This is a genomic window from Pseudoflavonifractor sp. An184 (genome assembly GCF_002160305.1).
In the GTDB taxonomy this organism is placed as follows: Bacteria; Bacillota; Clostridia; order Oscillospirales; family Oscillospiraceae; genus Lawsonibacter; species Lawsonibacter pullicola.
Map to the genome: position 1 here is coordinate 1 of NZ_NFKI01000026.1, position 48,403 is coordinate 48,403.

The following is a 48,403-nucleotide window of genomic DNA, read 5'->3' on the forward strand; positions in this document are numbered from 1 at the left end:
CCGCCCGCAGGCGGCGAAATCCCCCGCGAAAAACCGCCGAAACGGCGCGCCGAGGTCGTCGCGCCCTACAAGGTATCCGAAATCTGCCCCCTCATCCGGCCCCTTCGGGACCACCTTCCCCCCAGGGGGAAGGCTTTAAGGGGGCGGTGAAATCCCCCTGCCTAATGAAAAAAACGGCTCACTCCAACAGATCCACCCGCCTCACCTCCACGCACTGATGCGTCTCGGTGTCGATGACAAATTTGCAGGCGTTGATCTTACAGGGGCCCTCCGCCTCCTCGTACCGCTTGGGCAGGCCGCCCAGAAACAGGTTCAGGGAGAGCTCCGGCTTCACCCCCAGAATGGACAGGCGTGGGCCGGTCATCCCCAGGTCGGAGAGAAACCCGGTCCCCTTGGGGAGGATCTGCCCGTCCGCCGTGGGCACGTGGGTGTGGGTGCCCCAGACGGCCTCCACCCGCCCGTCCAGGTACCAGGCCATGGCCCCCTTCTCGCTGGTGGCCTCGGCGTGGAAATCCACCAGCACCACGTCGCACTGCTGGATGTCCTCCCGGCGGAGGATCTGGTTGACCTGCTTGAAGGGGCTGTCCAGATTGGCGTTGAGCTCCAGGCGGCCCATCAGGTTGATCACCCCGATTTTCAGCCCCCGGGGCCCGTCGTAGATCCCGAAGCCCCGGCCGGGCACCCGGCCGGCGTAGTTGGCCGGGCGGAGAATGTACCGGTCCTTCTCCAGAAAATCCGCGATCTGAATGCGGTTCCAGGTGTGGTTGCCCAGGGTGATCACGTCGGCCCCGGCGTCATAGAGCCCCCGGGCCTGCCGGGGGGTGATGCCCACCACCGAGGCGTTCTCCCCGTTGACCACGGTGAAGTGGATGTCCTCCGCCTCTCTCAGCTCCTTCAGGCGGCGGGCCAGGATATCCTGGCCCCCCTCTCCGCACACGTCCCCCACCGCAAGCACATTCAGCAGCATGGTGCCTCTCCTCCTTGGAAATCGAAATCACATCTCCCACCATTATAGTGTATCCAACGGGAAATCGCAAAGGCTTTTTGCTTCCGGCGGACATACCCCGCCAACCGGCAGCATATTCTGTCTGTGAGCGCGGCCCGGCGGCCGGCAATTTGAGAGAGGGGGCAGAGGGATGGCATACCGGGATCGAAGAAGGGACTCTGGAAGCCGCGGGACAGGCTCCCCCGCCCGGCGGGCGGCTGGGACGGGACTCATCCTGTCTGTGGTCCTGTTCCTCCTGCCCCTGCTCACCGTACCGCCCCCCGGCTCCGGGGAGACGGCGGAGGAGCTGCCCACCGGCACCCTCCCCATCCACCGGGCGGTGCAGACCGCCTCGGGGGAGCGGGACAAGAGCCGGATGGTGAAGCTCCAGCAGGCGGACAGCACGGTGGCGGAGCTGTCCATGTCCGACTACCTGTTCGGGGTGGTGGCGGCGGAGATGCCCGCCGCCTTTGAGGAGGAGGCCCTGAAGGCCCAGGCCTGCGCCGCCCGCACCTACACCGTCCGGAAACAGGAGCACACCACCGGCGCCCACCCGGAGGCCGACGTGTGCACCGACGTCAACTGCTGCCAGGCCTACGTCCCCCGGGAGACGGCGGAGAGCCGCTGGGGAGTGAGCGCCCAGACCTACGCCCAGAAAATCGAGGAGGCCATCGCCGGGACCGACGGCCTGGGGGTCCTCTATCAGGGGGAGCCCATCCAGGCGGTGTTCTTCTCCTCCGCCCCGGGCCGCACCGTGGATGCGGTGGAGGTGTGGGGGAACCAGGTGGACTACCTCCAGAGCGTGGAGAGCCCCGAGGGGGAGGAGGTCCCTAACTACCACAGTCAGGCGGTCCTCTCCGCCGCCCAGGTGCGGGAGACGGTGCTGGCCTCCTACCCCGGGGCAGACCTGTCCGGCGACCCCTCCGTCTGGTTCGGAACTCCCGCCGTCAACGAAGGGGGCACGGTGTCCAGCGTCCTGGTGGGGGGCGTCACCCTCACCGGAGGTCAGGTGCGCACCCTGTTCGGCCTGCGCTCCGCCTGCTTCACCGTGGGCTGGGACGGGACCAACTTCACCTTCTCGGTCACCGGCTACGGCCACGGGGTGGGCATGAGCCAGTACGGGGCCAACGCCATGGCCAAGGCGGGCAGCTCCTTTGAGGAGATCCTCACCTGGTACTACACCGGCACCCAGGTGGAGCAGCTGTGGTGAAACCGGTTCCCAGGATAGAAAACCGCCGGAGCAAATCGCTCCGGCGGTTTTTGTGGTATTCAGCTTTTTTCCTCAAAAACGGCGCCGCAGCTGCGGCAGGTGACGGTGATCTTCCCCTTGCCCCGGGGCACCCGGAGCTGCTGGCCGCAGTTGGGGCACTTGAAGTAGCAGTGCTCCTTGTCCCGGTGGATGGTGCGGCGCAGCCGGAACCACTGGATGGCCGGTCCGGCCACCTTTAGGAATTTGGCGTTCTCCGCCCGGCGGCGGGCCGGGTTCCGGGAGAGCATCCGAAACAGCGCAAACAGGATCGCCACAAAGGAGATCCAGTAGAACAGTTCAATCCTGGTGAGGAAATAGAGCACATACAGCGCCACATATAAAATCAGCAGGGCGGTATTCAGCTGATCATTTCCATAGCGGCCGTACATAAACCGCTGAAGTGCATTGCGGATCATAGAGAGCCTCCTCGCGCGGGGTAAGCGGAACAGACACCCGGCTCAACCATTTCTTTTTCTGAAAAATATGATACTGCGCAAATAAAAACTCGTCAAGAAATCAATCGTAAACAAAGTGTAAATTGTGCCCCGGAGGGGGACAATTCCCCTCAAAATGTTCCACCCGGGCGGATAGCCCCTCGGCTCCCCCCTTGCCTTTCGGAGGGAAATCCGGTATACTTAGGGCAAAAAACAAGGCTGGGAGGGCCCTTCCATGAAGCGCATCGACAAAGAGAATTACTATCTGGACATCGCCGAGACGGTGCTGGAGCGGTCCACCTGCCTGCGCCGGTGCTACGGAGCCATCATCGTGAAAAACGATGAGATCGTCTCCACCGGCTACAACGGCGCCCCCCGGGGGCGGAAGAACTGCATGGACCTGGGCTGCTGCACCCGGGAGGCCATGCAGGTGCCCAGCGGCGAGCGGTACGAGCTGTGCCGCTCCGTCCACGCGGAGATGAACGCCATCATCTCCGCCGCCCGTCGGGACACCCTGGGGGCCACCCTGTACCTGGCGGGCCGGGAGGCCAAGAGCGGCGAGCTCCTCCACGACGCCACCTCCTGCTCCATGTGCCGGAGGGTCATCATCAACGCGGGCATCGACCGGGTGGTCATCCGCAGCGGCGAGCGGGACTACCGGGTGGTCCATGTGGAGGACTGGGTGCGGGAGGACGACTCCCTGCCTGCAAAAGTATAAGCATAAAGCAGCGGGGGCTCAGACCGAACGTCTGAGCCCCCCGATTTTTTTACACCCATTTGACCCCCAGCAGGGCGGCCACGTCCGGGGCCTGCTCCAGGGCCAGGACGGCCCCCCGCAGCTCCTGGTGGTCCTGGGAGAGGGTCAGCCCCCGGATCTCGCAGGTGGACAGGTCCACCCCCCGCAGGGAGGTCTGGAAGAAGTCCGCCCCGGTGAGGTCCGCCCGGCGGAAGGCCAGGTTCCGGTGCCGCACCTGGGAGAATACCCCCTGGGTCAGGCGGCAGTCCTGAAAGAGTCCCGTCTTCCAGCTGGTCTTGGCAAAGTTGGCGTACCGCCAGGAGCCCTCCTCCACCCGGGTGTGGGAGAAGGCGCTCTGGGCGAAGGCGCACCCCTCCCCCCGGCAGTCCAGAAAGACCGCCTCCCGGAAGGAGCACTCGGAAAAGCGGCAGCCGGACAGGTCGCACCGCTCCCAGCGCACCCGGTCAAAAAAGCTGCGGCTGAAGTCCACTCCCATCAACCGGCAGCCACGGAACACCACCTGCACGCAGTCCAGGTGGGAGAAATCGCCCCCGGCCAGCACCTGAGCGGCGTACTCCCGCTCCCGCAGCTCCCCCTCCCCCTGGAGGCACCGGGTCAGATCCCGCTCCAGCGAATCGCTCACGGCTCCCCCTCCCCGTACGCCTCCCGGGCCTGGCGGAGGAACTCCGTGTCCTTGTCGTCCAGTGCGTGGAGGCCGGCGGTGTCCTCCATGTGGTGGGTGAACTCGTGGGCCACGGTGGCGAAGATCTCGTCCTTCCAGGTCTCCTCGTCCTCGCCGGCCAGGAGGGCGGCAAAGGAGCCGTAGTACAATACGATGTACCGCCCCAGCATGTCGTGGCAGTACTCCCCCATAATGTACATCTCTCCCGGGGGAAACTCCGGGTCGGGGAGGGCCTGCTCCTCCAGCTGGATGCCCCCGTCCAACTCCTCAAAAAACGCGTCCGGGAATTTTTGGGAGATCTCCTCCAGCCAGTCCCCCATGGTCTCATAGCTGGGCACCATATCGTCCGCCTCCTGTCTCAAGCTGTTCTGGCGCCGCCATTATACCACGCCGGGCGGGCTACTGCCAGCCCAAAACGCCGAAACACAGCAGCCCCAGCAGGGCGCTGATCCCGATGACCACCGGGACGCTCTGCTTTCCCTTCAGGAGCAATACCAGATCCAGCACCCCGATGCCCACCGCCGGCAGGCTCACCTGGCCGGAGGCCCCCAGGTAGTTGGTGAGCATGGAGCAGGTCACCCCCACCACCATGCCCAGGCAGGCGGGGCGGACCCCCACCAGGATGTGCTCCATGTACTTGTTGCCCTTCACCCGCTCAAAAAATACGGCGGCCCCGGCGCACAGGGTGAGGGTGGGGGACATGACCCCCAGATTGGCGGCGATGGCCCCGGGGATGCCCGCCGCCTGAATGCCCGCGAAGGTGGCGCAGTTGAAGCCCAGGGGGCCCGGGGTCATCTCGGCGATGGCCACAATGTCGGCCACCTCGCTGGCGGTCATCCAGCCGTGGGAGAGCACCTCGTCGTTGATAAGGGGGATCATGGACAGCCCGCCGAAGCTGGTGAACCCGATTTTCAGAAAGCTCCAGAACAGCTCAAGCAGCACCATCGCCGTTCCCTCCTCTCCGCTCATATACTTCGCAGATGGCCAGTCCGGCGGCAATGCCCATCAGCACCAGGAACACACAGTTCACGTCCCAGATCAGGTACAGGGCGAAGGAGGCCGCCGCCACCGCCACACAGGGTGGATACCGGAAGGCACCCTTCACCAGATTCAGGGCGGCGGAGGCCATGATGGGCACGATGGCGGCCCGCACCCCGGTCATGGCCGCCATCACCCAGTAGTTGTCCCGCACGGCGGTGTAGCAGAGGGTGAGCACGCTCAGAATCATAAACGGGGGCAGGATCATAGCCACCAGACACACCACGCCCCCGGCCAGCCCCGCCGCGTGGTTGCCGTACAGCATGGCCACGTTGCCGATCATGGTGCCGGGCAGGCTGCGGCCCACGCTGGTGATGTCCAGCAGCTCCTCCCCGGTGATGGTCTTTCGCTTCTCCACATACAGCCGCTGCATTTGGGCCACAATGCCCCAGCCGCCCCCAAAGGTAAAACTGCCGAACTGAAAAAATTCCCAAAACAGGGCCAGCAGCGTCTTTCCTCGCTTCATGCCGCCGCCTCCTTTTCTGTTTTCACCGGATTATCATACACCCATCCCCGGGCACGGGCAAGTCCCCTCCCCATTCGGGCCCGCCCCCCACAAAAACCGCCCCGGACGCACAGACGTCCAGGGCGGCTTCTCTTTTGCAATATCAGGCGTTTTACTTCTCAATGCCCCGGCGCTTCATCCAGTCGGGGAGGGGTTTATTGTTGTACTTACAGCCGGGGTAGCGGCAGTTGGAGCAGTTGCCCTTGTTGCCGGGAATGGCGGGCTCGCCCTTGACGTTCCGCTCCAGGTAGTCCACCAGGGCCTTGATGTCGGCCTCCTCGCCGTCCACCGCCCAGTAGTGGGCCCCCTCGTTGCCGCCGATGCCGCCGGCGCACACCACCTTGGCCTCACAGCGGAACATCATCCGGATGGCCTCCGCCTCGGTGACGATGTCCGCGCTGGACAGGCAGTACATGCCCGGGTCGGCCCCCAGGGAGATGTCGATGCGGCTGGCCCCGCCCAGGGCCCGGCTGGCCGCCGGCACGGAGGACACCAGCTTGTCATAGCCCACCGGGCAGATCCACTTCAGGCCCTTGGAGGTCATGTACCCGATGAAGTTGGGCACCGTGCCCCCGTTGAAGCCGCTGGTGATGACGCCCACGTGGCCCTCCAGGTCGAAGGCGTTGGCCCCCTTGAGGATGACGGTGTCGGCGTGGTAGTCCTGCAGGGCCTCGTCGATCTTCTTGTCCACAGGCTGCCCCTTGTAGAACACGTTGGGGAAGCTCTTGCGGCTCTCCGGCTCGGTGACGCACAGCAGCCCCTCACAGCTCAGGCCCACGGTGCAGCGGCCGGGCTCGATGGACGGGTCGTTCAGCAGCTCCTGGGCGATGAAGGCGTTGGTGGTGCCGCCGGCCAGAATCACGTAGGCGTCCTTCCATGCCCTCTGGAACTCGGGCATCTGGATCACGGCCTTGGCAATCAGGCGGCGGGCCTCCGCCGGGGTCAGAACAAACGTCGCTTTCATAGTAAAAACCTCCTCACAAAAGGTAACAGTATCACGCTTTTTCCGGGTGCTTCTTCAAATCCACCACCGGGTTCACCAGGGGCTCCATGGCGAATCCGTCCGGACCCACGATGCGGCACTCGGCCACGTCCCCGTCCTGGATGGGGAAGGCCCGGGGGGTGCCGGTGGCCAGCACGTCGCCGGCGTACCAGCCCTGGATACTGCTGTGGAGGGACACCAGCCGGTCCGGCTTGTGGGTCATGTGGTCCACGGTGTTCTTGGCGTGGATCTCCCCGTTGTGCACCGACTGGACCTCCAGCTTCAGCACGTCGGGCACCTCGTCGGGGGTGACCAGCTGGGGACCGAAGGAGAAGAAGGTGGGGAAGTTCTTCACGATGCACAGGTACCGGGGGTTGCCGCTGAGGTAGTCGTTCCCCTTCAGGATGGACTCCTCGGTCATGTCCAGGATGGTGGTGTAGCCCACGATGGCGCTCTGCCAGTCCTCCTGGGCCACGTCCCGGCAGTCCCGGCCCATGATGACGCCCAGCTCCGCCTCGGCTGTGGTCTTCTGGGCCTCCTTCAGGGTGGGCAGCTTGATCTCGTCCCCCGGGCCGATGAGGGTGTCCGCCATTTTAAAGAAGCTGCCGGGGAAGCCCTGGGGAGGGGCGTTGCCGATGTCCCCCGCGTGCTCGGCGTAGTTCAGGCCGATCCCGAAGATTCGCCGGGGGTTCCGGTACAGGGGGGCGTACTCCACCTGGTCCTGGGGCACCAGGCCGGGGATGGTCTCCAGCTCGTCCTTCCCGCCCTCGTTGTACCACCTGGTGAGGCCGGGCACCTGCTGGGCGCAGATCAGCTCGTACATCTCCTCTCTCCAGGCGGTGCCCTTGGCCGCGTTCAGGGCCGCGATGGGCAGGATGCCGGACTCCGTGACGATACCGGCAATTTCTTTGCCGTTTAACTTGATGGTTGCCAGACGCATAACGATTCTCCTTTTTCAGCCGTCCGGCGGGGCGGGGGTCCCCCGCCGCCGGGCGAAGTCCTCTGTTTTTATCTTACCACCCCGGCCGCGCCGGGGCAATGGAGAAGTTCCTCACTTTTTCAAGTTCTCCACCGCCTGCTTCAGGCGCTGGCACCCCTCCACGATGCTCTCATAGCTGGCGGCGAAGGACATGCGCAGATAGCCCTCCCCGCCGGGGCCGAACACGTCGCCGGGCACCAGGGCGATCTTGGCCTCCTCCAGGAAATACTGGGACAGCTCCGCCGAGGACTTTCCCAGCTCCTTGCAGTTGATGAAGATGTAGAAGGCGCCCTTGGGGCACAGGCAGCGGATGCCGTCGATGTCGTTGATGGCCTTCACTGCGTAGTCCCGGCGGCGCTGGTACTCCTTCACCATCTCCTGCACCTCGTCCCCCTCCTGGGTGAGGGCGGCCACGGCGGCCGCCTGGACAAAGCTGGGAGCGCAGGTGGTGTTGTGCTGGTGGAACTTGTTCATCACAGTGATGTACTCCTCCGGAGCGGCCACATAGCCCAGCCGCCAGCCGTCCATGGCGTAGGCCTTGGACATGCCGTTCATGGTGAAGGTGCGCTCCTTCATGCCGGGGAGGGAGGCGATGCTCACGTGCTTGGCCCCATCGTATACCAGCCGCTCGTAGATCTCGTCGGCAATCACCATCAGGTCGTGCTCCTGGACAATGGAGGCCAGCTCCTTGAGCACATCCTCCTCCAGCACGCCGCCGGTGGGGTTGTTGGGGGTGACGATGACCACGGCCCGGGTCCTGGGGGTGATCTTGGCCCGAATCTCCCCGAAATCCATCTGGTAGCCGTTCTCCTCTTTCAGGCTGTAAGTGACGGCCCTGGCCCCCAGCAGGTTGGGCACATTGATGTAGTTGAGCCACACCGGGTCGGGCACCAGGATCTCGTCCCCCTCGTCCAGCAGAGCGGCCAGCACGGCGAACACCGCCTCGGACAATCCCACGGTAACCAGCACCTCGGAGGCCGTATAGTCGATGTGGTTCTCCCGCTTGAGCTTGCCGGCGATGGCCTGGCGCAGCTCCATGGTGCCGAAGTTGGAGGTGTAATGGACCTTTCCCTGGGCCAGGGCCTCGTTGGCCGCCTTTTTGATGTACTCCGGGGTGTCGAAGTCGGGGCGGCCGATCTCAAAGTGGAGCACCCGCTCCCCCGCCCGCTCCATGGCCAGGGCCTTCTCGTTTACCTTCCGGATGCCCGAGGGGGCCATCCGGTCCATCCGGGCTGCAATGTGATAGTTCATACGCATTCCGCTTCCTTTCCTGACGCCTGCGCGCAGATATAACCGACGGATACCGGACGGTCCCGCGGCCGCTTCAGGGCGGACGCCTTGCCGCTTGTCCGGCTTTCTGCTATAATTTTACCGGAACCCGCCGGATTTGTAAAATTCGTAAGTGTTTAAGAGCTCATATCGTTTTGCTTATAGGGGGCGCGCTCATGCTGAACTACAAGGAGTACATCTACGCCATCTACCAGGAGCACAGCTTCTCCAAGGCCGCCCAAAAACTCTTCGTCTCCCAGCCCTGGCTCAGCTCGGTGGTGAAGAAAGTGGAGCAGGAGATCAAGACCCCCCTCTTTGACCGGAGCACCAACCCCATCTCCCTGACCCCCGCCGGAGAGTACTACATCCATCAGGTGGAGAAGGTCATGGCCATTGAGGAGGACATGCGGGAGCACTTCGCCGCCCTCAGCGGCCCGGACACCCAACTGCACATCGGCAGCTCCATGTTCTTCTGCACCTATGTGCTCCCCCGGCTGTTCCAGGAGTTCCGGGAGCAGAACCCTCAGATCACCCTGACCCTCACCGAGGGGAGCAGCGCCGCCCTGTCGGAGAAGCTGCTGGAGCGAAAGCTGGACTTCTTCCTGGAGGCGGAGCCCCTCCAGGACCCCAAGATCCAGTCGGTGGCCTGGTGTACCGAGGAGATCGTGCTGGCAGTCCCGGCCCGCCTCCCCATCAACCGGGAACTGGCGGAGTACCGCTACTCCTTTGATGAACTGCTCAAGCGCAACGAGCCCGGCCGCAAAAAGCCCCCGGTCCCCCTCCAGGCCTTCCGGGAGGAGCCCTTCCTGCTCCTCCAGAGGGGCAACGACCTCTACGACCGGAGCATGGAGCTGTGCCGGAACGCGGGCTTCACCCCCAAGACCTCGGTCTTTCTCACCCAGATGATGACCGCCTACTACCTGGTCTGTGAAGGACAGGGGGTTTCCTTCCTGCGCTCCACCATCCCCGAGTATGTGACGCCCACCGACAGCGTGGTCTTTTACCAGCTCCGCGACCCCATGGCCACGCGCCCCATCTATCTGTCCTACTTGAAGCGCCGCGCCAATCCCGTACAGCAGAAGCTCATTGACTTCATGTGGAGCCGCAGCCTGCTGGGGGACCGGCCCGGCGAGCGGTAAGTCCCGTCCAGACTCAAACAGATTCTGTTCCGCACAGGTTTTCCACCGGCGAAACGCGGACCCTGGAACATCCAAGGTCCGCGTTTCGTTTTTTATTTGCTCCGCTTCAAAACTTCCAGCAGGAAGGCCCACACCCGCTGGACGGAGGAGATGCTCATCCGCTCCCGAGGGGTGTGGATCTCCAGCAGGTCGGGGCCGATGGACACGCAGTCCAGGCCCGGGATCTTCCCCGCCAGCAGGCCGCACTCCACCCCGGCGTGGATGGCCTCCACCTTGGGCTCGTGCCCGTACTGCTCCCGGAACACCTGGACCATCCGGTCCCGGAGGGGCGATTCCTCCCGGTACTCCCAGGCCGGATAGTCCCCGGAGTATTGGGTCCTGCCCCCCAGGGCCTGGGTGAGGCAGGTGAGCCGGTCCTTCAGGGCCTCCTTCTGGGACCCCAGGGAGCTGCGCACCGAGAAGCAGGCCCGCAGCTCCTCCGCCCCAGTGGTGAGGATGCCCAGGTTCAGGGAGGTCTGCACCAGGCCGGGGATGTCCCCGCTCATGGCCTGCACCCCGTTGGGCAGGCAGGTGAGGAGGCACACCGCCCGCTCTGTACTGGCCCGGTCCATGGGACTCCCCTCCCACTGGGAGGGCTCCGCCCGGAGAAACAGCTCCGGGTCGGTGGTCCGGTACTCCCGCCGCAGGTTGGCCTCCAGCTCCCGGAGGGCGGCCCGGGCAGCCGCCTCATCGGACACCACGATCTGGGCCCGGCTCTCGGTGGGGATGGCGTTGTCCTTGCTGCCCCCTGCCGCCTCTCCCAGGCGCAGCTCGGTCCGGGCGGACACCGCCCGCAGGCAGCGGCCCAGGAGGACGTTGGCGTTGGCCCGGCCCCGGTGGATCTCAGTCCCCGAGTGTCCCCCCGTCAGGCCGCCCATCGAAATGGTCATCCTCGTTCCTGCAAAGGGTTCTCGCTTTACAGGAAGAACACACTCAGTCCGGTTTCCCCCGGCGCAGCTGACGGTGAACACCCCCTCCTCCTCCGAGTCCAGATTGATGAGGGTCCTGCCCCGCAGGGGGGACGCGTCCAGGGCGGCCGCCCCCAGCATGCCCACCTCCTCGTCCACGGTGAGGACCACCTCCAGGCGGGGGTGGTGGATGTCTTGGGCGTCCAGCAGGGCCAGGGCCATGGCCACGGCGATGCCGTCGTCGCCCCCCAGAGTGGTCCCCCGGGCGGTGACAAAGTCCCCGTCCACCTCCAGGTCCAGCCCCTCCCGCTCCAGGTCTTTGGGGCAGCCCGGCTCCTTCTCGCACACCATGTCCAGGTGGCCCTGGAGGATCACCGGCTCCGCCCCCTCATAGCCGGGGGCCGCCTCCTTGATGATGATGATATTGTTGAGGGCGTCCTGGTGGTACTCCAGCCCCCGGGCCTTGGCAAAGGCGGCGCACCAGTCGCTCACCGCCTTGGTGTTCCCCGAGCCGTGGGGGATGGCGCACAGCTCCTCGAAATAATGAAATACAGCCCTGGGCTGCAATGGGGATAGCACTTCCATACTGCGCTCGCTCCTTTTCTCGCTTCTGCCGTTATCTTACCCCGGGCGGCCCCCTTTGACAAGGTCTTTTTCTTTTTCTGACCCCGTGGTACAATACGGACATCTGATTGGAAGCGAGGTGGGTCCCGTGGACCATATTTTGATTGTGGAGGACGACCGGGCCCTGAGCCAGGGCATCCGCCTGGCCCTGGACCAGGCGGGGCGGCAGTTCACCCAGTGCCACACCCTCCGGGAGGCGGAGGAGGCCCTGGCCGCCCATCCGCCCCAGCTGGTCATCCTGGACCTGAACCTGCCCGACGGCAATGGGCTGGACCTGCTCCGGCGGCTGCGGGCGGCCTCCCCCCTGCCGGTGCTCATCCTCACCGCCAACGACCTGGAGGTGGACCAGGTGCTGGGGCTGGAGCTGGGGGCGGACGACTATGTGACCAAGCCCTGTTCCCTGGCGGTGCTCCGGGCCCGGGTGAACAACCTGCTGCGGCGCTCCCGGCCCGCCGCCCCGGTACTGGAGCTGCCCCCCTACGTCTTTGACTTCGGGCGGATGGTCTACACCAAAAACGGGGTCCCCCTGGACCTGTCCAAGACGGAGCAGCGGCTGCTGCGGCTGCTGGCGGAGCACCGGGGCCAGACCCTCACCCGGGAGCAGCTGCTGGACCGGGTGTGGGACGGGGGAGAGTTTGTGGACGAGAACGCCCTGTCGGTGGCGGTGAACCGGCTGCGCCGGAAGCTGGGGGAGGCCCCCATCCGCACGGTGTACGGGGTGGGCTACGTGTGGGCGGAGGGTTGATGATGGACGGATTTTCCGTGTTCTTCCTGCTCCTGGCCGGGGGCGGGGTGCTCTTCGGGCTGATCCAGCGGCTCCGGGCCCGGCGGCAGCTGGTCCAGATGGACCGCATGCTGGACCGGGCCCTGGAGGGACAGTTTCAGGAGACCACCTTCGACGAGTCGGCCCCCTCCGCCCTGGAGGCCAAGCTGGCCCGGTTTCTGAACGGCTCCGCCGCCTCCGCCCGCGGCCTGGCGGAGGAGCGGGGCAAGATCGCCGCCCTCATCGCGGACATCTCCCACCAGACCAAGACCCCCATCGCCGCCCTGCTGCTGTACTCCTCCCTGCTGGCGGAGAGCCCTCTCCCTCCCGAGCAGCGGGAGCAGGCCCGGGCGGTCCAGGCCCAGGCGGAAAAGCTGCGGTTTCTCATCGAAACCCTGGTGAAGTCCTCCCGGCTGGACAGCGGGATTCTCATCCTCACCCCCGCCCTCCACCCGGTGGGCCCCCTGCTGGAGGAGGCGGCCGCCCAGTACGCTGGGGCAGCTGCGGAGAAAAATATCTCCCTCACCGTGCAGCCCGCCCAGGGCAGCGCCCGGTTCGACCAGAAGTGGACCGCCGAGGCCCTGGGCAACGTGGTGGACAACGCGGTGAAGTACACGCCCCCCGGGGGCTCGGTGGCCCTGTCCGCCGTCTTTTACGAGCTGTTCTGCTGCATCCAGGTGTCCGACACCGGCCCCGGCGTCCCCGAGGGGGAGCAGGCCCGGATCTTTAGCCGCTTCTACCGGGGAGAGGGGGTGCGGGACCAGGAGGGGTTAGGACTAGGGCTCTTTCTCACCCGGAGCATCCTCACCCGGGAGGGGGGCTATGTGAAGCTGTCCTCCAAATCCGGGAAGGGCAGCACCTTCTCCCTCTACCTGCCTCTGGAATAAACAGCGGCCCCGCCGGTTGAACCGGCGGGGCCGCTCAGGCTGTCAAAAAAGTCCAAGGACTTTTCCGACAGCCTGCAAAAATGCCGTTACTTTTGCGCCCCGCAGCGGCGCAAAAGTCCTCGCTGCGCTCGCTGAACGCCTTGCTGTGCAAGGCATTCAGGGCATTCAATCCCACTCGAGGCGGGCTGCCGCCCCCTCGAGCTCCCCCGCCAAAACTGAGGCGAGTTCTACTCAACAGCGTTTTTTGACAAGCTGAGCCGGCGGGGCCGCTACTGTTGGGGTGTTCAGGAAATGCCGGGGCGTTACCGCCGCAGGTCGTGGTCGTCCTCCCGGGCCATCTTGGCTACCACGCCGGACAGGGCCAGCAGGGCGATCAGGTTGGGGAACACCATCAGGGCGTTGAACAGATCGGACAGGTTCCACACCAGGGGGGCCTCCAGCATGGAGCCCAGGGCCACGCACACCACCGCGATGCAGGCGTACACCTTCACCGCCTTGACGCCGAACAGGTACTTCACGTTCTGGGCGCCGAAGAAGTACCAGCCGATGACGGTGGAGAAGGCGAAGAACAGCAGGCAGATGGCCACGTACAGGTTGCCGAAGCCCTGGAACACGGTGGTGAAGGCCACCTGGGCCATGTTCTCGGCGGCGGGGTTCTCCGCCATGTTGTTCACGTTCAGGGCGCCGCTGGTGAGCATCACCAGGGCGGTCATGGTGAGGACAATGAAGGTGTCGATGAACACGCAGATCATAGCTACAATGCCCTGATCCTGGGGTTTCTCTACCTTGGCCATGGCGTGGGCGTGGGGGGTGGAGCCCATGCCCGCCTCGTTGGAGAACAGGCCCCGGGCCACGCCGAAGCGCATGGCCTCCCGCACGCCGATGCCGGCGGCGCCGCCCACAATGGCCTGGGGATCAAAGGCGCCTACCACGATCATCCGCAGGGCGTTGGGCAGGGCGGTGATGTTGGCGATGAGGAGGACCAGGCCGCCCACCAGATAGAAGGCGGCCATGATGGGCACCAGCTTCTCGGTGACCGAGGCGATGCGGGTGACGCCGCCCAGGAAGATGAAGGCGGCCACCAGGGCCAGAATCACGCCCACGATCCAGGTGGGCACGTTCAGGGCCTCCCGGAAGGCGTTGCTGATGGCGTTGGACTGGACCATGTTGCCGGTGAAGCCCAGGGCGAAGATGATGGCCAGGGCGAAGAAGCCCGCCAGGATCTTGCCGAAGGTCCCCTTGAAGGCCTGCCGGATGTAGTACACCGGGCCGCCGATCACATGGCCGGTCTCGTCGGTGGTCTTGTACTTCTGGGCCAGGCAGGCCTCGCCGTAGATGGTGGCCATGCCGAAGAAGGCGGCCACCCACATCCAGAAGATGGCCCCCGGTCCGCCGGAGATCATGGCGGTGGCGCAGCCGGTGATATTGCCGGTGCCCACCTGGGCGGCGATGGAGGTGGCCACGGCCTGGAAGGAGCTCATGCCCTCCTTGCCCGCCTTCTCTCCGTTGAGGTTGATGCTGCCGAACAGGCGCTTAAAGCCGGTCCCGAACTTGCGCACCTGAATGAAACGGGTGCGGATGGTGAAAATAATGCCGGTGCCCACCAGCAGGTAGAGCAGCAGGCCGTTCCACACAAAGTCTGCCAGATTGCTGACCTGATCGGCCAACTGGTTCATGTCCATATCTCTCTTCTCCTTTTCCTTTCCCGGACAAAAAACGGACCGCGGGTGGCTCCGCGGTCCGGTCGTTGGGCGAAAAAACACGCGCCCGCCCGCGTCAAAGACGCGCACAGGGGCGTTTTGCTTCCTCGTCTCTGTCCTTTTGCCTGAGAGATTGGCGGCCTGTACCCAAGACCGCGTTGCACCTTCGGCACCCGAATCGTCGAGCTTCTCCAGAGTCACATCCACGCACAGTCCTCGTTCCAGGGGAACGCCTGAGAGTGTTACTCCTTCGGCAAGCGGGCTGACGCCCTGCTGTTTTCCTGCGCGCTTCCTTTGTTCGGTTCACTTGTCTCTGATACGGTACCACAGCGGGCAAAGTTTGTCAACCCCTGGCGAACATTTATACATCTCCGGTGGAAAATCCGGAGTTCTCCCCTGGAAAATTGGAAATTGTGTGGGGGAAAGTTTACAATTTACTCTTTTTTCTCCCAGTGGGATGTGGTATACTAAGATGATCGTGCGCGGAAGCGCCGTTTTTCCCCGATATATTGGACAAATCAGCATCAGCATTGAGGTGTATCGCGATATGAACGTATTCAAAAAGATCTTCGGCACCAGCTCCCAGCGGGAGGTCAAGGCCATCATGCCTCTGGTGGACAAGGTCCTGGCTCTGGAGGAGGAGTACAAGGCCCTCAGCGACCACGAGCTCCAGGCCAAGACCGGTGAATTCAAGGAGCGCCTCCAGAAGGGCGAGACTCTGGACGACATCCTGCCCGAGGCCTTCGCCGCCTGCCGGGAGGCCGACTGGCGGGTGCTGGGCATGCGCCCCTACCCGGTGCAGATCATCGGCGGCATCATCCTGCACCAGGGCCGCATCGCCGAGATGAAGACCGGCGAAGGCAAGACCCTGGTGGCCACCCTGCCCGCCTACCTGAACGCCCTGTCGGGCAAGGGCGTGCACATCGTCACCGTCAACGACTACCTGGCCAAGCGCGACTCGGAGTGGATGGGCAAGGTGTACCGCTTCATGGGCCTCACTGTGGGCCTGGTCATCCACGGGGTGATGGGACAGGCCAAGAAGGACGCCTACGCCGCCGACATCACCTACGGCACCAACAATGAGTTCGGCTTTGACTACCTGCGGGACAACATGGCCATCTACGCCCAGGAGCTGGTCCAGCGGGGCCACTCCTTCGCCATCGTGGACGAGGTGGACTCCATCCTCATCGACGAGGCCCGCACCCCCCTGATTATCTCCGGCCAGGGGGAGAAGTCCACCCAGCTCTACACCCTGGTGGACCAGTTCGTCTCCCGCCTGAAGTGCCAGCGCATCGCCAAGGTGGACGCCAAGGAGGAGGAGGACCCGGACATCGACGCGGACTACATCGTGGATGAGAAGGCCCGCACCGCCACCCTCACCGCCCGGGGCATCGCCAAGGCCGAGCAGGCCTTCAACATCGAGAACCTGGCCGACCCGGAGAACACCACCCTCTCCCACCACATCAACCAGGCCATCAAGGCCCACGGGGTGATGAAGAAGGACATCGACTATGTGGTGAAGGACGGACAGGTCATCATCGTGGACGAGTTTACCGGCCGCCTCATGTTCGGCCGCCGGTATAACGAGGGCCTCCACCAGGCCATCGAGGCCAAGGAGCACGTGGAGGTGGCCAACGAGTCCAAGACCCTGGCCACCATCACCTTCCAGAACTACTTCCGCCTGTACGACAAGCTCTCCGGCATGACGGGCACCGCCATGACCGAGGAGGAGGAGTTCGGCACCATCTATGAGCTGGACATCGTGGAGATCCCCACCAACAAGCCGGTGCAGCGCGTGGACCACCACGACGTGGTGTACAAGACCGAGGCCGGCAAGCTCCGTGCGGTGGTCAACCAGATCGCCGAGTGCCACGAGAAGGGGCAGCCCGTGCTGGTGGGCACCGTGTCCATCGAGAAGTCGGAGCAGCTCTCCGACATGCTCAAGAAGCGGGGCATACGCCACAACGTCCTGAACGCCAAGAACCACGAGAAGGAAGCGGAGATCGTGGCCCAGGCCGGCAAGCTGGGGGCCGTCACCGTGGCCACCAACATGGCCGGCCGCGGCACCGACATCATGCTGGGCGGCAACGCGGAGTACCTGGCCAAGGCCGACCTGCGGAAGGCGGGGATGAGCGACGAGCTCATCGCCGAGGCCACCGGCTACGCCGACACCGACAACCAGGAGATCCTGGACGCCCGGAAGCAGTACGCCGACGCGGAGGCCAAGTACAAGGAGTCCATCAAGGCGGAGGCGGACAAGGTCCGTGAGGTGGGCGGCCTGTTCATCCTGGGCACCGAGCGCCACGAGTCCCGCCGCATCGACAACCAGCTGCGCGGCCGTGCCGGCCGTCAGGGCGACCCGGGCGAGAGCCGCTTCTACCTGTCCCTGGAGGACGACATCATGCGCCTGTTCGGCTCTGAGCGGGTGATGGGCATGATGGAGAAGCTGGGTGTGGACGAGGACACCCCCATCGAGCAGAAGATGCTCACCAACGCCATTGAGAACGCCCAGAAGCAGGTGGAGTCCCGGAACTTCCAGACCCGGAAGAACGTGCTCCAGTACGACGACGTGATGAACACCCAGCGCGAGGTCATCTACAAGGAGCGCCGGAAGGTGCTGGACGGGGAGGACCTGCAGGATTCCATCCAGAACATGCTCCACAACACGGTGGAAAACGCCATCCGGGGCCACCTGGGCGAGCAGAAGCACATGTCCGCCGAGGACTTCCGGGAGGCCACCGCCCAGTTCCGGAACATGTTCCTGAAGCCCGGCGAGCTGGAGCTCACCGACGAGGAGCTGCAGCAGTACGACGAGGACGGGCTGGTGGACCTGGTGGTGGGCAAGGCCAAGGAGGTCTACGCCGCCCGGGAGCAGGAGTTCGGCTCCCCCCTCATGCGGGAGCTGGAGCGGGTGCTCATGCTCCGGGTGGTGGACGAGTACTGGATGGACCAGATCGACGCCATGAACGACCTGAAGCAGGGCATCGGCCTGCGGGGCTACGCCCAGACCGACCCGGTGGTGGCCTACAAAAAGGAAGGCTACGAGATGTTCGAGCAGATGATCGCCGCCATCCAGGAGGAGACCCTCCGCCGCCTGTTCCTGGTGCGCCTGCGCCAGAACCAAGAGGTCAAGCGGGAGCGGGTGGCCAAGGTCACCGGCGAGTCCGGCGCCGGCGACGGCACCGTCCAGCAGCGGCCCCAGCGGAAGGTCATCAAGATCGGCCGCAACGATCCCTGCCCCTGCGGAAGCGGCCTGAAGTGGAAAAAGTGTACCTGTAAGCAGTTCCACCCGGATGTGAAGTAAAAATCTCCCGTCCCCTGGTCGAGTGGAGGGGGGCCTCCGGGGGGAACTAGTGCCCCCCGGAAGGCGCGGCCTGGCGCGAAGCGCCGCGTTTTCCGCAGAAAACGCCCGCGCCTTGAAGAAGTGTACCTGTAAGCAGTTCCACCCGGATGTCAAATAATTTGATTGTAAAATGAAAATGGAGAGGGCTGCCCCCTGCGGGCGGTCCTCTCCTTATATTTTGCGCTCCGGCGTAGTTAGAAATAGGCGGGCGGGAAACGAGAGATTCGGTTTCTCCGTAGGGTGCGAGAAGATGAATTGCCCAGCAGGGTCAAAGAAGCTGGCCTGGGCCACGACTCGGTGCCCGCTTCGCAGGGGGCTTCGTTTCATAGGGGATTTCGCCGCCTGCGGACGGCGACCTACTTTGCCCATGGCGGCTCGTCGTCGCAAAGTCCACTCCACTCCGTTTCCGCCTGGCGGCGAAAACTGCGTTCGTTCCCTTGCTCCTCCTCTTCCCGGCGAACCCGCTTCGCTGGGCTTCGCCGGGAGTAACGAGGGATTGGGCAAAACGCCCCGGGGCCGACTCCCCTTATCAAGGGGAGATGTCCCGAAGGGACAGAGGGGATAGGGACCGGCTCCAGATGAGCACTTCGTGCTCATAGTCGCCTTTCCCCGGACCCCATTTACGTGGGTTACCCCTTGAAGTAGGCAAAATATTTCCGGCGCGCAAAATCAGGAGTGCTTGGGTGCGTTTGAATCCGGGCCCACTGGGGCCCTGGGTGTACAAAATTTGATTTTACTGCGGTTTTCAGACTGCGCCTGGGTTTCCCAGCCAACGCTCTCGGTGTAAATCCTGGCGGGAGGCCCAAGGGCCTCCCCTACCCAAACCATGAGAGGTATTCTTAAACCCCGTAGGGGAGGGGCTTGCCCCTCCCGTCGTATCTCGGAAGGGGCCGTGGTTCGCCGTAGGGGCGACCCTTGCGGTCGCTCGCATGCGCCTTCCCCGCAAAAAGCCTTCCCCTTTAGGGGAAGGTGGCCCCGAAGGGGCCGGATGAGGGGAATGGTCCCAGCTATGAAGACGGTTTGTTTATGCCGTATGGGCGGGTGCCCTCACCCGCCTGCGGGGCCTCTGCCCTACGGGAGGGGCATCCCTGAAGCCCCCACAGTTCTACTCCTCCTTGCGGGGCGGGCGCTCCCGGAGGACGGCCATGATGTCCTCGGCGGCGGCGGCCAGGTCCAGGCGCACCCCCTCGAAGATGCCCAGCCGGATCAGGTTCAGGGCGATCAGGGCGATGGTGGGCCCCAGGATCATGCCCAGCACCCCGGCCAGCCGCCAGCCGATGTAGATGCTGATGAGGGAGGCGATGGGGGACAGCCCGGTCTGGTCGCCCACAAACTTGGGCTCCCCCACCCGGCGGAACAGGGCGATGGCGCCCCAGATGACCATGAGCTGGACGGCGTGGAAGTAGTTCCCCATAAACAGGTCGACGACCGCCCAGGGGACCATCACCGTCCCGGCCCCGATGATGGGGATGAAGTCCATGACGGCCAGCACCAGGGCCAGAAGCAGGCCGTAGGGCTGCCCGATGACAAAGAAGCCCACCAGCAGGATGAAGAACACCACCACCGACAGCAGGAATTCCGCCCGGAGATAGCCGCCAAAGGCGGCCAGGGCGGTGTCCCGCACCTGCTTCAAAAAATGGAGCAGCCGCTGGTGGGTGTGCTGGACCGCCTGGCTGCGGAGATAGGGGTAGTCCACCGTGAGCATGTAGCAGGCCATAATATAGATGATCAGGGCCAGCACCACATCCGGCACCCCTCTGGCCTTGTCGGTGGTATACTCCACCGCCGCGTTGAGTAGGTTGGGCATCGCGCTGCTCAGCCACTCCATGAACCCCTGGGTCACCGACTCCACCGCGGCGGTGAGCTGGGCCGGCACCAGCCTCCACAGCTGGGCGGACATGATCTCGATCTGATCCAGGGTGCTCTGCAGGTTCTCCAGCAGGCCGTTCCAGTTCTGCACCAGGGCCACCAGCTCCACGCCCCCGGCGTACCCCAGATAGCCGATCCCCGCCCCCAGCAGGCCGAACAGCAGCAGCAGAATCAGCAGGGTGGAAAATTTCCGGGGCACGCCCAGCCGCCGCTGCAGCCACCGGATGGGGGGATGCAGAATGGCCGCCGTGATGAGGGCGGCCACAAAGGGTGCGAACAGAGAGAGCAGGGGCAGCCCCACCGCCTGCAGCAGCCACAGGGCCAGCACCAGCAGGGCCAACCGGATTCCCAGCCTGGCCCACAGCTTGCCCCGCTCCGGCCAGGAGAGCTTCCTTTCCTCCATTGGGATCTGACTTCCTTTCTATCCGGCGGACGCACCGCCGGCCCGGCATGCAGACCGGCCCCGTCCCGAAAACTCCGGGCCGGGGCCGCTGTATCGCTTGGCTTACTCTTCCCGATAGACCAGGCCGATGAGATTGGGCCCGGCGTTGATGGCGATGACGCCGCCGATGGAATAGGTCATCTCGGCGCTTTCGCCCAGCGCCTTCCCGCTCTCCGCCTCCAGGCGGGCGGCCTGCTCCCGGTTGTTCCCCTCGATAACCAGATAGGGGGTCCCGGGCTTCCGGGTCTTCCGGCACAGCTCCAGCAGGGCGGGGACCACATTTTTCTCCCCCCGCACCTTGGAGAGGACCTTGGAGTCCCCGTTCTCAAAGGTCATGATGGGCTTGAGCCCCAGGGCGTCCCCCATAAAGGCGGCCGCCGCGGACACCCGGCCCGACTTCTTGGCGAAGCGCAGGTCCAGGGGGGCGAAGATCACCCGGGCGTGATCGATCCAGTCCTGGATATAGGCCACGACCTCCCCCTCGTCCGCACCGTCCCGGGCCATTCTGGCCCCCTGGACCACCGCCCAGCCGTAGCCCATGGTGTAGGTACGGGAGTCCAGAATATGGATGTGAAAGGTCTCTTTTGCCTCCGGATAGTCCTCATAGAACTCCTCCCGGGCCTGCGCGGCGTTCTGATAAGTAGCAGAGCCCTTGGCGTTGATGGCGGTATAGATCAGGCAGCGGCACCCCTCCTGAAACGCCTCCTGAAAGCACTGGCTGAAGACAAAGGGGTTGAGCTGGGCGTGGGTGGGAATCTGAGCCGCCGAGAGGAGCATGGGATAAAACTCCTCAGGGGTAAAATCATAGCCGTCCTGGAGCTCCTTGTTCCCCATGGCGATGGGGAAGGGGAGCACCTGAATGCCCAGTTCCTCCCGCAGGGCGCGGGGGATGTCGGCGGCGGAGTCTGTGACAAATTTGATCGGTAGCATGGCGGTCCTCCTGAAATGCTTCATTTCAAAGGGTCTAACCCCATTATTGCAGACCCAGAGAGAATTGTCAATGAACGTGAGATTAAGAATCTTCCTCCACGCATCAAAATACTTCCGGGTGACAGGTCTCGGAAGGAAAGATAGTGTGAAAGAAAACCATCAGGGTTTTCTTTCACGCGCAATCAAACAACGTTTGAAACTTTTTCGAAAGTTTCAAACGCTTGGCAGCGTGTTAAAAAGCTCTCACGAGCTTTTTGACATGCTGCGGAAGATTAAGAATCTCAGTCTTTCCGCTTTTTCATGGGCACCCGGGTGCCGTCGGGCCGCTGGAGGTAGGTGTGCTCCAGCTGGCTCTCCAGGTTGGCTTTCACGGCGTCCAGGTACTCCCGGCGGAGCAGGGCCCGCTCGTGCTTCTCCTCCTCCGTCAGCCCCTCCGGGGTCTTGGCCTTCCGGGCCAGGGCGTTGATCCGGTCGATTTTTGCTTGTTCCATAGCTTCCTCCTACTGTCCCGTCCCTCTGGGGATGGGGCGCTCAAAGATCAGTTCGACGGCCTCGATGTGGCCGGTGGCCCGCTGCTCCACAGGCAGAAAGCCCGCATACCGCCAGCCCTCCCGGCCCCGGCGGCAGATCCGCTCCTGGTGGCCCTCCAGCTGGATGCCCACTCCGCCAAACAAGCTGTACCCGCCGGCCGAGAGCTCCAGCCGCTCAAATTCGTATTCATAGCTTGGCATATCCTGCACCACCTGTTCTCGTCATTGATACCGCTCCAGCACCAGCATGATCCGTCCTTTTCTGGAGGCCCCCAGGACCTCCTTCACCACGCACTTGCCCAGGCCGCGGCAGGTGAGCACGTCCCCCTCATTCACCGTCCGGTCCCCCTTCATGCACTCCCGGTGGTTGATGGACACCCGCCCGGCGGAGATGAGGTCCGCCGCCTTGGACCGGGAGGTGGAGAAGCCCGCCGCCAGCACCGCGTCCAGCCGCAGGGCGGACACCGTGTCCCGGAGGGTCTTGACGGTGGGGGGCCTGGGGGTGAGGGCGGAGAGGGGGATCTCCCCCACCGACACCTTCCACCGGCCGGCGGACTCCCACTGGCTCAGGAGGATGGGCAGGGCCTCCCGCAGGGCGACCACCTGGCACTTCCCCTCTAACATCAAAATGTCCCCCAGCTTCTCCCGGGTGATGCCCAGGCCCATGAGGGACCCCAGAATGTCCCGGTGGGTGAGGGAGGCCCCGTTTGGGAATGTCCCCTCCAGGGCGGCCAGGGGGCCCTCCGGGTCGGAGAGGGCGTCCTCCGGCTCCTGCCAGTCGGGGGGAAAATAGAGGATGTTCCGCTCCGAGCCCTCATAGCCCCCGAAGGCGGCGTACCGGGGGTTCCCCCAGGCGGTAAGCAGATCGGCGGCGGAGGCCTGCTCCCCCGGGGTCAGGAAGGGGGTGTGGGCGGGGACGCCCCGGTTCTGGGCCAGCTCCAGCTTGTCCAGCACCCGGGCCAGCAGGGTCCGCTCCTCCCCGCTGCGGGCGCAGCGGTCCAGCAGTTCGGTCTTGTTCACTCTCCCGCCTCCTCTCGTGCAGCGCGTTTTCTCTAGTATACCAGGAAACTCCGGCCGGAACAAGGAGAATCGAGGGACCGCGTCTGGGAATCCGGCCCTTCCAAGAAACAGCAGGCCCGGCACTCTTGCGAATGCCGGGCCGCTGCCGCTCATATAAAATCCTTTGCTGCTCGATTTCCAGAAAAGGAGGAAAACGCTTACTTCAGGTCCAGGGCCTCTTTCACCTTGGCGATGATGTGGGCGCCGATATCCCGGGAGGCGTCCACGGTCTGGGCGCCCAGGTGGGGAGTGACGATGAAGTTGTCGCACTCAAACAGGGGGGAGTCGAAGCCAGCGCCCTCGGTCAGGCCGCCGGCAGCCAGCTCGTTCTCCATAACGTCGGAGCCGTAGCCGCCCAGCTTGCCGGACTTCAGGGCCTCGTACATATCCTTCTCGTTGACGATGCCGCCGCGGGCCATGTTCAGCACCACCGCGCCGTCCTTCATCTCGGCGATGGACTTGGCGTTGAACAGGTTTCTGGTCTCGTCGGTGAGGGGCATGTGGATGGTCACATAGTCGGACACCTTCAGCACCTCGTCGATGGACAGGCTCTTGGCGTGCTGCTCCTCAAACACATGGGCGGGCAGGTAGGGGTCATAGGCCACCACGTCCATCTTGAAGGCGCGGGCCAGCTCGCCCACGCGCTGGCCGATGCGGCCGAAGCCCAGAACGCCCAGGGTCTTGCCCCGCAGCTCGGAGCCCACGAACTTATACTTGTCCCAGGTCTTGTTCACCTTCACGTCGTAGCAGGCGGGAATGGTGTGGCGGGCGATGTCCAGCATCTTGGCGATGGTCAGCTCGGCCACGGCGTTGCCGTTGAGGCCGGGGGCGTTGATGACCTGGATGCCCTTCTCCTTGGCGGTGTCCAGATCGATGTGGTTCAGGCCCACGGAGCACACGCCGATGACCTTCAGGTTCTTGGCGGCGTCCAGAATCTCCTTGTTGATGGCGGGGTCGACCCGCATGATGAGCACGTCATAATCGGGGATCAGCTTGGCCAGCTCCTCCTGGGTGGGCAGCATGTGGGTATCCACCTGCATGTACTTGCTGAACTCCTCGGCGATGCTGCTGTGGACGGCGTCGATGATCAAACACTTCATGGCGATCCATCTTCCTTTCTCTTCATTTCACAATTTCTGGTATGGTCCACGGGGTTGTCCCCGCAATGCCATTCGTCTTTTGCATGCTTCAAAGATTTCCCAGTCAAAAACAGCATACATTTTAAACCGGAACCGCGCTCTTTTTTCCAATTCGTCCTAGTTTTAATACTATTAAAGCATAAAATCGGCAATTCGAACAGCAGATTTTTGCTGATGGTTGCCACAGCCTTTTCATTGTGGTATACTGGGCTTATCCCAATGGAAATGAAGGATATCATTCAAAAGCCGGAAGGAGCATCTATGAATTTTCTGCACCTGAAATATTTCCTGCTTGTAGCCGAGGAGCTGAACATCACCCGGGCGGCGGAGCGCCTGTTCATCTCCCAGCAGTCCCTGAGCAACCACATCAGCAACATGGAGAAGGAGCTGGACGTGAAGCTGTTCACCCGCTCCCCCAAGCTGTCCCTCACCTACGCCGGCGACCTGCTGGTGGAGACGGCCACCCAGATCCTGGACCTGCACAGCCAGTTTCTGGCCAAGGTGGGCGACATCAACCGCCACTACATGGGTGTCCTCCGGGTGGGCATCTCCCACACCTGCGGCCTGGCCCTCCTGCCGGAGATCCTGCCCCAGTTCCAGGCGGAGTTCCCCATGGTGGAGTTCTCCCTGTTTGAGGGCAACTCCACCCACCTGGAGGACGAGCTGGCCCACGGCCGGGTGGACCTGATCGTCTGCTTCCAGCCCATTATGATGGAGGGGGTGGAGGTGGTCCCCCTCACCGAAGAGAAGCTGATGATGGTGGTCCCAAAGTCCTTCACCGACGAGATCTTCGGGGAGCGGGCCGGCGAGATTCGGGAGCAGTTCTCCTCCGGGGCGGACATCGACTCCTTCCAGCACATGCCCTTCATCCTCATCAAGCGGGGCAACCGCACCCGCAGCACGGTGGACCAGTATTTCAGCCGCCACTTCTTCAAGCCCAAGCTGATTCTGGAGACCGAGAACACCATCACCACCCTGGCCATGGCGGAGGCGGGCATCGGCATCACCATCTGCCCGGAGCTGTTTTTGAAGACCATCCACGTGACCTCCTCCCGCTCCGCCTCCGACCCCCTGGACTTCTTCCCCCTCACCGACCCCTCCACCATCTGCAAGCTGGTGGTTGGCTACCGCCGGGACCGGTACCTGTCCCACTTCGGCGAGCGGTTCATCCAGCTGGCGCAAAACGTTCTGGGGACTGCCGAGGACCAGCCCGCCGGTGCATGACCCCCTCCTTCCGCACACCGCATCCACAGCGGCGGCCCCTCTGCGGGGCCGTCTTTATTATTTCCCGAAAAAGTCTGTCACGATCCGGGCCGCTGATTCGTATACCCGGTGAAAGGAGGATGAGGCCATGACGGAATGGAGCCAGCCGGACCAGGCGGAGCGCTTCGTCCGGGAGTACGCCGACCCCATCCTGCGGGTGTGCGCCGCCTACTCCCTGGGCCGCTCGGACGCCCAGGACATCTGCCAGGACATTTTTCTCACCCTGCTGGAGGAAACACGGACCTTTGACACCCCGGGCCACGAGCGGGCCTTTATCCTGCGGTGCGCCATCAATGCCTGCAAGGACATCCTGAAAAGCAGCCGGTTCCGCCGCACCGCCCCATTAGAGGAGGCGGAGCGGGTGGCCGCCCCGGCGCCGGGGGAGGAGCATGCGGTGTGGCAGGCGGTGGCGGAGCTGCCCGCCAAGGAGCGCATCTTAGTGTATCTGTTTTACTGCGAGGGCTACGGCCTGGAGGAGGCCGCCCGGATGTGCGGCTGCTCCTACGCCGCCGCCCGGCAGCGGCTGAGCCGGGCCAGAAAACGCCTGCGGACGGAATTGGAGGTGTACCATGGGTGATTTGAGACATTCCTTCGACCCCGTCTTCTTTACCCAGGAAGAAAAGGAACAGCTGACAGCCCGCCTGCGTCAGGCGGCGGAACAGGAGGACAACATGAAAGATTCCACCAAACGCGCCATCCGGCACACCAGCCACCGCCTCATCATCGGGGTGGCCGTGGCGGCCGCCCTCACCACCGGGGCCCTGGCCGCCGCCGTGGGGGGCGGCCTGATGGGCTACTTCGAGGCCCGCACCCCCGAGGACCAGAGCACTCTGGAGGAGGGCATCTACCAGTTAAACCGCAGCGAGACCTACAACGGCTGGACCGTGGAGCTCACCGACTGTATCGGGGACGATTCCAACGTCTACCTGTGGGTGGACGTGACCGCCCCGGAGGGGACGGCCCTGACCCCGCCGGAAGGAGGATGGATCAGCTCCAGCTTTCAGGCGGAACTGCCCGAGGATGTCTCCGCGGCAATGATGACCAGCCTGACTGCCCTGCCGGACGAGGACGCCGGAGACAACCGCATTTCCTTCTGCATTATGATCAACGCCGTCTCGGGGGACCTGCGGGGAAAGCAGGTGGACATCACCATCGAGCCCATCACGGAGAGCTGGGTGACCACGGGGGAGAATGGGGACCTTGTATTCCATGAAGGAGGCACGCTCACCGAGGCCATCCGGGACCACAAGTGGGTGTTTGAGGATGTGATGCTGGATTACCCCGACCAGACCATCCGCCTGGAGCCCCATGTGGAGGTCCCCTATCTGGACGGCACCGCCACCCTCACAAAAGTGGAGATCTCCCCCCTGAATACCCTGGTGCGCATTGAGGGCGGCTCCTGCTACGATCACCACAACCGCCTGGAGGATTCCCCTGCTGTGGACTCCAGCGGCACAGAGGAGGTCATCGAGGTGGACGGCTTCACTATCACCGTGGACGACGGCTCCGGGGCGGATGCCTACTGGAATGACTTCATCTGCTGGGACGCCCTAGAGACCGCGCTGGTGATGAAGGACGGCGCCATCGTGGAGCCCTCGAAGAACGGAGGAGGCTCCGGCTGTCAGGACGGAGTCAGCAACGACGTCTACCAGGGACCGCCCTATGTGGAGAGAAAGTTTCAGTATGCCGAGAGCAGCAATGCCCCCCGGGTCATTGATCCCAGCCAGGTGGACTATATCCTGGTGTGCGGCGTGCGCATCGACCTGCCCCAGTAAATATGCGGAAAGCGGCCCCAGGCGGGGCCGCTTTTTTGCGCGGAGGCGGGTCTGGGACCCGCCCCTACAAAAAATGGGGACGTATCAGGTATGCCGTAGGGGCCGGACACTGGCCGGCCCGGAAACGGGCGGCCCGGTGTGCCGCCCCTACAAAAATACGGAAACCTGTCCGGTGAACGCCGTAGGGGCCGGTCCCAGACCGGCCCGCAGATGTACGCGGCGCGCCGAGGCCGTCGCGCCCTACGGTCCTGTAACCTCCGAAGCGGGCGGCCAAAGGCCGCCCCTACGGCGGATTTCGGGAAACCGGCGGGAGGGACAAGCCCCTCCCCTACGATAAAAACGTAGCGGTTTGGGGTTTGCGTAGGGGAGGCCCTTGGGCCTCCCGCCGGGATTTGCACCAGTCCACGCCTGCTCGGCAAAGCCAGGCGCGGCGGCGGAACCGCGCCAGTCACAATTTTCCACTCGGCCAGGGCCCAGTGGCCCGGCGGGAATTTAGACACTCACTCAGATTTTGCGCGCCGGAAGGGCTTTAATGCGAGACAGGAGCGCCCCCCGTAAAGGGGGCCCGGGGGAAAGCCGTCATTGGCGAACAAAGTTCGCCTCTGCGGCGTCCCCCGGCGGCGTTTTGGTTACTTTGCCGCCGCGGGCAAAGTAACCCGCCGTCCGCAGACGGCGGAATTCCCTGCAATACGGCGCGCCGAGGTCGTCGCGCCCTACGCCCGGAAAAAGGCTGTTCCCTCATCGCCCCCTCATCCGTCTGGCCTTCGGCCAGCCACCTTCCCCCCAGGGGGAAGGCTTTTGCGGGGGAAGGCTTACAGGCGGCTGATAGCCGCCCCTACACAGAAGAACGGCGGTGAAATACCCCGCCTTCATAAAATCTTAAGAGGTTCTTAATTGATTTTCCTTCCTCCCCGGCATATACTCAGTGTACTAATACAGTTCATACAGATATCAGATATAAGCGGAAAGGAGGAAGCGCATGCTGAATCTGGACTATCGGGACGCCCGGCCCATCTATGAGCAGGTGCGGGACGGCCTGCGCCGCCTGATGGTCACCGGGGCCATTCAGGAGGGGGAGAAGCTGCCCTCGGTGCGGTCCCTGGCCAGCCGCCTGGCCATCAACCCCAACACCATTCAGCGGGCCTACGAGTCCCTGGAGGCGGAGGGCTATCTGTACTCCGTGCCGGGGAAGGGCTCCTTCGCCGCCCCCCACACGGGGGTGGACCAGGGGCGGAAGGAGGAGCTGCTGGGCCGCTTTGACGCGGTGGCGGCGGAGCTGCTGTTCCTGGGCGTGGGAGGAGAGACGCTGGTGGAGCGGGTGCACCGGCTGGAAGGAGGAGAAACGGCGTGATCCAAGTCAACAACGTGGTAAAAACCTTCGACGGGTTCCGGGCCCTGGACGGCCTGACCATGTCGGTGGAGGGGGGCTCCATTTACGGCCTGGTGGGCCCCAACGGAGCGGGCAAGTCCACCATCCTGCGGCATATCATGGGGGTGTACCGGCCCGACTCGGGCTCCATTCTGGTGGACGGCCAGCCGGTGTATGAAAATCCGGCGGTGAAGGGCCGCATGGCCTGGATTCCCGACGACCTCTACTACTTTCTGTCCGCCTCCACCCGGGACATGATGCGGTTCTACCGGGGGCTGTATCCCCAGTTTGACGACAAGCGGTACCAGGCCCTGCGGGACGCCTTCCCTGCCGTGGACGAGGCGCAGCCCATCCGGAGGCTGTCCAAGGGCATGCAGAAGCAGTCCGCCTTCTGGCTGTCCCTGTGCTGCATGCCGGACATCATGGTGCTGGATGAGCCGGTGGACGGCCTGGACCCGGTGATGCGGCGGCAGGTGTGGTCCCTGCTCATGGGGGACGTGGCCCAGCGGGGGACCACCGTGCTGGTGTCCTCCCACAACCTGCGGGAGCTGGAGGACGTGTGCGACCACGTGGGCATTCTCTCCCACGGCAAGGTCCTGCTGGAGCGCTCTCTCACCGATCTCCAGGACAACATCCTGAAATTGCAGGTGGCCTTCCGGGACGGGGAGCTGCCCAGGCTGCCGGAGGAGCTGAACGTGCTCCACGTGACCCAGGTGGGCCGGGTGCACACCCTCATCGTCCGGGGCAGCCCGGAGGAGATCAAGGGCCGGGTGGCCGCCCTGGACCCCCTGTTCCTGGAGGCCCTGCCCCTGTCGTTGGAGGAGATCTTTATTTATGAGCTGGGAGGTGAGGACTATGCGGTCCGGGACATCGTTCTTTAACGGCACCCTGTACCGGAAGGCGTTTTTCCGGTTCTGGCCCATCTGGGCTATCTACGGGATACAGTGGCTGCTGCTGATTCCCATGCCTCTTCTGACCACCGCCCTTCAGGGCCGGAATCCCGGCGCCACCAGCATGGCCGACTATCTGTTCATGATGGCCCAGGAAACGCCGCCTTCCCTTCTGGTCTTTGGCTCCATGTCCGCGGCGGTGGCGGGCGTCATCTGCGCCATGGCTGTGTTTGCCTATCTGTACTCCAGCCGGTCGGCCTGTACCATGCACGCCCTTCCTCTTCGGAGAGAGACTCTGTTTGTCTCCCACTACCTGGCCGGGCTGTCCTTCCTGCTGCTGCCCCACCTGGCGGTGTACGCCCTGACGGTGGCGGTGGAGGCCGCCCTGGGGTGTCTGGGGCTGTGGCCCCTGACTCAGTGGCTGCTGTGCCAAAGCGGGATGTGCCTGTTCTTCTACTCCTTCGCCGTGTTCTGCGCCATGTTTACCGGCAATCTGGTGGCCCTTCCCCTGTTTTACGGCATTCTGAACTTTCTGGCGTATGCTCTCACCAGCCTGGCGGAAAACGTGTGCTATGCGTTTCTGTTCGGCTTCCAGCGCTTCCCCAGCGCCCTGTGGGAGGCGGTAGCCTGGCTGACCCCCTGGCTGAGTCTGGCCGATGCCCTCCACATTGACCACTATGTAGATGCAGGTCCGGTTTTGGCGGCACCCTCCACCACGGCGATTTATGCCGCCGCCGGGCTGGTCTTTGCCGCGGCCGCCCTGCTGGTATACCGGGTGCGGCATGTGGAGTCCGCCGGAGACGTGGTGGCCGTGAAGGTGGTCCGTCCTGTGTTCCGGTACGGCTTCGCCCTGTGTGCCGGTCTCACCGGCGGGGTATGGACCTCCTCTCTTCTCATGCAGGACAGTACCACCGCCCTCACCTTCTGGGTGGTCTTCTGGGGCGTGGTTGGCTGCTTTGCGGCAGAAATGCTGTTGAAAAAATCCTTCCGGGTCCTGAATGCCTGGAAGGGGAGCGTGGCCCTGGGGGCGGTGATGCTGCTCCTGTGCCTGAGCGTGAGCCTGGACTGGTACGGCTATGAGGACCGGGTGCCCGCATCGGACCAGGTGGAGTCGATAGAGATCTACGGCCTGTCCTCCGCCCCCTACGACGGTGCCGACAGCAGCATAACCTTAACCACCCCGGAGAATATCCAGCGGGTCATTCAGTTCCACCAGATGGCCGTCCAGATGGAGGACCAGCAGTACGACGGCCAGAACACAGACGGATACCTGTATGTTCATCTGACCTATACCCTGGCCGACGGCCGGGTGATGGAGCGGGTCTATAACAATCTGCCCCTCCGTGAGGACGATCTGGGGACCGAGGGCACCTTTGCCAATTTGGCCAATCAACTTTTGTCCGACCGGGAGCTTGTGGCGGAGATGTACGATTTTGAAACCGTGGAGCAGGGCCGCCTGGTGGAGGCCTATCTGGATTCGGTGTGGAACACCCGAACCCAGGGCTATGAGACGGTATACATTGACGGCTCCACCCAGGCGCTGTATGACGCGGTGAAGCAGGACTTCGCCGAGGGCACCATTGGAATTCGTTATCTGCTGGACAACAGCCAGGCGCGGCTGGACAACACCTGCGTCACCGACCTGCACTTCACTGTGGAGGTACCCCAGACCGCCTCCACCCCCGGAACCGGGGACCGGGCCGCCTCGGAGATGGTGAGCTATGACTGGTATATCACCCTCACCCCCAACGCCTCCCACACCCTGGCCCTGCTCCGGGAGTTGGGTGCCCTGGATGAGACCCACATCGCCCCCACCTATGGGGAATACCTGTCGGATACGGAGACCACCTATGACGGCTACCGCAATCCGGACGGGAGCATCCCCGAGGACATCCTCTACGACGCCCCCGCCACCCGGACGGTGTCCTGAAAAACGCAGCCGGCCCCGGACCACAAAAATGGTCCGGGGCCGGTTTTCCTTTTATTTCCGTTTGACCCGTCTCCACGCCCCGCCCGCGGCGTTTCCCGCCAGGGCCGGGAGGGCGAACAGCAGGCTGTGGAACAGGGCCGTATGGTTGTAGGCGATCAGGGCCACCGGGACATAGAGGAGCCCCCCCGCCAGGGGGTACAGGGGACAGAAGCCCGCCCTCCGCCCCAGGGAGAAGCCGGAGCAGAACCCCGCCGCCGGCAGCACTGCAAAGGGGAACAGCAGCCCGGAAAAGACGGGCACATCCACCACAAAGGTCCCATCCACCCACCGGGCCAGCAGGGGGGCCGCCACACAGATGAGGGCCAGCAGGGGCAGATAGGGCAGCGTCTCCCGCCATTTCAAGGGGCTGGGCCCCGGGGAGAGGCCCAGGCGGCGGCGCAGGTCGGCCACCTCCCAGTACCAGCCCACATACCGCCCCAGCCACACCAGCAGGTACAGCAGGGCCAGGATGCCCAGCCAGCCCGCCAGATAGTCCGGGCGCTTCACCTGGAAGCACAGCCGCAGCAGGAGTAGCACCTCCAGGGCGGTGAGGGCGAAGTGGGCCAGGGACCGGACCACTAGCGCGGGGCCCTCCCCGGCAAAGGGGAGGGCCGCCGTCCCCACCGTGGCCCCCAGGGCGGCGCACAGGGCCAGGAGCACAACTCCCGCTCCCCCCTGCCCCAGTGCCAGGACCAGGGGCTGTCCCGCCCCGCCCTCTCCCAGCAGGGGCCCCCACAGGACCGCCCCCAGCAGCAGGCCGGCCAGCCCACCCAGGGCGGCCAGCAGCACCCCCGTTCTCCTCTCGTTCACAGGGCCCCCTCCTCTCCCAACAGCGCCTGCTTGATGCGCTTCACATACCGCCGGGACACATAGCACACCGCCGCCCCGTCCCCCAGGGTCATGCGGATGGTCCCCGTGAGGGACAGGTCCAGGGCCGTGATCTTCCGGCTGTTCACCAGCTCCGAGTGGGACACCCGGAGAAACCCCCGGCGGACCAGCCGCTCCTCCAGCTCATACAGCCGCAGGCGGACGGCGTAGACCCCGGCCTCCGTCTGGGCGGACACCCCCTTGCCGTCGGTGTAGAAGCGGTAGACCTCCCCCGGCTCCAGCAGCACCGCCCGCTCCCCCCGGAAGGCGGGCACCGGCCCCAGGAACACCCCGGACAGGCGCTGGGCCAGCTCTTGCAGCTCCGGGGTGTCCGCCCCGGCGTAAATCACCGCCCGGGGCTCCTTCCGCCCGGGCTCCAGTCGGATCTCCACCTCCACGGCGCTCCCTCCCCTCCTGATTTCCTTGGCCCCAGTATACCCGCCTTTTCCGCCCCCGTCCACACTTTCGGGACAGCCGGTCGTTTTCTCCGCCTACTCGGCGGGAGGCCTCGTACAGACAAAAAAATCCCGGGCCGCAGGCGGCTCGGGAATTTCAGCTTGGTTATCAGCCGATGGCGATGGTCGTGCTCTTGGGCAGCTCCTTCTTCTCCTGCTTGGGCAGGGAGATCTTCAGGATGCCGTCCTCGTACTTGGCCGAGATCTGCTCGGGCTGGATATCGCCCACGTAGAAGCTCCGGCTCATGGCGCCGGCGTAGCGCTCCTGACGGATATACTTGCCCTCCTTGTCCTTCTGGTCCTTGTCCAGGCCCTTGGAGGCGCTGATGGTCAGGTAGCCGTCCTTCAGGTCCACGTCGATCTCGTCCTTCTTGAAGCCGGGCAGGTCGATGTCCACCTCATAGGTGTTCTCGGTCTCCCGCACGTCGGTCTTCATCAGGTTCTTGGCGTGCTTGCCATACAGAGGATTGCGGCCGCCCCACACGGGGAAGCGCATAAAGTCATCGTCAAAGAAATCATCAAACAAACTTTCACCAAACATGCTGGGCAACATAAGTCATTCCTCCATTCTTCGCACTTATTTCTTGCCCTGCGGGGGGAGCCGCATCTTCTCATCCGGCCCCTCTCTCTTGGAACAACTATGTTATAGCACGTTGAATTAGCACTGTCAAGCGGAGAGTGCTAAAATTCATAAAAGAAGCAAAGTTTGTTCACAAATTATACGATTTTTCCAACTGTGCCTTATATCTTTCCCCTTTTTTTACATTTCTTCCCGCGCCGCGCCCCCCGCCGCGGCGGCCAGCGCGGCGTCCTGCCGCCCCTCCGCGCGCTCCAGGTCCTCAAAGTCCCCCAGGGCCCGCAGGTCCACATGGGAGGCGTCCACCCCTGCGTCCGGGTGCTCCGCCCGCTGGGCCAGGGTGGAGGGGAAGGTCCCCTCCAGCTGTCCCCGGACGCTTTCGGAGCGCAGGCGGCACACCTCCAGCAGGGTATCCACCGCCAGCAGGTGGTCCTCATAGGAGCAGAAGGCAGTGGGGTCGGCCTCCACATAGGGGGCGATGAGGGCCTGCGTCTCCCGGATGACCGCCTCACACCGTCCGCTCTCCAGGTACTCCGCCAGGAACTGGCCGAAATAGGCGTGGTACCGGGCAAAATATTCGTCGTTCTTCATCAGGTTGTGGTAGAGGGGCCGCTCCAGCATGGTCTCTCCCCGGGCGGGGGTGTTGATGGGCCAGTTGAGGAGCACGTCGGGGTCCCGGATGGGGTCGGTCATCCCCAGGGCGTAGGTGCCGAAGGCCAGATTGTAGTCCCAGGGCAGGATGGAGAGCACCCCGTCCTCCTCATAGAGGAAGTAGTTGTGGCCCGTGTGACCCAGATAGCTGTCCCAGTTCATCACGAACACCTGCACCACAAAGTACCGCAGCACCTCGTCCACATTCACCGCCGTCTCCAGGTCCTCCCCGGAGGCCAGAGTCTTCAGGGCCTGGATGAGCCGGGCCTGGTCCGCCCCGTCCACATCGAACTTGGCGTTGTCGAAAATGTTGGGATAGCGCTCCGGGCCGCCGCCCGCATAGCGCAGGGCCACGTCGGCGTTCTCGGCGTTCAGGGAGGTGTAGTCCGGCTTGTAGAGCTGCCCGTGGTCCGCCCCGAAATTCCGCCGGGCAAAGGCCTCCTCTGGCTCCTCAATGGCCAGGAACAGCCCCCAGGGGGAGCCGTTCACCGTCACCCACACGAAGCTCCGCAGGGGGGCGGGCACCCCCATGTACTCCATCATGTCGTAGACCAGATAGGTTTTCAGATAGCTGTTGTCCTGAAAGGAGGCGTCCAGGGAGAATTTGTCCAGGCCGTGGTAATTTCCCCCGTCCACATAGTGGTCAAACTCCAGCTTCAGGCTGTGCCGGGCAAGGCCGTACTCCTCCGTCAGCCGCAGGGAGTTGTTCCCCTTGGCCCGCAGGCCCACCTGGCGGAACTCCTCCCCGTCCACGGACACCGTACAGGGGATGTACTCCTCCTCCGGCGCCTCCGCGATAAACTGCGCCCAGTCCTCCGCCTGAATGTCCACGGTGTGGACCCGGCTGTCATCGAACAGGCGGTATGCATATTCCGGGGCGGCGGAGGCGGGCTGGAGGCCCAGGGCCTCCCCGAAGAAGAGCAGGCCGGTGAGGACCAGGGCCAGTACCATGGCCAGGGCGCACAGCCGGTCGATCTGTCTGTGGCGGATCATGGTCTCAGCCCATGTAGTCCCCGTTGTAGGAGACCAGGACCACGTGGTCCACCCCCGACATGGCCCCCAGCTCGTTGACGAAGCCGGTGTCCGCCTCCCGCAGGCGCACCTCGAAGTTCAGCTCGATCTCCCCCGGGGAGACCGCCTTGCTCTTCAGGTTCAGGCGGCGCACCCGGGCCTCCACCAGGGCGCGGACCTGCTCCTCCTCCCGGGGGGAGGCGCAGCGCACCACCAGAATATAGGGGGACTCCCCGTTCTTCTGCCGGGAGAACACCAGCAGCACCGCCCCCACAAAGAGGCTCCCCAGCACCGCCAGGGGGATGAGTCCCGCCGCCAGCACGATGCCCGCCGCGATGGACCAGAACAGGAAGGCGATGTCCATGGGCTCCTTGATGGCGGTGCGGAACCGGACGATGGACAGGGCGCCCACCATGCCCAGGGAGAGGACGATGTTGCTGGTCACCGCCAGAATGAGCAGGGTGGTGATGAGGGTGAGGGCGATGAGAGTCACCCCGAAGCTGGGGGAGTACATGACCCCGCTGTAACTTCTCTTGTACACCAGGAAGATGAACAGCCCCAGAAGAAAGGCCAGCACAAGGGCCAGAGCGGTGTCCAGCAGGGAGACGCTGTCCAGCCGCTCCAGAAAGCTGGATTTGAAGATGTCCTGAAAGGTGGTCATGGGAAGGCCACTCCTTACCTTAATTTAGTCGTACCGGCGGCACAGGGCGTACTTGGAACAGGCGGCCGCCCTGCGGTTGGGGATCTGGACGGCCATACGCACCAGATCGGGCAGAAAGGCGTCGTACTTGACCTCCAGCACCGTGAGGCCGGAGAGGGGCTTGAGGAAGAACCGCTCCGGGCGGAAAAAATCCAGCGGGCTCAGCCCGGTGCGGACCTCCCGGTCCAGGGTGATGCGCACATTGCCGGGGGCGTACAGAAATGCCTCCCGGTCGTAGCAGACCGCCGTCCGGGGGGCCAGGAGGCTCCCCCGCAGCTTGTGGTACAGCTCGGCCAGCAGGGGCTCCTCCCGCTCCAGAAGGAAGTCCGGCTCTCCGGCCAGCAGCCGCTCCCCCTCCTCCCGGGAGAGGCGGGCGGAGCGCTTGCCGCACAGGCCGTTCACCTTGAACTTCTTCTCCAGCTTCAGCCAGTTGGGATCATCTCCGTAGTACCGCAGGCGGAACTTCTCCCGGCGGTCCACCCCGTCCAGCTTCTCCCGGAGGGCGGCGTCATAGGGGGTGTCCAAATACAGGCTGGTCACCCGGTAGGAGCCGTCCGCCCCCGCGTGCTTATCGTGGGGAAACAGGCGGCGCAGCCGCCCGGAGAGCACCAGATCCTCCGGGGGAGAGATCTGGTGCTTGAGCTCGTGGCGCATTGGGGCGGGCTCAGTCGTCCCAGTCATCGTCGTCGTCATCGTCGTCCCAATCGTCGTCGTCATCATCGTCCCAGTCGTCGCTGTCACTGGGGTAGTCGGAGCCGGTGGGGTCCCCGTACCAGTCGTCGTCATCGTAATCGGTGACGCCGTCCGCATTCGGGCCGTAGTCCGTGTCGTCATAGTCGGTCACCCCGTCCGCGTTGGGACCGTAGTCGGTGTCGTCGTAGTCAGTGACGCCGTCGTTGTTGGGGCCGTAGTCGGTGTCATCGTAGTCGGTGACCCCGTCGGCGTTGGGGCCGTAGTCCGTGTCGTCGTAGTCGGTCACCCCGTCGGCGTTGGGGCCATAGTCCGTGTCGTCGTAGTCGGTCACCCCGTCGGCGTTGGGGCCGTAGTCCGTGTCGTCATAGTCGGTCACCCCGTCCGCGTTGGGGCCGTAATCGGTGTCGTCATAGTTGGCGGCGGGGACAGCGGTCCCGGCAGAGGCATTGTAGTCGGTGACGCCGTCCCCATAGGGACCGTAGTCGGTGTCGTCGTAGTCCTGGTATTCGGCGTCCATCTCGGTGACCTTGCCGGTGACGGCGTTCACCTCGTACTCGTACTCCACGCCGTCCATGACAAACTCCACCTCGTACTCCCCGTCGTCCAGGTCGTACTCCTTCTCCACAAACTGGATGTCATCCCGGCCCAGCTGAGTGGAGAGGATATTCTGGGCGGCGGCGGCGTTGATGTAGCCCTTGTCCCCGTAGGTATCGTCGTAGTCGTCGCTGTCCAGGGCCACGGTCTGGGAGCCGATCTGGTCGGCCTCCACCACCAGGCGGACGGCCTCGGCCAGCTCGTTCAGGAACTGGTCATTGGGGTAGGCGGAGCCCCGCTCCAGCTTGAGCACGATGTTCTTCTCGTGCCCGTCGATGGTGGCGTCAAAGTAGCCCCCGGCGTTGATCTCATCCACCAGCTCCCCCACCACGGTGGCGCAGGGCTTTCCCTCATAGCCGGTGTAGGAGGCCAGCACCGCTTTTCCGTCCTCATTGAGGCCGGTGAGGGCCACCACATTGCCCACCTTGTCGTAGTCCATCTCGATCTCCGGGTTGACGCTGAGCAGCACGGTGCCCACGCTGCCGCCGTCCCCGCTCTGGAGGGCGGACCCGGAGGCGGTTCCGGAGGAGGCCGCCGCTCCGCCGTTCCCACAGGCGGTCAGAGTGGTCAGGGTCAGGGCGGTCACCAGGGTCAGTCCAAACAGCTTGGCGGTGAAGTTCGTTTTCATAACATTCATCTCCTTAAATTTGTCATGTCTGTATGAGCTGCCGGTTCCGGGCCAGGGATGGCTCCGCACACGGCGCGCCGGGAATTTCCCGTCTCTCTTTGTTTTACATCCGAAGAATACGGGGGCCGGAGGGAAAAACCGGGGTCGCTGGAAAAAACTTTTTATTTTTTCTGTCAGTCGTCATCGTCCCCATCATCGTCGTTTTCGCCGTCATCATCGCGGTCGTCATCGTCATCGTCATCCCCGCCGTCGTCCTCCCGGTCCTCATAGTCGGTCACGCCGTCATAGTAGGGGCCGGAGGACGGTTCCGTGTAGTCGGTGATTCCGTCCGCATTGGGGCCGTAGTCCGTGTCCGCGTAGTCGGTGACCCCGTCCGCGTTGGGGCCGTAGTCCGTGTCGTCGTAGTCGGTCACCCCGTCCGCGTTGGGGCCGTAGTCCGTGTCCGCATAGTCGGTGACCCCGTCGGCGTTGGGGCCGTAGTCGGTGTCCGCGTAGTCGGTGACCCCGTCGGCGTTGGGGCCGTAATCTGTGTCATCGTAGTCGGTGATCCCATCCGCACCGGGGCCGTAGTCCGTGTCCTCCTGCCCGCCGGAACCGGCGCTGGGGTCCGCCGCCGTCCCCGGGGTCTGCTCGGGGACCTGGGGCGTGACCGGCACCACCACCTCCGCCGGCTCCTCCGGAGAGCCGGCGGGCTGCGTCTGATCTGCCGCGCCGCCCAGCTGAATGACGATGGCCGCGCCGTACCGCTCCTCCAGCTGAGCCTGGACCTGGGCCTCCTCCCGGGCCTGCCAGTCCGCGTCCGAGCTGCTGACGGTGATGGAGATGGTGTCCCCATCGGAGAGATAGCCCATGTCGATGGCCCGCTCCACCAGCTCGCCGGCGGCGGTCTCCCGGTCCTTGCCCCGATAGTCGTACCCCTCGATCAGATCCTCGCCGTCGGCGTTGAGCCCCTCCAGGTCCAGCACCCGGTCGGTGCGGCTGACGGTCATCTCCACGTCCGGGTTGATCTGGATGCGCAGGGTGCCGTAGGCGGTGTAGTTGGGCTGGTAGTACCCAAAGAACACCAGGCAGAGGCAGGCGGCCGCGGCGGCCAGCCCGGACAGGGGCTTCCACAGGGCGGGGGCCCTGGGCCTCGCCTGCCGGAGCTCCACGATGTGCTGGACGGTGTCGCCCACCCGGTATTGCAGGTTGGCCGCCTTGAGGAACCGGCCCTCCTCGTCCAGCACCACCGCGTAGGCGGGGTGGGTCTCCATGACCAGATACTTCATTTCCGTTCCCCTCCTCTCCCGGGGCCGATTTGACACAGGTGCCCCCGAATGATTTCATATCCGTTGGTGAAGGCCAGCAAAATGGCCACCAGGTACTTCCGGTGCCGCTCCAGGGTCTTCCGCTCCGTACCCGAGCCAAGGGCCAGTTCGTTCATGGGCAGCTTTCCGGTCTCCGCCACCTTGTTCAGCAGCTCCGGGTTCGCCCGGGCGTAGTCCAGCACCCGGCGGCAGGCGGCCAGCGTCCGGTCCTGGCGTGGGCAGTTGTCCGCCACATCGGAGAAGGAGAGCCCGAACCGGGCCAGCTGGGCGCCGAACTCCTGGATCTCCGCCTGGCTGGCGGTGCGCTGCTCATAGGCGCCGATCTCGTCCCGGTGGTCCGGCAGGGCGTCCAGCAGATGCCCGCTCTCCTCGTCGCCCCCGGCGGGCGCGTGGAGGGAGATCACATTCCCGTGGCGGCGCTCGGTCCGGTAGTGGTCGATGAGCCGGTTTTTGATGGCCCGGGCCGCGTAGGGGAGAAAGGCCCCCCGGTGCTTCTCATAGCTCAGGACCGCCTCGTAAAAAGCCAGCATGGCGATGCTCAGCTCGTCCTCGTGTCCGTCCTCCGGGGCGGCGTGGATGAATTTTACCGTCTCGCTGCGGATGAACCCCATGTACTGCCCGATCAGGGCGTCCGCCGCCTCCGGGTCCGTCTTCGCCGCGTACACCTGTCCCACGATGCTGTGTTCCGTGCCTACCATACCCTATCCCTCCATCCCCCTCCAGCAGAAGAATACGGAGCCTCCGCCGGATATTCGGGGTGGCGCCCTGAAATTTTTCTCAGGGGCGCAACAACCTATTATGACAGTATAGCAGAGCGGGGACCGGCCCGCGCTCCTCTCCCTGTCAAATTTTTGTAAAATGTATGTAAAAATGGATGTCGGCATGGGCCGCTGTCCCCCGAGCCCCCCGCCCTGTCTCAGGCGGATCTGATTCTGCGCAGGTTTTTCCACAAACTGAGCGCCGGACGGAAAGATCAATCTTCCCGTCCGGCGCTCAGTCCGTTCCGGTCCTCCCCAGAGGGAGTCCTCAAATATATCTTTCTCCGCAGGCCCGGGCCGGATTAAATGGCCTCCGCAAAGCCCTTGAAGCCCAGTCCCAGCACCTCCGTCGTCTCATTGACCATGACAAAGGCGTTGGGATCGCACTGGCCGATGATGCGCTTCAGCCGGACAAATTCCGACTTGCGCACCGTGCACAGCACCACATTGGTGGGGCTCCCGCTGTACGCCCCTCTGGCCGGGAGCACGGTGGTCGTGCGCTCCAGCTCCTGGATCACCCGCTGGGAAATCTTCTGTGGATGCTGGGTAATAATGACCGCCTGGCTGCCCGCGTCGCTGCCGTAGAGGATCATGTCGATGACCTTGGTCTGCACGTAAACGCTGATCAGGCCAAACAGACCGGCGTCCACGTCCTGAAAGACAAAAATGGACATCAGGAGGATGATCCCCTCAATGATCATCAGGGCGTGTCCAATGGAGTAGTGGGGAAATTTCTTCTGGAGCAGATACCCGGCGATGTCGGTGCCGCCGGTGGTGAAGCCGGCCTGAAAGATCAGGGCCATGCCGACGCCCACCACAATGCCGCCGTACACGCTGCTCAGCAGCCGGTCCCCGCCGTACATGGGACAGATGGGGGTGACCAAAAAGTCCAGGACCACGCTCACCAGCACCGTGGCGACCGCCGTGCGGACCGTGAACCGGTGGCTGAGGTAAAACCAGGCCAGCACCAGCAGGGGCAGATTGATCAGCAGGGTCAGCGTACCGATGGGCAGGCTGGTCAGGTGATTGATCATCAGGGCGATACCTACGGCTCCGCCGGGGGCAATCTGTGCCGGGACGATAAAGTACTGGGTTCCAACACTGTACACAAATGCGCCCGCCAACAGCAGCAGCACATTTTTGACCGATTCTTGTTTCATGGCAGCTCTCCTAACCGGCGCAACCCTCCGGCGAGCCTCACACGCCAGGCCCTGTTTGAAAATTGGAAATGTGTCCAACGGCAAGGAATCTTTTCGCCAGACCAGGCGATTTGACGCGGCAACACTTTGTGTATTGCAAGGAAAATCAACGCAGTATGGCGGAAAAAGACCCGCCGTTTGGGCATATTGACATGTTTCAAACATGGCCTAGGAGCTCCGGCGGCCTCCGGGCCGCAGGCCGTATTCCTGAATCCTCCGGCAGAGCGTCTGCCTCGGAATGTCCAGAAGCTGGGCGGCCCGGGAGACGTTCCCGCCCGCTGCCCCCAGCGCCCTTTGAATCAGCCCGCGCTCATATTCCTGCACCGCCTGGCGCAGGGGGCGGAGGGTTGGGATGGACTCCGGCCGCGCCCCCTCCTCCGCCAGGGGGAAGGGCGGCTGGGCGCCGGACGCGGGAAGCTCCTCCAGAGCCTCCAGGCCCAGAACCTGGGAGGAGGGCTCCACCCGGCTCATGGCCGATACGATCCGGTGCTCCAGCTCCCGCACATTTCCGGGCCAGTCGTATGCCTCCATCCACTCCGCCAGCTCCCCGGAAATATACTGAATGTGCTTGTGGAAGGTTGCGTTATGCTTGTTGACATATAGATTGATGAAGGGACGAATATCCCCCTTGCGCTCCCGCAGGGGCGGGATGCGGATGGACATCATGCTCAGGCGGTAGTAGATGTCCTGGCGCAGCTGGCCGCTGCGGATGGCCTGGAGGGGGTCCACATTGATGGCGGCGATGACCTTCACGTCCACGCACTTGGTCCGCCGCCCGCCCAGACTGCGGAAGCGTCCGTCCTGAAGGACCCGGAGCAGCTTGGACTGAAGCTGGACCGGCATGGCGTTGATCTCGTCCAAAAAGAGAGTCCCGCCGTCCGCCAGCTCAAAGAGCCCTTTGTTTTCCTCCGCGCCGGTGAACGCCCCCTTGGCCGTGCCGAAGAGGATGCTCTCCAGCAGGGTCTCCGGCAGAGCGGCGCAGTTCTGGGCAATGAACGGCTTGGCGCTGCGTCGGCTGGCATTGTGAATGGCCTGCGCCACCACTTCCTTTCCGGTGCCGGTTTCCCCGTAAATCATAACCGGAAGGTCGCAGGACGCCGCCACCGGAATATAGTCCCGCACCCGCTTCATGGCCGCGTCCTCCGCAATCAGGTCGTCCAGTGTGAATACGGCGGCGTCCCGCATGGCCATTTTTCGGGTGTCCCCGTGAAAATAGCCGGAGACGTCCACCTGGAGCAGCCCCTCCGTGGCCTCCGGACGGACGCCCGGCTCCTGGGTGGACAGGTCGATGGCCCCCACAATCCGCCCCCCGCATTTGATGGGGATGGACAAGGAGGTGATGGTGATTCCGTCCCGCCCCCTGGTCTTTAGAAACTGGTTTTCCACGTAGGCCGGGGCGCCCCGCTCCATCGCCTTGATGGTGGTGCTGGTCTGTGGGGTCAGGTTCTCATAGACGTCCAGGAAATTCTTCCCCACCAGCTCCTCTGAGCCCTGGTCCTGGCCCAGCTTGTTGTTGAACTTGGCGGTGAACAGAATCTCCCCCTCCAGGTTGATGATGGTGATTCCGTCAATATAGCCCTTTCCGTGAAACAGCTCCTGCAAAAACTTCATTGCCGCCCGCCGCCTTTCTGATGGACCTGTTTTCTCCTATCATATCAGACGGAGCGCGGAACCACAAGATTACTTCAGCTCCCCCTCCGCCGGGCGGTTCAGAGGCAGCTTGATCCACCACCACTTGAAGATCAGGTTGACGACGATGCAGGCCGCGAAAATTACCAGGTACAGCCCGATGAACTGCCAGTGCTGCCCGTGGAGCAGCATGCCGGGGGCCATGGACCAGGCGAACATCTCGAAGGGGGTGGTGAGAGGGCCGGTCAGGGCCGTGTCGTTGAGGGTCTTGGACTTGTTCTCCGGGTCCACAATGCGCAGCAGGATAAAGCCGATGGCAAATACGCCGGTGGAGTAGCCCCACACAAAGAGGGAGCGCTCAAACCAGCTGCCCTTGTTCATGGCCGGGCCGAAGTACATGAGGGTTAGCACCACCAGCACCATGCCGAATACCAACAGCATCAGCAGAGGGACGGCGTACTCCACAATTACGGAGATCTTGATGGAGGCGATGCCGAAAAACACCAGGTAGTCGGTGGCTGTGCCGGAAATACGGCTGATCACCGTATTGTCGATATAATGCCCCACTCCCGTCTTTTGAAAACACAGGAACATGACAATGGCGATGATAAAGGCCAGCAGATAACTGGGCAGATCCAGCCCCGTGGCGTTTTTGATCCAGCCGTTGGCCAAAAATCCGGCGCCGGAGGCCACCAGCAGCAGGGCCAGGTGCCAGGCCAGGGGGTCCAGCACCACGGATGCCACCGTCTCCCTGCCCATGGAGCCGCGCTTGTCCTCATCCCGGATCAGGCCGGTCTTCAGGTCGCCGGAGATGTACTGGAAGCTCTCGATATACTTGGTCCAGCCCCGCTTTGTACCGATCTTGATGAAGAACAGCCCGCCGAAGATCCCCGAGAGGATTCCCACCGTGGCGCAGGTCATGCCGATGTCGGTGGCGTCGGTGAAGCCCAGCTCCGCCATTTTAGAGCCCACCGCGGCGGCGGTGCCGTGGCCGCCGGAGAAGCCGGAGGCCAGCAGGAATCCGAAGCCGTAGTTGATCTCCGGGAACAGCCGGGAGATCACCAGCACCCCGAACAGGGGCGCAAAGGCGAACTGGATCGCCTGGGCCAGCACTTTATAGGAGAAGTAGGAGCCCACCCGGTCCAGCTCCGACTTGAACTCCTTCTTGGAGAAGGAGAAGCCGTTCATGCCCACGGCGGCAAAGATCAGGATGATCAGAGCGCCGGGGTAGTCCCCGATGGAACCGGAGAAGGGCAGGATATTCAGACCCTGGTTGCCCAGGGCCAGGGCGATAAAGCCGGCAATCATGCTGGCGGGGACAAAGAACTTCTGAACCAGGCCCACCTTGGCCCGGATCAGCTGTCCCACCATAATAAAGAGAGAGGCAATGGCAAAATCGAGCAGAAAATCGTTGACAGTCACTTGAGTTCCTCCTAAAGTTCCCCCATCCCCTCCGGCGGAGGACCCGCCGGAGGGGCACAGGATCAGAGTTGGATAAAGTTGCTGGACTTGGTGCCGGTGGCGGCGGGAGCCGGGTCCAGCTTCTCCCCGGCGATTCCCAGAATGTCCTCCGGACGAATCCAGGGCCGGTTCTGGATGGCGCTGGTCTCCTCGTGGGTCAGATAGCCCCGGTAGGCGGTGAGGCTGCGGCGGAGGAAGCCGTCCTTGGCGCAGGCGGCGGCCACCCCGTTGTTGAGGATGGAGCGGAAATGGGGCAGCATGGAGGCCGCGTAGGCGATGGAGGTGGACTGGGCGATGGCGCCGGGGATGTTGCTGACACAGTAGTGGACCACGCCCTCCTCAATGTAGCGGGGATCGTCATGGGTGGTCTCATGGAAAGTTTCGATGGCCCCCACGTCGTTGCTGATGTCCACAATGACGGAGCCCTTCTCCATGGAGCGGACCATCTCCCGGTCGATCATAAACTCGGTGGCGTCCTTGGGCCAGCGCACGCAGTTATAGACCACATCGATCTCCGGCAGCAGCTTTTTCAAGTTGTAGCGGTTGGAGATCTGGGTGTTGACCTCCTCGTTGAACTGCTTGCCGATATCCCGCAGCGTGCCGATGTTGATATCCATAACCGTCACCCAGGCCCCCAGGGCGTGGAGCACGGACACACAGGCCCGGCCCACGGTGCCGCCGCCGATGACCAGGGCCTTGACGCCGGGCGCTCCGCCCAGTCCACTGACAAATTTTCCTTTTCCTCCATGGATGGACAGCAGGGAGTCCAGCCCCATCAGCGCCCCCAGCTTGCCGGCCGCCTCGCAGTTGGGGGAGCCGTACCGGTGGGCGTCCTCGGCGGTAAACGCGATGCACTTGCTGTCCAGCAGCGCCTGCACCTCCTGGGGGTGGGCGGCGGGGTGGATGCAGGTGAGCACAATCTGATTCTCCCGCAGCAGGGGGAATTCACAGGGCTCCAGCTCCTTCACCTTGGTGACAAAGTCGCAGGTCCCATAGATCTCCTCCATGGTGTCCACCAGCTTGGCGCCCTCCTGAGCGTACTGCTCGTCCGCGAACCCGGCGCCCGCGCCCGCGCCCCGCTGCACATAGACCTCGTGGCCGTCGCGCGCAATGGCCTCCACTTCCGCGGGAGTCACGATGGTGCGGTACTCGCCCGGCTTAATATCCTTTAACAGTCCAAATTTCATAGGGAATCCCTCCATTTTTCTTTGCCGCGGCCTGCCGCAAGCAGCGTTTACCGTGTGGCCGCCTTGGCGTTCTGCTTTCCATAGCGTGCAAATTTCATACCAACTTCAGACCAGCCGTCTTGCCCGCCCCAGAGGAGTCCCAGGCCCATTGCAGGCCCGGAATTCTCCCAGGCGGCCGGGAACTGCCCATAATTGAGGCAAGCAAAGCGCTCAATTATGAGGATTTTCTCAATTTTGGTCATTCGGGGGGCATTCCCCCGGACACTCCGGGCGGGCGCGTCCCTTGGAAGCCGGAGCACTCCATGTCAAATTTTTGCCTTCCGATTTTACCATAACATCCGCAAGAATACAAATCCAAATCCGGCGGAAGGACCGGCTCGCGCCGCAGTTTCCGCGGCTTCCAACGGTCCCAGGAGGACCGCGCCCGTACATCAGAGCCGCCGCGTCCGAGGCGCAGGCCGGAAAAATTATGTGTTTCGCTTTCAGTATTTTTTCTCTACATGGGCAAAATAAGAATCACTTTGACCGTTGGAGGGAAATTACATGGACAAACGGAGCATCACGAGCACGGAGCTGGCCGCCTTTGCCCGGCAGCTGCGGGAGCAGGAGCGCGCCCCCGGCACCATTGAAAAATACATTCGGGACGTATCCGCGGCGTCCGCCTGGCTGCGCGGAGCGGAGGTCACCCGGGACGGGGCGGCGGCCTGGCGGGACAGTCTGCTGGAGCGGGGATACGCCCCCGTCACCGTCAATTCCATGGTGGCGGCGGTAAATCAGTTTTTCACCTTTCTGGGCTGGGAAGACTGTAAAATCAAGTCCCTGAAAATTCAGCGCAGGCTGTTCCGGGACGACCGGCGGGAGCTCACCCGGGAGGAGTACCAGCGGCTTCTGGACGCCGCCCACGGGCTGGGGCGGGAGCGGCTGGCCCTGCTGCTGGAGACCATCTGCTCCACCGGCGTCCGGGTGAGCGAGGTGAAGTATATCACCGTGGAGGCGGCGAACTCCGGGAAGGCGGAGATTTCCCTGAAGGGGAAGCTGCGGACGATTCTGCTGCCCGGCAGGCTGTGCCGGAAGCTGAAAAAGTACGCCAAAGCGCAAAAAACCGCCTCCGGCGAAATTTTTCGAACCAGAAGCGGAAAGGGCCTGTCCAGAAGGCAGATTTGGGGCGAGATGAAGCGGCTGTGCAAGGCGGCGGGGGTAGCGCCCTCAAAGGTGTTTCCTCACAACCTGCGCCACTTGTTTGCGCGGACCTTTTACAAAGTGTGCCGGGATGTGGTGATCCTGAAAAGCCCTTATCTCAAGTGCGGAGAAGGAAACTCTGTCAGTGGCTACATGCGGCACATCGGAATCAGAGAGCGAGTGGAACTGCTCCCGGATAATCGTCCTCCCACCAGAAAACAGGAGCAGTTGATTAGAAAACTGGTGAAGGATTTCCCTTCCTCCAAAAAGTTGGACGAGTATTTTGACTACGAAACCAAACCCACCAAGGCTCATGCCTCGGCTTTTATCGCCCGAGCATTGGAGGAAAACTGGCCGGAGATCCAACAGTCAGAGGGCTACATGAAGTACATTGCCACCCGCCCCAGAGCAGAGCGGCTGGGAGATCACGGGCTATTTGATGATGAAGATGCTGTGGATTTGGAACAGGCCATGCGGGAGTTGGATCAGTACACCGGCAACGTGTGGACGCACATCATCTCCCTGAAACGGGAGGACGCGGCCCGTCTTGGCTATGACAACGCCAGGGCGTGGAGGAACTTGCTCCGGGCAAATTGCAACGACATCGCCGCCGCCATGAATATCCCGCCGAATCATTTCCGCTGGTACGCCGCCTACCACGACGAGGGGGATCACCCCCATGTCCACATAATGGCGTGGTCAACGGTGCCCGGTGAGGCATATCATCCCCGATCTGGGACAGTTCCAGTTAGACAAGCTGACCACCGGGGACATTCAGGGATTCTACACCGATCTCAAGAAAAACGGCAGGCTGCTTCGCACCGAGCTCTATGGCGAGGGCCTGTCCGACCAGACCATCCGGGGCATCCACACCACTCTCCACGCCGCACTGAACAAGGCAGTGGAGGAGAAACTGATCTTCCGCAACCCTGCGGACAGCTGTAAACTCCCGCCCGCAAAATCCAGAGAAATGAAGGTACTTACTCCCGAGGAGATCCAGCGCCTGCTGATTCAGGCCAAGGAAGACGGCTGCTACGAGCTTCTGCTGCTGGAGTTGGCCACCGGCCTGCGCCGGGACGAGATCCTGGCGCTCCATTGGGATGACCTGAACTTCCGCACCGGGGCGCTGCGGGTAGAACGGCAGGTACACCGGGTAAAGGGCGAACTGGTAGTGTCTCCGCCCAAAACCAAGGCGGGCAACCGGACCGTGCTTCTCCCCGCCCCGGTTCTGAATGTGCTCCAAAGCTACAAGCAAACTGTCCGCTCCCGTTGGATGTTCCCCTCGTCAGTTAAGGAGGACGCCCCCATGGACCCCGCCGCGGTAAGAAAAAGGCTCCAGACCGTGTTGGATCGGGCGGAGTGCAAGAGACTCCGCTTCCACGATTTAAGGCATACCTTCGCCACAGCCTCTCTGGAGCATGGGATGGATATCAAGACCCTGAGCACCATCATTGGCCACGACCCTGAACACATACGCTCACATCACTGACGCCATGCGGCAGAACGCGGCGGACAAGATCGACCAAGGAATCGGGAGAGCCGAACCGAAACCCAGGCGGGAAGCGGCACCCCAGAAACCAGCCCCCAGCACCTTCCAAGCCCACAAGGGACAGCGGCGCAAACCAGGCACCGGATGCGTTAGCCAAATCAATGACCACCTGTGGGAGGGCCGCTACTCCCCCATCGTCAACGGCCAGCGCATGGCCCGGAACGTCTACGCGAAAACGGAAGCCGAGTGTGAGAAAAAGCTGGCAGAACTGATCCGGGAAATGAAGGCAGAGATCGTCGCTGGAAAAAACCGTATGAAACCGGAAAATATAGCAGGTTGACCAAGCGATACTGACGTATTGCACAAACGGGCCTCCGAAGGCAAAATGCCCTCGGAGGCCCGTCTTTTTCCTGTCTGTGGCTGGTTATGTGGTCAAAGGCAAAAGCCGAAATTCGAACCATCAAAAATAGTTGCAAAAAGCAAAGAAAACACCCGCTTTTCGCCTGGAAAGCGGGTGTTTT

The 48,403-nt window shown here is 63.5% G+C and carries 46 protein-coding genes and 2 riboswitches; of the genes, 15 read left to right on the plus strand and 31 right to left on the minus strand.

Annotation, left to right across the window (positions count from 1 at the left end):
• Positions 1-178 precede the first annotated feature (178 nt).
• On the minus strand, positions 179-967 hold the full coding sequence (locus B5F19_RS09765; protein WP_087290016.1) for a TIGR00282 family metallophosphoesterase: 789 nt from the start codon (positions 965-967) through the stop codon (positions 179-181).
• Between the two features lie 169 nt (positions 968-1,136).
• On the opposite strand from B5F19_RS09765, the gene spoIID reads away from it, so the two are divergent.
• Positions 1,137-2,195 (plus strand): stage II sporulation protein D, encoded by a 1,059-nt coding sequence (gene spoIID, locus B5F19_RS09770; protein WP_087290019.1) that lies wholly within the window; start codon positions 1,137-1,139, stop codon positions 2,193-2,195.
• 59 nt (positions 2,196-2,254) lie between these two features.
• On the opposite strand, the gene B5F19_RS09775 is transcribed toward spoIID, so the two are convergent.
• The gene (locus tag B5F19_RS09775) at positions 2,255-2,650 is read right to left on the minus strand and encodes a hypothetical protein (protein ID WP_087290021.1); all 396 of its coding nucleotides are present in this window, start codon (positions 2,648-2,650) and stop codon (positions 2,255-2,257) included.
• A 253-nt stretch (positions 2,651-2,903) separates the two neighbouring features.
• Here B5F19_RS09775 and B5F19_RS09780 point away from each other — a divergent pair, with 253 nt between their 5' ends.
• Positions 2,904-3,386, plus strand: coding sequence for a deaminase (locus B5F19_RS09780; protein ID WP_087290023.1), 483 nt, complete (start codon positions 2,904-2,906; stop codon positions 3,384-3,386).
• 49 nt (positions 3,387-3,435) lie between these two features.
• On the opposite strand, the gene B5F19_RS09785 is transcribed toward B5F19_RS09780, so the two are convergent.
• The 7 genes from B5F19_RS09785 to B5F19_RS09815 form a co-directional block, all read right to left on the minus strand.
• A complete protein-coding gene (locus B5F19_RS09785) occupies positions 3,436-4,047 on the minus strand; it encodes a pentapeptide repeat-containing protein (protein WP_087290025.1) in 612 nt (203 codons plus the stop codon).
• Positions 4,044-4,427: a metallopeptidase family protein gene (locus B5F19_RS09790; RefSeq protein WP_087290027.1), complete on the minus strand. Its 384-nt coding sequence runs from the start codon at positions 4,425-4,427 to the stop codon at positions 4,044-4,046. Before B5F19_RS09790 ends, B5F19_RS09785 begins: the two co-directional genes overlap by 4 nt.
• A 58-nt stretch (positions 4,428-4,485) precedes the next feature.
• Positions 4,486-5,031: a chromate transporter gene (locus B5F19_RS09795; protein ID WP_087290029.1), complete on the minus strand. Its 546-nt coding sequence runs from the start codon at positions 5,029-5,031 to the stop codon at positions 4,486-4,488.
• Positions 5,018-5,590: a chromate transporter gene (locus tag B5F19_RS09800; RefSeq protein WP_087290033.1), complete on the minus strand. Its 573-nt coding sequence runs from the start codon at positions 5,588-5,590 to the stop codon at positions 5,018-5,020. The genes B5F19_RS09795 and B5F19_RS09800 overlap by 14 nt, the downstream gene beginning before the upstream one ends.
• Before the next feature lie 151 nt (positions 5,591-5,741).
• On the minus strand, positions 5,742-6,593 hold the full coding sequence (locus B5F19_RS09805; RefSeq protein WP_087290035.1) for a hypothetical protein: 852 nt from the start codon (positions 6,591-6,593) through the stop codon (positions 5,742-5,744).
• A gap of 31 nt (positions 6,594-6,624) precedes the next feature.
• Positions 6,625-7,551, minus strand: a complete 927-nt coding sequence (locus tag B5F19_RS09810; protein ID WP_087290036.1) for a fumarylacetoacetate hydrolase family protein — start codon at positions 7,549-7,551, stop codon at positions 6,625-6,627.
• A gap of 111 nt (positions 7,552-7,662) precedes the next feature.
• The gene (locus B5F19_RS09815; RefSeq protein WP_087290038.1) at positions 7,663-8,841 is read right to left on the minus strand and encodes a pyridoxal phosphate-dependent aminotransferase; all 1,179 of its coding nucleotides are present in this window, start codon (positions 8,839-8,841) and stop codon (positions 7,663-7,665) included.
• Between the two features lie 194 nt (positions 8,842-9,035).
• Here B5F19_RS09815 and B5F19_RS09820 point away from each other — a divergent pair, with 194 nt between their 5' ends.
• On the plus strand, positions 9,036-9,998 hold the full coding sequence (locus tag B5F19_RS09820) for a LysR family transcriptional regulator (protein WP_087290040.1): 963 nt from the start codon (positions 9,036-9,038) through the stop codon (positions 9,996-9,998).
• Between the two features lie 92 nt (positions 9,999-10,090).
• Here B5F19_RS09820 and B5F19_RS09825 read toward each other — a convergent pair whose 3' ends face one another.
• The gene (locus B5F19_RS09825; RefSeq protein WP_087290043.1) at positions 10,091-11,530 is read right to left on the minus strand and encodes an aminoacyl-histidine dipeptidase; all 1,440 of its coding nucleotides are present in this window, start codon (positions 11,528-11,530) and stop codon (positions 10,091-10,093) included.
• Positions 11,531-11,657: 127 nt separating this feature from the next.
• Between B5F19_RS09825 and B5F19_RS09830 the strand changes: the two genes are divergently transcribed.
• On the plus strand, positions 11,658-12,314 hold the full coding sequence (locus tag B5F19_RS09830; protein ID WP_087290045.1) for a response regulator transcription factor: 657 nt from the start codon (positions 11,658-11,660) through the stop codon (positions 12,312-12,314).
• A 2-nt stretch (positions 12,315-12,316) separates the two neighbouring features.
• Positions 12,317-13,219 carry a HAMP domain-containing sensor histidine kinase gene (locus B5F19_RS09835; protein ID WP_087290047.1) on the plus strand — a complete coding sequence of 301 codons (903 nt, stop codon included), beginning with the start codon at positions 12,317-12,319 and terminating at the stop codon, positions 13,217-13,219.
• 302 nt (positions 13,220-13,521) lie between these two features.
• On the opposite strand, the gene B5F19_RS09840 is transcribed toward B5F19_RS09835, so the two are convergent.
• On the minus strand, positions 13,522-14,895 hold the full coding sequence (locus B5F19_RS09840; protein ID WP_087290099.1) for a sodium:alanine symporter family protein: 1,374 nt from the start codon (positions 14,893-14,895) through the stop codon (positions 13,522-13,524).
• A gap of 127 nt (positions 14,896-15,022) precedes the next feature.
• Positions 15,023-15,119, minus strand: a riboswitch (glycine riboswitch).
• A riboswitch (glycine riboswitch) is annotated at positions 15,120-15,213 on the minus strand.
• 253 nt (positions 15,214-15,466) lie between these two features.
• Here B5F19_RS09840 and secA point away from each other — a divergent pair.
• Positions 15,467-18,223, plus strand: a complete 2,757-nt coding sequence (gene secA, locus B5F19_RS09845) for a preprotein translocase subunit SecA (protein ID WP_087290101.1) — start codon at positions 15,467-15,469, stop codon at positions 18,221-18,223.
• Positions 18,224-19,367: 1,144 nt separating this feature from the next.
• On the opposite strand, the gene ytvI is transcribed toward secA, so the two are convergent.
• The 6 genes from ytvI to B5F19_RS09875 all read right to left on the minus strand — a co-directional run bounded on the left by ytvI (position 19,368) and on the right by B5F19_RS09875 (position 24,192).
• Positions 19,368-20,534 (minus strand): sporulation integral membrane protein YtvI, encoded by a 1,167-nt coding sequence (gene ytvI, locus B5F19_RS09850; protein WP_087290049.1) that lies wholly within the window; start codon positions 20,532-20,534, stop codon positions 19,368-19,370.
• Positions 20,535-20,636: 102 nt separating this feature from the next.
• Entirely contained in the window at positions 20,637-21,503 is an 867-nt protein-coding gene (locus B5F19_RS09855) for a DegV family protein (protein WP_162612560.1), read from the minus strand.
• Between the two features lie 281 nt (positions 21,504-21,784).
• The gene (locus tag B5F19_RS09860; RefSeq protein ID WP_087290054.1) at positions 21,785-21,994 is read right to left on the minus strand and encodes a DUF896 domain-containing protein; all 210 of its coding nucleotides are present in this window, start codon (positions 21,992-21,994) and stop codon (positions 21,785-21,787) included.
• Between the two features lie 9 nt (positions 21,995-22,003).
• Positions 22,004-22,234 (minus strand): DUF4177 domain-containing protein, encoded by a 231-nt coding sequence (locus tag B5F19_RS09865; protein ID WP_087290056.1) that lies wholly within the window; start codon positions 22,232-22,234, stop codon positions 22,004-22,006.
• 21 nt (positions 22,235-22,255) lie between these two features.
• Positions 22,256-23,053, minus strand: a complete 798-nt coding sequence (locus tag B5F19_RS09870; RefSeq protein WP_087290058.1) for a YlmH/Sll1252 family protein — start codon at positions 23,051-23,053, stop codon at positions 22,256-22,258.
• A 197-nt stretch (positions 23,054-23,250) separates the two neighbouring features.
• A complete protein-coding gene (locus B5F19_RS09875) occupies positions 23,251-24,192 on the minus strand; it encodes a D-2-hydroxyacid dehydrogenase (RefSeq protein WP_087290060.1) in 942 nt (313 codons plus the stop codon).
• Positions 24,193-24,492: 300 nt separating this feature from the next.
• Between B5F19_RS09875 and B5F19_RS09880 the strand changes: the two genes are divergently transcribed.
• From B5F19_RS09880 to B5F19_RS09905, 6 genes are all read left to right on the plus strand, one after another.
• Positions 24,493-25,455 (plus strand): LysR family transcriptional regulator, encoded by a 963-nt coding sequence (locus B5F19_RS09880; protein WP_162612561.1) that lies wholly within the window; start codon positions 24,493-24,495, stop codon positions 25,453-25,455.
• 127 nt (positions 25,456-25,582) lie between these two features.
• Positions 25,583-26,071 (plus strand): sigma-70 family RNA polymerase sigma factor, encoded by a 489-nt coding sequence (locus B5F19_RS09885; protein WP_087290064.1) that lies wholly within the window; start codon positions 25,583-25,585, stop codon positions 26,069-26,071.
• Positions 26,064-27,269 carry a hypothetical protein gene (locus tag B5F19_RS09890; protein WP_087290066.1) on the plus strand — a complete coding sequence of 402 codons (1,206 nt, stop codon included), beginning with the start codon at positions 26,064-26,066 and terminating at the stop codon, positions 27,267-27,269. The genes B5F19_RS09885 and B5F19_RS09890 overlap by 8 nt, the downstream gene beginning before the upstream one ends.
• Before the next feature lie 979 nt (positions 27,270-28,248).
• Positions 28,249-28,620, plus strand: coding sequence for a GntR family transcriptional regulator (locus B5F19_RS09895; protein ID WP_087290067.1), 372 nt, complete (start codon positions 28,249-28,251; stop codon positions 28,618-28,620).
• Positions 28,617-29,519 (plus strand): ABC transporter ATP-binding protein, encoded by a 903-nt coding sequence (locus B5F19_RS09900; RefSeq protein ID WP_087290069.1) that lies wholly within the window; start codon positions 28,617-28,619, stop codon positions 29,517-29,519. Before B5F19_RS09895 ends, B5F19_RS09900 begins: the two co-directional genes overlap by 4 nt.
• On the plus strand, positions 29,473-31,458 hold the full coding sequence (locus tag B5F19_RS09905) for a hypothetical protein (RefSeq protein ID WP_140394206.1): 1,986 nt from the start codon (positions 29,473-29,475) through the stop codon (positions 31,456-31,458). The genes B5F19_RS09900 and B5F19_RS09905 overlap by 47 nt, the downstream gene beginning before the upstream one ends.
• Before the next feature lie 51 nt (positions 31,459-31,509).
• On the opposite strand, the gene B5F19_RS09910 is transcribed toward B5F19_RS09905, so the two are convergent.
• The 14 genes from B5F19_RS09910 to B5F19_RS09975 all read right to left on the minus strand — a co-directional run bounded on the left by B5F19_RS09910 (position 31,510) and on the right by B5F19_RS09975 (position 45,456).
• Positions 31,510-32,307 (minus strand): hypothetical protein, encoded by a 798-nt coding sequence (locus B5F19_RS09910; RefSeq protein WP_087290072.1) that lies wholly within the window; start codon positions 32,305-32,307, stop codon positions 31,510-31,512.
• Positions 32,304-32,762, minus strand: coding sequence for a LytTR family DNA-binding domain-containing protein (locus tag B5F19_RS18265; protein ID WP_087290074.1), 459 nt, complete (start codon positions 32,760-32,762; stop codon positions 32,304-32,306). Before B5F19_RS18265 ends, B5F19_RS09910 begins: the two co-directional genes overlap by 4 nt.
• A 166-nt stretch (positions 32,763-32,928) precedes the next feature.
• Positions 32,929-33,372 (minus strand): Hsp20/alpha crystallin family protein, encoded by a 444-nt coding sequence (locus B5F19_RS09920; protein ID WP_087290076.1) that lies wholly within the window; start codon positions 33,370-33,372, stop codon positions 32,929-32,931.
• 207 nt (positions 33,373-33,579) lie between these two features.
• Positions 33,580-35,040 carry a CotH kinase family protein gene (locus tag B5F19_RS09925; protein WP_087290078.1) on the minus strand — a complete coding sequence of 487 codons (1,461 nt, stop codon included), beginning with the start codon at positions 35,038-35,040 and terminating at the stop codon, positions 33,580-33,582.
• A gap of 4 nt (positions 35,041-35,044) precedes the next feature.
• On the minus strand, positions 35,045-35,719 hold the full coding sequence (locus tag B5F19_RS09930) for a DUF4956 domain-containing protein (protein ID WP_087290080.1): 675 nt from the start codon (positions 35,717-35,719) through the stop codon (positions 35,045-35,047).
• Positions 35,720-35,743: 24 nt separating this feature from the next.
• On the minus strand, positions 35,744-36,439 hold the full coding sequence (locus B5F19_RS09935) for a polyphosphate polymerase domain-containing protein (RefSeq protein ID WP_242972773.1): 696 nt from the start codon (positions 36,437-36,439) through the stop codon (positions 35,744-35,746).
• Positions 36,423-37,673, minus strand: coding sequence for a PepSY domain-containing protein (locus tag B5F19_RS09940; RefSeq protein WP_087290084.1), 1,251 nt, complete (start codon positions 37,671-37,673; stop codon positions 36,423-36,425). Before B5F19_RS09940 ends, B5F19_RS09935 begins: the two co-directional genes overlap by 17 nt.
• Before the next feature lie 173 nt (positions 37,674-37,846).
• Positions 37,847-38,941: a hypothetical protein gene (locus tag B5F19_RS09945; protein WP_087290085.1), complete on the minus strand. Its 1,095-nt coding sequence runs from the start codon at positions 38,939-38,941 to the stop codon at positions 37,847-37,849.
• Positions 38,938-39,678, minus strand: a complete 741-nt coding sequence (locus B5F19_RS09950; RefSeq protein WP_087290087.1) for a sigma factor — start codon at positions 39,676-39,678, stop codon at positions 38,938-38,940. The genes B5F19_RS09945 and B5F19_RS09950 overlap by 4 nt, the downstream gene beginning before the upstream one ends.
• Positions 39,679-40,040: 362 nt before the next feature.
• On the minus strand, positions 40,041-40,898 hold the full coding sequence (locus tag B5F19_RS09955; protein ID WP_087290089.1) for a YitT family protein: 858 nt from the start codon (positions 40,896-40,898) through the stop codon (positions 40,041-40,043).
• Positions 40,899-41,105: 207 nt separating this feature from the next.
• Positions 41,106-42,548 (minus strand): sigma 54-interacting transcriptional regulator, encoded by a 1,443-nt coding sequence (locus tag B5F19_RS09960; protein WP_087290091.1) that lies wholly within the window; start codon positions 42,546-42,548, stop codon positions 41,106-41,108.
• Positions 42,549-42,617: 69 nt separating this feature from the next.
• On the minus strand, positions 42,618-43,988 hold the full coding sequence (locus B5F19_RS09965) for a sodium/glutamate symporter (RefSeq protein ID WP_087290093.1): 1,371 nt from the start codon (positions 43,986-43,988) through the stop codon (positions 42,618-42,620).
• Positions 43,989-44,050: 62 nt separating this feature from the next.
• Positions 44,051-45,214 (minus strand): NAD(P)-dependent oxidoreductase, encoded by a 1,164-nt coding sequence (locus tag B5F19_RS09970; RefSeq protein WP_087290095.1) that lies wholly within the window; start codon positions 45,212-45,214, stop codon positions 44,051-44,053.
• Between the two features lie 47 nt (positions 45,215-45,261).
• Positions 45,262-45,456: a hypothetical protein gene (locus B5F19_RS09975; RefSeq protein ID WP_087290097.1), complete on the minus strand. Its 195-nt coding sequence runs from the start codon at positions 45,454-45,456 to the stop codon at positions 45,262-45,264.
• A gap of 301 nt (positions 45,457-45,757) precedes the next feature.
• On the opposite strand from B5F19_RS09975, the gene mobP3 reads away from it, so the two are divergent.
• Genes mobP3 through B5F19_RS17500 form a run of 3 tightly spaced genes read left to right on the plus strand, consistent with a single transcriptional unit; the run spans position 45,758 to position 48,222 of the window.
• Positions 45,758-47,338: a MobP3 family relaxase gene (mobP3, locus tag B5F19_RS09980; RefSeq protein WP_162612562.1), complete on the plus strand. Its 1,581-nt coding sequence runs from the start codon at positions 45,758-45,760 to the stop codon at positions 47,336-47,338.
• A gap of 25 nt (positions 47,339-47,363) precedes the next feature.
• Positions 47,364-47,882: a site-specific integrase gene (locus tag B5F19_RS17495; protein ID WP_162612563.1), complete on the plus strand. Its 519-nt coding sequence runs from the start codon at positions 47,364-47,366 to the stop codon at positions 47,880-47,882.
• Positions 47,845-48,222: a hypothetical protein gene (locus B5F19_RS17500; protein ID WP_162612564.1), complete on the plus strand. Its 378-nt coding sequence runs from the start codon at positions 47,845-47,847 to the stop codon at positions 48,220-48,222. The genes B5F19_RS17495 and B5F19_RS17500 overlap by 38 nt, the downstream gene beginning before the upstream one ends.
• Positions 48,223-48,403 lie beyond the last annotated feature (181 nt).

What these genes read in the sequence shown, in the direction of transcription:
- B5F19_RS09765 (WP_087290016.1), bottom strand. Translation starts at nt 967, where the DNA reads ATGCTGCTGAATGTGCTTGCGGTGGGGGACGTGTGCGGAGAGGGGGGC.
- spoIID (WP_087290019.1), top strand. Translation starts at nt 1,137, where the DNA reads ATGGCATACCGGGATCGAAGAAGGGACTCTGGAAGCCGCGGGACAGGC.
- B5F19_RS09775 (WP_087290021.1), bottom strand. Translation starts at nt 2,650, where the DNA reads ATGATCCGCAATGCACTTCAGCGGTTTATGTACGGCCGCTATGGAAAT.
- B5F19_RS09780 (WP_087290023.1), top strand. Translation starts at nt 2,904, where the DNA reads ATGAAGCGCATCGACAAAGAGAATTACTATCTGGACATCGCCGAGACG.
- B5F19_RS09790 (WP_087290027.1), bottom strand. Translation starts at nt 4,427, where the DNA reads ATGGTGCCCAGCTATGAGACCATGGGGGACTGGCTGGAGGAGATCTCC.
- B5F19_RS09795 (WP_087290029.1), bottom strand. Translation starts at nt 5,031, where the DNA reads ATGGTGCTGCTTGAGCTGTTCTGGAGCTTTCTGAAAATCGGGTTCACC.
- B5F19_RS09800 (WP_087290033.1), bottom strand. Translation starts at nt 5,590, where the DNA reads ATGAAGCGAGGAAAGACGCTGCTGGCCCTGTTTTGGGAATTTTTTCAG.
- B5F19_RS09805 (WP_087290035.1), bottom strand. Translation starts at nt 6,593, where the DNA reads ATGAAAGCGACGTTTGTTCTGACCCCGGCGGAGGCCCGCCGCCTGATT.
- B5F19_RS09810 (WP_087290036.1), bottom strand. Translation starts at nt 7,551, where the DNA reads ATGCGTCTGGCAACCATCAAGTTAAACGGCAAAGAAATTGCCGGTATC.
- B5F19_RS09815 (WP_087290038.1), bottom strand. Translation starts at nt 8,841, where the DNA reads ATGAACTATCACATTGCAGCCCGGATGGACCGGATGGCCCCCTCGGGC.
- B5F19_RS09820 (WP_087290040.1), top strand. Translation starts at nt 9,036, where the DNA reads ATGCTGAACTACAAGGAGTACATCTACGCCATCTACCAGGAGCACAGC.
- B5F19_RS09825 (WP_087290043.1), bottom strand. Translation starts at nt 11,530, where the DNA reads ATGGAAGTGCTATCCCCATTGCAGCCCAGGGCTGTATTTCATTATTTC.
- B5F19_RS09835 (WP_087290047.1), top strand. Translation starts at nt 12,317, where the DNA reads ATGGACGGATTTTCCGTGTTCTTCCTGCTCCTGGCCGGGGGCGGGGTG.
- B5F19_RS09840 (WP_087290099.1), bottom strand. Translation starts at nt 14,895, where the DNA reads ATGAACCAGTTGGCCGATCAGGTCAGCAATCTGGCAGACTTTGTGTGG.
- secA (WP_087290101.1), top strand. Translation starts at nt 15,467, where the DNA reads ATGAACGTATTCAAAAAGATCTTCGGCACCAGCTCCCAGCGGGAGGTC.
- ytvI (WP_087290049.1), bottom strand. Translation starts at nt 20,534, where the DNA reads ATGGAGGAAAGGAAGCTCTCCTGGCCGGAGCGGGGCAAGCTGTGGGCC.
- B5F19_RS09855 (WP_162612560.1), bottom strand. Translation starts at nt 21,503, where the DNA reads ATGCTACCGATCAAATTTGTCACAGACTCCGCCGCCGACATCCCCCGC.
- B5F19_RS09860 (WP_087290054.1), bottom strand. Translation starts at nt 21,994, where the DNA reads ATGGAACAAGCAAAAATCGACCGGATCAACGCCCTGGCCCGGAAGGCC.
- B5F19_RS09865 (WP_087290056.1), bottom strand. Translation starts at nt 22,234, where the DNA reads ATGCCAAGCTATGAATACGAATTTGAGCGGCTGGAGCTCTCGGCCGGC.
- B5F19_RS09875 (WP_087290060.1), bottom strand. Translation starts at nt 24,192, where the DNA reads ATGAAGTGTTTGATCATCGACGCCGTCCACAGCAGCATCGCCGAGGAG.
- B5F19_RS09880 (WP_162612561.1), top strand. Translation starts at nt 24,493, where the DNA reads ATGAATTTTCTGCACCTGAAATATTTCCTGCTTGTAGCCGAGGAGCTG.
- B5F19_RS09885 (WP_087290064.1), top strand. Translation starts at nt 25,583, where the DNA reads ATGACGGAATGGAGCCAGCCGGACCAGGCGGAGCGCTTCGTCCGGGAG.
- B5F19_RS09890 (WP_087290066.1), top strand. Translation starts at nt 26,064, where the DNA reads ATGGGTGATTTGAGACATTCCTTCGACCCCGTCTTCTTTACCCAGGAA.
- B5F19_RS09895 (WP_087290067.1), top strand. Translation starts at nt 28,249, where the DNA reads ATGCTGAATCTGGACTATCGGGACGCCCGGCCCATCTATGAGCAGGTG.
- B5F19_RS09905 (WP_140394206.1), top strand. Translation starts at nt 29,473, where the DNA reads ATGAGCTGGGAGGTGAGGACTATGCGGTCCGGGACATCGTTCTTTAAC.
- B5F19_RS09920 (WP_087290076.1), bottom strand. Translation starts at nt 33,372, where the DNA reads ATGTTGCCCAGCATGTTTGGTGAAAGTTTGTTTGATGATTTCTTTGAC.
- B5F19_RS09925 (WP_087290078.1), bottom strand. Translation starts at nt 35,040, where the DNA reads ATGATCCGCCACAGACAGATCGACCGGCTGTGCGCCCTGGCCATGGTA.
- B5F19_RS09930 (WP_087290080.1), bottom strand. Translation starts at nt 35,719, where the DNA reads ATGACCACCTTTCAGGACATCTTCAAATCCAGCTTTCTGGAGCGGCTG.
- B5F19_RS09935 (WP_242972773.1), bottom strand. Translation starts at nt 36,439, where the DNA reads ATGACTGGGACGACTGAGCCCGCCCCAATGCGCCACGAGCTCAAGCAC.
- B5F19_RS09940 (WP_087290084.1), bottom strand. Translation starts at nt 37,673, where the DNA reads ATGAAAACGAACTTCACCGCCAAGCTGTTTGGACTGACCCTGGTGACC.
- B5F19_RS09945 (WP_087290085.1), bottom strand. Translation starts at nt 38,941, where the DNA reads ATGAAGTATCTGGTCATGGAGACCCACCCCGCCTACGCGGTGGTGCTG.
- B5F19_RS09950 (WP_087290087.1), bottom strand. Translation starts at nt 39,678, where the DNA reads ATGGTAGGCACGGAACACAGCATCGTGGGACAGGTGTACGCGGCGAAG.
- B5F19_RS09955 (WP_087290089.1), bottom strand. Translation starts at nt 40,898, where the DNA reads ATGAAACAAGAATCGGTCAAAAATGTGCTGCTGCTGTTGGCGGGCGCA.
- B5F19_RS09960 (WP_087290091.1), bottom strand. Translation starts at nt 42,548, where the DNA reads ATGAAGTTTTTGCAGGAGCTGTTTCACGGAAAGGGCTATATTGACGGA.
- B5F19_RS09970 (WP_087290095.1), bottom strand. Translation starts at nt 45,214, where the DNA reads ATGAAATTTGGACTGTTAAAGGATATTAAGCCGGGCGAGTACCGCACC.
- B5F19_RS09975 (WP_087290097.1), bottom strand. Translation starts at nt 45,456, where the DNA reads ATGACCAAAATTGAGAAAATCCTCATAATTGAGCGCTTTGCTTGCCTC.
- mobP3 (WP_162612562.1), top strand. Translation starts at nt 45,758, where the DNA reads ATGGACAAACGGAGCATCACGAGCACGGAGCTGGCCGCCTTTGCCCGG.
- B5F19_RS17495 (WP_162612563.1), top strand. Translation starts at nt 47,364, where the DNA reads ATGAAGGTACTTACTCCCGAGGAGATCCAGCGCCTGCTGATTCAGGCC.